The sequence below is a fragment of the Bacillus sp. SIMBA_005 genome (genome assembly GCF_046535585.1).
Lineage (GTDB): Bacteria > Bacillota > Bacilli > Bacillales > Bacillaceae > Bacillus > Bacillus pumilus.
Genome location: NZ_JAWRWI010000009.1, coordinates 115,344 through 165,528 on the forward strand (window position 1 = coordinate 115,344; position 50,185 = coordinate 165,528).

51 protein-coding genes, 1 riboswitch and 1 other annotated feature (1 of these 53 running past the window's edge) are annotated in these 50,185 nt (G+C 41.7%); of the genes, 18 read left to right on the forward strand and 33 right to left on the reverse strand.

Translation table 11 applies throughout. The features are described from left to right. A protein-coding gene (locus SB660_RS15800) for an NCS2 family permease (protein ID WP_058015028.1) crosses the window boundary here: on the forward strand, positions 1-426 show its 3' end. The gene continues 873 nt to the left of window position 1, outside the view; the window shows 426 of its 1,299 coding nt (coding positions 874-1,299); its start codon lies off the left edge, out of view; its stop codon occupies positions 424-426. A 370-nt stretch (positions 427-796) separates the two neighbouring features. Then, positions 797-1,018: a DeoR family transcriptional regulator gene (locus SB660_RS15805; RefSeq protein WP_008356419.1), complete on the forward strand. Its 222-nt coding sequence runs from the start codon at positions 797-799 to the stop codon at positions 1,016-1,018. 69 nt (positions 1,019-1,087) lie between these two features. Here the strand turns inward: SB660_RS15805 and SB660_RS15810 are convergent, their stop codons facing one another. Both SB660_RS15810 and SB660_RS15815 read right to left on the reverse strand, forming a co-directional pair. After that, the gene (locus SB660_RS15810; protein WP_410583247.1) at positions 1,088-1,804 is read right to left on the reverse strand and encodes a pseudouridine synthase; all 717 of its coding nucleotides are present in this window, start codon (positions 1,802-1,804) and stop codon (positions 1,088-1,090) included. A gap of 16 nt (positions 1,805-1,820) precedes the next feature. Continuing rightward, entirely contained in the window at positions 1,821-3,443 is a 1,623-nt protein-coding gene (locus SB660_RS15815; protein ID WP_041815845.1) for a putative polysaccharide biosynthesis protein, read from the reverse strand. Between the two features lie 175 nt (positions 3,444-3,618). On the opposite strand from SB660_RS15815, the gene SB660_RS15820 reads away from it, so the two are divergent. The 4 genes from SB660_RS15820 to SB660_RS15835 all read left to right on the forward strand — a co-directional run bounded on the left by SB660_RS15820 (position 3,619) and on the right by SB660_RS15835 (position 7,403). Beyond that, positions 3,619-4,890: a BaiN/RdsA family NAD(P)/FAD-dependent oxidoreductase gene (locus SB660_RS15820; RefSeq protein ID WP_180310338.1), complete on the forward strand. Its 1,272-nt coding sequence runs from the start codon at positions 3,619-3,621 to the stop codon at positions 4,888-4,890. Continuing rightward, positions 4,887-5,084 (forward strand): hypothetical protein, encoded by a 198-nt coding sequence (locus SB660_RS15825; RefSeq protein WP_058015025.1) that lies wholly within the window; start codon positions 4,887-4,889, stop codon positions 5,082-5,084. Before SB660_RS15820 ends, SB660_RS15825 begins: the two co-directional genes overlap by 4 nt. A 140-nt stretch (positions 5,085-5,224) precedes the next feature. Continuing rightward, entirely contained in the window at positions 5,225-6,757 is a 1,533-nt protein-coding gene (opuD, locus tag SB660_RS15830; RefSeq protein ID WP_144523042.1) for a glycine betaine transporter OpuD, read from the forward strand. Positions 6,758-6,878: 121 nt separating this feature from the next. Next, positions 6,879-7,403 (forward strand): CbrC family protein, encoded by a 525-nt coding sequence (locus SB660_RS15835; protein ID WP_058015023.1) that lies wholly within the window; start codon positions 6,879-6,881, stop codon positions 7,401-7,403. A 44-nt stretch (positions 7,404-7,447) separates the two neighbouring features. Here the strand turns inward: SB660_RS15835 and SB660_RS15840 are convergent, their stop codons facing one another. From SB660_RS15840 to SB660_RS15870, 7 genes are all read right to left on the reverse strand, one after another. Continuing rightward, positions 7,448-7,630 (reverse strand): sporulation protein Cse60, encoded by a 183-nt coding sequence (locus SB660_RS15840; RefSeq protein ID WP_180310336.1) that lies wholly within the window; start codon positions 7,628-7,630, stop codon positions 7,448-7,450. A 101-nt stretch (positions 7,631-7,731) separates the two neighbouring features. After that, positions 7,732-8,043 (reverse strand): rhodanese-like domain-containing protein, encoded by a 312-nt coding sequence (locus tag SB660_RS15845; protein WP_410583250.1) that lies wholly within the window; start codon positions 8,041-8,043, stop codon positions 7,732-7,734. 54 nt (positions 8,044-8,097) lie between these two features. Then, complete coding sequence (locus SB660_RS15850) at positions 8,098-8,781, reverse strand: YesL family protein (protein WP_169056717.1); 684 nt, start codon at positions 8,779-8,781, stop codon at positions 8,098-8,100. 21 nt (positions 8,782-8,802) lie between these two features. Beyond that, the gene (locus SB660_RS15855; protein WP_410583252.1) at positions 8,803-10,095 is read right to left on the reverse strand and encodes a Gfo/Idh/MocA family protein; all 1,293 of its coding nucleotides are present in this window, start codon (positions 10,093-10,095) and stop codon (positions 8,803-8,805) included. 17 nt (positions 10,096-10,112) lie between these two features. Beyond that, entirely contained in the window at positions 10,113-10,637 is a 525-nt protein-coding gene (locus SB660_RS15860; RefSeq protein WP_339163535.1) for a lipoprotein YteS, read from the reverse strand. Then, positions 10,634-11,746, reverse strand: a complete 1,113-nt coding sequence (locus SB660_RS15865; protein WP_180310333.1) for a glycoside hydrolase family 88/105 protein — start codon at positions 11,744-11,746, stop codon at positions 10,634-10,636. The genes SB660_RS15860 and SB660_RS15865 overlap by 4 nt, the downstream gene beginning before the upstream one ends. Positions 11,747-11,763: 17 nt before the next feature. Continuing rightward, positions 11,764-12,729, reverse strand: a complete 966-nt coding sequence (locus SB660_RS15870; protein WP_003217645.1) for an ABC transporter permease — start codon at positions 12,727-12,729, stop codon at positions 11,764-11,766. A gap of 231 nt (positions 12,730-12,960) precedes the next feature. Between SB660_RS15870 and SB660_RS15875 the strand changes: the two genes are divergently transcribed. Further along, complete coding sequence (locus SB660_RS15875) at positions 12,961-15,261, forward strand: helix-turn-helix domain-containing protein (RefSeq protein WP_180310332.1); 2,301 nt, start codon at positions 12,961-12,963, stop codon at positions 15,259-15,261. Positions 15,262-15,298: 37 nt separating this feature from the next. Here the strand turns inward: SB660_RS15875 and SB660_RS15880 are convergent, their stop codons facing one another. Then, a complete protein-coding gene (locus SB660_RS15880; RefSeq protein WP_003217763.1) occupies positions 15,299-15,670 on the reverse strand; it encodes a winged helix-turn-helix transcriptional regulator in 372 nt (123 codons plus the stop codon). A gap of 155 nt (positions 15,671-15,825) precedes the next feature. On the opposite strand from SB660_RS15880, the gene SB660_RS15885 reads away from it, so the two are divergent. Both SB660_RS15885 and SB660_RS15890 read left to right on the forward strand, forming a co-directional pair. After that, positions 15,826-17,013 carry an MFS transporter gene (locus SB660_RS15885; RefSeq protein WP_058015016.1) on the forward strand — a complete coding sequence of 396 codons (1,188 nt, stop codon included), beginning with the start codon at positions 15,826-15,828 and terminating at the stop codon, positions 17,011-17,013. 12 nt (positions 17,014-17,025) lie between these two features. After that, the gene (locus tag SB660_RS15890) at positions 17,026-17,865 is read left to right on the forward strand and encodes an aldo/keto reductase (protein ID WP_169056709.1); all 840 of its coding nucleotides are present in this window, start codon (positions 17,026-17,028) and stop codon (positions 17,863-17,865) included. Between the two features lie 45 nt (positions 17,866-17,910). Here SB660_RS15890 and SB660_RS15895 read toward each other — a convergent pair whose 3' ends face one another. The 6 genes from SB660_RS15895 to SB660_RS15920 form a co-directional block, all read right to left on the reverse strand. Next, positions 17,911-19,407 carry an extracellular solute-binding protein gene (locus SB660_RS15895; protein ID WP_410583256.1) on the reverse strand — a complete coding sequence of 499 codons (1,497 nt, stop codon included), beginning with the start codon at positions 19,405-19,407 and terminating at the stop codon, positions 17,911-17,913. A gap of 25 nt (positions 19,408-19,432) precedes the next feature. Beyond that, positions 19,433-20,293: a carbohydrate ABC transporter permease gene (locus SB660_RS15900; RefSeq protein ID WP_095117953.1), complete on the reverse strand. Its 861-nt coding sequence runs from the start codon at positions 20,291-20,293 to the stop codon at positions 19,433-19,435. A gap of 219 nt (positions 20,294-20,512) precedes the next feature. After that, positions 20,513-21,265, reverse strand: coding sequence for an NAD-dependent epimerase/dehydratase family protein (locus tag SB660_RS15905; protein WP_410583258.1), 753 nt, complete (start codon positions 21,263-21,265; stop codon positions 20,513-20,515). Between the two features lie 46 nt (positions 21,266-21,311). After that, positions 21,312-22,214, reverse strand: a complete 903-nt coding sequence (locus SB660_RS15910) for a dienelactone hydrolase family protein (RefSeq protein ID WP_410583260.1) — start codon at positions 22,212-22,214, stop codon at positions 21,312-21,314. A gap of 130 nt (positions 22,215-22,344) precedes the next feature. Further along, complete coding sequence (gene leuS / locus SB660_RS15915) at positions 22,345-24,759, reverse strand: leucine--tRNA ligase (protein ID WP_410583262.1); 2,415 nt, start codon at positions 24,757-24,759, stop codon at positions 22,345-22,347. Positions 24,760-24,856: 97 nt separating this feature from the next. After that, positions 24,857-25,078: a binding site (T-box leader), on the reverse strand. Positions 25,079-25,181: 103 nt separating this feature from the next. After that, positions 25,182-25,511, reverse strand: a complete 330-nt coding sequence (locus SB660_RS15920) for a DUF4257 domain-containing protein (protein ID WP_223250657.1) — start codon at positions 25,509-25,511, stop codon at positions 25,182-25,184. A gap of 425 nt (positions 25,512-25,936) precedes the next feature. Between SB660_RS15920 and ytvA the strand changes: the two genes are divergently transcribed. Further along, complete coding sequence (gene ytvA, locus SB660_RS15925; protein ID WP_058015010.1) at positions 25,937-26,740, forward strand: YtvA family blue-light photoreceptor; 804 nt, start codon at positions 25,937-25,939, stop codon at positions 26,738-26,740. An 86-nt stretch (positions 26,741-26,826) separates the two neighbouring features. Continuing rightward, positions 26,827-27,528 (forward strand): coiled-coil domain-containing protein, encoded by a 702-nt coding sequence (locus SB660_RS15930; RefSeq protein ID WP_169056705.1) that lies wholly within the window; start codon positions 26,827-26,829, stop codon positions 27,526-27,528. A 63-nt stretch (positions 27,529-27,591) separates the two neighbouring features. Here the strand turns inward: SB660_RS15930 and SB660_RS15935 are convergent, their stop codons facing one another. The 7 genes from SB660_RS15935 to SB660_RS15965 all read right to left on the reverse strand — a co-directional run bounded on the left by SB660_RS15935 (position 27,592) and on the right by SB660_RS15965 (position 32,479). After that, positions 27,592-28,902, reverse strand: coding sequence for an ABC transporter permease (locus SB660_RS15935; RefSeq protein ID WP_410583264.1), 1,311 nt, complete (start codon positions 28,900-28,902; stop codon positions 27,592-27,594). Next, complete coding sequence (locus tag SB660_RS15940) at positions 28,892-29,590, reverse strand: ABC transporter ATP-binding protein (protein WP_095409340.1); 699 nt, start codon at positions 29,588-29,590, stop codon at positions 28,892-28,894. The genes SB660_RS15935 and SB660_RS15940 overlap by 11 nt, the downstream gene beginning before the upstream one ends. Before the next feature lie 21 nt (positions 29,591-29,611). Further along, a complete protein-coding gene (locus SB660_RS15945) occupies positions 29,612-30,607 on the reverse strand; it encodes an ABC-2 transporter permease (RefSeq protein WP_410583266.1) in 996 nt (331 codons plus the stop codon). Continuing rightward, positions 30,601-31,479, reverse strand: a complete 879-nt coding sequence (locus SB660_RS15950) for an ATP-binding cassette domain-containing protein (protein WP_041815864.1) — start codon at positions 31,477-31,479, stop codon at positions 30,601-30,603. The genes SB660_RS15945 and SB660_RS15950 overlap by 7 nt, the downstream gene beginning before the upstream one ends. Then, the gene (locus SB660_RS15955) at positions 31,472-31,864 is read right to left on the reverse strand and encodes a GntR family transcriptional regulator (protein WP_044142160.1); all 393 of its coding nucleotides are present in this window, start codon (positions 31,862-31,864) and stop codon (positions 31,472-31,474) included. The genes SB660_RS15950 and SB660_RS15955 overlap by 8 nt, the downstream gene beginning before the upstream one ends. 17 nt (positions 31,865-31,881) lie before the next feature. After that, a complete protein-coding gene (locus SB660_RS15960; protein ID WP_012010969.1) occupies positions 31,882-32,061 on the reverse strand; it encodes a hypothetical protein in 180 nt (59 codons plus the stop codon). 142 nt (positions 32,062-32,203) lie between these two features. Beyond that, positions 32,204-32,479, reverse strand: a complete 276-nt coding sequence (locus SB660_RS15965) for a YtzC family protein (RefSeq protein ID WP_034665376.1) — start codon at positions 32,477-32,479, stop codon at positions 32,204-32,206. A gap of 152 nt (positions 32,480-32,631) precedes the next feature. Here SB660_RS15965 and mnmL point away from each other — a divergent pair, with 152 nt between their 5' ends. After that, entirely contained in the window at positions 32,632-33,597 is a 966-nt protein-coding gene (mnmL, locus tag SB660_RS15970) for a tRNA modification radical SAM protein MnmL/YtqA (protein ID WP_410583269.1), read from the forward strand. Next, positions 33,594-34,169, forward strand: coding sequence for a tRNA 5-(aminomethyl)-2-thiouridylate-methyltransferase MnmM (gene mnmM, locus SB660_RS15975; RefSeq protein ID WP_410583271.1), 576 nt, complete (start codon positions 33,594-33,596; stop codon positions 34,167-34,169). Before mnmL ends, mnmM begins: the two co-directional genes overlap by 4 nt. A gap of 15 nt (positions 34,170-34,184) precedes the next feature. Here the strand turns inward: mnmM and SB660_RS15980 are convergent, their stop codons facing one another. Together SB660_RS15980 and SB660_RS15985 are read right to left on the reverse strand one after the other, a co-directional pair. Beyond that, positions 34,185-35,264, reverse strand: a complete 1,080-nt coding sequence (locus tag SB660_RS15980) for a tetraprenyl-beta-curcumene synthase family protein (protein WP_180310321.1) — start codon at positions 35,262-35,264, stop codon at positions 34,185-34,187. A 30-nt stretch (positions 35,265-35,294) separates the two neighbouring features. Then, the gene (locus SB660_RS15985) at positions 35,295-36,074 is read right to left on the reverse strand and encodes an alpha/beta hydrolase (RefSeq protein WP_410583273.1); all 780 of its coding nucleotides are present in this window, start codon (positions 36,072-36,074) and stop codon (positions 35,295-35,297) included. Positions 36,075-36,119: 45 nt separating this feature from the next. Between SB660_RS15985 and SB660_RS15990 the strand changes: the two genes are divergently transcribed. Beyond that, positions 36,120-36,635: a gamma carbonic anhydrase gene (locus SB660_RS15990; RefSeq protein WP_058015000.1), complete on the forward strand. Its 516-nt coding sequence runs from the start codon at positions 36,120-36,122 to the stop codon at positions 36,633-36,635. 141 nt (positions 36,636-36,776) lie between these two features. On the opposite strand, the gene asnB is transcribed toward SB660_RS15990, so the two are convergent. Both asnB and metK read right to left on the reverse strand, forming a co-directional pair. Beyond that, complete coding sequence (asnB, locus tag SB660_RS15995; RefSeq protein ID WP_061409202.1) at positions 36,777-38,675, reverse strand: asparagine synthase (glutamine-hydrolyzing); 1,899 nt, start codon at positions 38,673-38,675, stop codon at positions 36,777-36,779. A 148-nt stretch (positions 38,676-38,823) separates the two neighbouring features. Beyond that, positions 38,824-40,026, reverse strand: coding sequence for a methionine adenosyltransferase (gene metK / locus SB660_RS16000; RefSeq protein ID WP_058014998.1), 1,203 nt, complete (start codon positions 40,024-40,026; stop codon positions 38,824-38,826). Between the two features lie 195 nt (positions 40,027-40,221). After that, positions 40,222-40,355, reverse strand: a riboswitch (SAM riboswitch). Positions 40,356-40,582: 227 nt separating this feature from the next. Here metK and pckA point away from each other — a divergent pair. Next, positions 40,583-42,169, forward strand: coding sequence for a phosphoenolpyruvate carboxykinase (ATP) (gene pckA / locus SB660_RS16005; protein WP_012010978.1), 1,587 nt, complete (start codon positions 40,583-40,585; stop codon positions 42,167-42,169). A gap of 45 nt (positions 42,170-42,214) precedes the next feature. On the opposite strand, the gene SB660_RS16010 is transcribed toward pckA, so the two are convergent. Genes SB660_RS16010 through SB660_RS16035 form a run of 6 tightly spaced genes read right to left on the reverse strand, consistent with a single transcriptional unit; the run spans position 42,215 to position 47,351 of the window. Further along, entirely contained in the window at positions 42,215-42,457 is a 243-nt protein-coding gene (locus SB660_RS16010; RefSeq protein ID WP_003217584.1) for a DUF2584 domain-containing protein, read from the reverse strand. A 39-nt stretch (positions 42,458-42,496) separates the two neighbouring features. Continuing rightward, positions 42,497-43,291, reverse strand: a complete 795-nt coding sequence (locus SB660_RS16015) for an alpha/beta hydrolase family protein (RefSeq protein ID WP_061409204.1) — start codon at positions 43,289-43,291, stop codon at positions 42,497-42,499. Positions 43,292-43,317: 26 nt separating this feature from the next. Then, positions 43,318-44,799, reverse strand: a complete 1,482-nt coding sequence (locus tag SB660_RS16020; RefSeq protein WP_410583276.1) for a phytoene desaturase family protein — start codon at positions 44,797-44,799, stop codon at positions 43,318-43,320. After that, complete coding sequence (locus tag SB660_RS16025) at positions 44,796-45,923, reverse strand: glycosyltransferase family 2 protein (RefSeq protein WP_410583278.1); 1,128 nt, start codon at positions 45,921-45,923, stop codon at positions 44,796-44,798. The genes SB660_RS16020 and SB660_RS16025 overlap by 4 nt, the downstream gene beginning before the upstream one ends. Next, positions 45,908-46,654, reverse strand: coding sequence for a lysophospholipid acyltransferase family protein (locus SB660_RS16030; protein WP_058014994.1), 747 nt, complete (start codon positions 46,652-46,654; stop codon positions 45,908-45,910). The genes SB660_RS16025 and SB660_RS16030 overlap by 16 nt, the downstream gene beginning before the upstream one ends. Further along, positions 46,623-47,351 (reverse strand): carotenoid biosynthesis protein, encoded by a 729-nt coding sequence (locus SB660_RS16035; protein WP_058014993.1) that lies wholly within the window; start codon positions 47,349-47,351, stop codon positions 46,623-46,625. Before SB660_RS16035 ends, SB660_RS16030 begins: the two co-directional genes overlap by 32 nt. A gap of 173 nt (positions 47,352-47,524) precedes the next feature. Between SB660_RS16035 and SB660_RS16040 the strand changes: the two genes are divergently transcribed. The 3 genes from SB660_RS16040 to SB660_RS16050 are packed head-to-tail and all read left to right on the forward strand — an operon-like array spanning position 47,525 to position 50,093. Next, positions 47,525-48,526 carry an ABC transporter substrate-binding protein gene (locus SB660_RS16040; protein WP_339163587.1) on the forward strand — a complete coding sequence of 334 codons (1,002 nt, stop codon included), beginning with the start codon at positions 47,525-47,527 and terminating at the stop codon, positions 48,524-48,526. Positions 48,527-48,541: 15 nt separating this feature from the next. Further along, entirely contained in the window at positions 48,542-49,312 is a 771-nt protein-coding gene (locus tag SB660_RS16045; protein ID WP_058014991.1) for an ABC transporter ATP-binding protein, read from the forward strand. A 34-nt stretch (positions 49,313-49,346) separates the two neighbouring features. Then, entirely contained in the window at positions 49,347-50,093 is a 747-nt protein-coding gene (locus SB660_RS16050; protein WP_410583286.1) for an ABC transporter permease, read from the forward strand. The last annotated feature ends 92 nt before the right edge of the window (positions 50,094-50,185 follow it).

The window sequence follows — 50,185 nt, forward strand, 5'->3', positions numbered from 1 at the left end:
TCTATGTTTGGAACAAGCCCAACGACAGCTTATATTGAATCATCATCTGGGGTTGCTGCTGGCGGAAGAACCGGGCTAACGTCTTTAACGGTCGCTGCACTGTTTATTGTGGCATTGTTTTTCGGTCCGCTCGTTCAGGCTATTTCTTCTTTACCATCCATCACATCACCTGTTCTCATCATTGTCGGGTGCTTGATGATGAACTCCGTGTCACGCATTCGCTGGAATGAGCTAGACGAAGCATTTCCTGCTTTTCTTGTGATTCTTTCCATGCCGCTGACATCTAGTATTTCAACCGGAATTTCACTTGGATTTATTTCATATCCACTTGTGAAACTGGCAAAAGGGAAATGGAGAGAAGTACATGTTCTTGTCCTTATCTTTGCCATTTTATTTTTCATTCAGCTCTTTTTCTTAGAAGGATAACAGAAACAAAAAAGGCACATTCTAACAAGGGATGTGTCTTTTTGAAATCAGTGAATTTTTATTTTGTAAATTTTCTGTGTTTCATTTTTGGACGTTTGAATGTAACAGCATTCTCTAAACCCCTTACTCCCATTGGGTTGTAACCGAATTCAAAACATGGTATATACCATATTTCGATTCATGAAGACAAGTTAAAAAACACGTAAAGTTGACTTTTTGGTGGAACTAGATGCATAATAACGTGTATAATAGAATAAAACATTAAGAAACACGAACATTTACCATTGTTGCATGTCCTTATTTCGCAGTTTTAGTGTAGTAAGTTGTGGTTAGTCAAGTCCATCCGATCTTATTGATAGGGAGTGGTTTTTTGAAACCTTCAACAAACCGTATGATGACTCGAATAAAATCAGTCTATATGTTCATTCAAGAGAAAGGTCTTGTGACGACACAAGAGCTGGTTGATGAATTCGGGATCACACCTAGAACCATTCAAAGAGACTTAAACGTGCTTGCCTATAACGATCTTGTTCATAGTCCAAGCAGGGGCAAATGGGAAACAACAAGAAAAAAAGTAAAAATATCATCTTAAGCGTATAATGAACTGTCCATATAACAAAAAGAACCGGCCTATCGCCGGTTCTTTTCTTTTGTTCCACATCTATGGTCGATTGATTAAGCTGTCTAATTCTTCATCCGTCAATTCACGGTACTCCCCAGGCGCTAGATCTTCATCTAATGAGACAGCCCCCATCGAGCGTCTTTTTAAAAAGATGACTTCATTTCCCACTGCTTGCGTCATCAGCTTCACTTGATGGTACTTTCCTTCAGTAATTGTTAAACGGATGCGTGTATCTTCACTTTCATTCGCATCTACTTCAACCTTCGCCGGCTTCGTGCAGTAATCATCTAAAATCACAACACCCTCTTCAAGACGCTTGATGTCTTGATCTCCTAATGGATATTTCAAATGAACCTCGTACGTTTTTGGCACATGCTTTTTTGGAGAAAGTAATTGATGTGCAAGCTGTCCATCATTTGTGAGGAGGAGAAGACCGACTGTATCCTTATCCAGTCTGCCCACAGGAAATGGCTCCCTTGCGATATCTTCCGGCTCAAGTAAATCGACAACCGTTTCATCCCGCAGATCTTCTGTTGCTGAGATGACCCCATCTGGTTTGTTCATCATTAAGTAAATGAATTCTTTATACTCTACACGCTCTCCGTGTACGAGCACTTCATCATTCGATGGATCAACATGATCTTTCACCTGCTTCGCCAGTTCTCCATTCACGGTGACTGCCCGTGCCTTGACCAGCTTCTTTACATCTTTTCTTGAACCAAAGCCGCTGCTAGCAAGCAATTTATCAAGCCTCATGAAACTCCACCTCTTCTTAACTCTTTTTTCTTAAAAACTTCGGCATACGGCTGCCGAGTACACGCTCAAGTAATCCTACCTTATAAGATAGGAACAGATACACACCGCCACCAGTGATCATTGAAATCAAAATGACGATACCCGCATTAACAATTCCACCTTCATACGAAATCACTTGGCTCACAAGCTGACATGTCACATACGCCACTACAGCCATAATCGCAGTTAAAATACCAATGAGAATAAATCGTTTGAAAATCCTGCGGAACGAATAGCCTGCATGGCGCTTAATCATGATAAACATATACAAGATGGACGCACTATAGCCTAACGCAGTCGCAAGCACAGAACCATTTCCTTGCAGCCAGCTGATTAGCGGAATGTTCAGAACCGTTTTAATAATGATCCCTAACAACAGACTGACAATGGCAAATTTTTGTTTGTTAATTCCCTGCAAAATTGCTGCATTAATGGTGAATAAAGAAAACAATAACGCAACAGGTGCATACCAGAACAAAATTGACATCCCAATCTCAGGATGAACAGACGGATAGAAAAACCAATAAACCGGTCCAGCCAATGCCGAAATACCAAATGAAGCAGGCAGCACGAAAAATAAGATGACCTGCATTGTCTGATCAATTTGTCTATTGAGCAGCTTGTAGTTACGAGCTGTAAATGATTCCGTAATCGTTGGAATCAAGGTTAAGCCAAACGCTGTTGCAAGCGACACAGGAATCATCACGAGCTTCGGTAAATATAACGTCACAATAGACAATACCGCTGTACTAATATCCTGATGTCCTGATGCAATCATGGCTCTGTTAATCGTGTTTGTATCTATATAAGAATAAATTGGAATCGCCAGTCCAACAAACACATACGGTGCCGCATAGCTAAACAGCTCTGTAAACATTTGCTTATAAGATAAGTCGGAGGAAGCACCTGTATTCGGCTGCATCGATAAGAGCCGATCCTTGCGCTTCAGCCAATATAAATAAAGCGTGAATAACCCGCCAAATGCGCCGATAAGTGCTGCAAATGTAGCATAACCGACAGCAATGACAAGACCGCCGTCAAGCACTTTTAAAATAATAAACGTTGCTGTTAATAGGAAGATGATTCTGACAAGCTGCTCAATGACTTGAGAAACAGCTGTCGGTCCCATCATAGAGTGCCCTTGGAAGTACCCTCGCACAAGACTCATAATAGGTACAACCAAAAGACCTAAACTGACCATCCGAATTACATATACTACTTGATCGACAGTCAAACCGCCTGTTTCATTCGATCCGCCAAGCTGAATCTTGGCAAAAATCGGTGCGGTCAAATATAAAATAGAAAAGGCGATAATCCCGGTGACAAGCATGACCGACATACCCGCCCTGAACATTTTTCTTGTTGTTTCATAATCGCCAATTGCATTATATTTAGAAACAAATTTTGATACCGCTGTTGGGAAACCAAGCGTAGCAATACTTAAAAAGATCGTATACTGATTGTATCCATATTGAAATAGCGCTCCACCAGTAGCTCCAACCATTGCGCTAAATGGAATTAAATAGATCATACCAAGAATACGAGAGAGATAAGTCCCTATTGTTAAAACCAACGTACCACGAAGCAGTTTATTAGACATGCGCTTAACCACCATTTTTCTAATGAATATTCAACTCAACTATTTTACCACATCATTTCGACGCACAGGTAACAAATCCAATACAGAAGGCACAAAACCAATCAATTCATATTTCAGCCTTCCCCAATTTTCGTTATAATAGATGAATGACTGAAAGCAGAAAGAGGAATGTAACATGAAACATTATGATGTCATTGTCATTGGCGGTGGACCTTCTGGACTGATGGCCGCGATTGCATCAGCAGAGCACGGTGCAACTGTTCTGTTAATTGACAAAGGAACCAAACTTGGCAGAAAGCTCGCCATTTCCGGCGGTGGACGCTGTAACGTCACCAATCGCCTTCCAGTAGAAGAAATCATCAAGCATATTCCCGGAAACGGCCGTTTTTTATATAGTGCATTTTCTGAGTTCAATAACGAGGATATTATTTCGTTTTTTGAAAACCTCGGCATTGAACTTAAAGAAGAAGACCATGGACGTATGTTCCCTGTCTCAAACAAAGCACAATCTGTTGTGGATGCACTTTTAGACAGGCTCCGCAACCTCAATGTGACCATTCGAACGAATGAGAAGATTAAAACAGTTCTGTATCAAGACGGACAAGCAGCCGGAATTGTTACAAATAATGATGAAAAAATTTCAAGTCATGCCGTTGTGATTGCTGTTGGCGGAAAAAGTGTGCCTCATACTGGTTCTACTGGTGACGGCTACGCATGGGCAGAAGCTGCTGGTCATACGATTACAGAGCTCTTCCCAACAGAAGTACCGGTCACATCAGATGAGCGTTTTATAAAAGAAAAAGTGCTCCAAGGGCTTTCTTTAAGAAGTGTGGCTGTCAGTGTTTTAAATAAAAAAGGGAAACCCGTCGTCACACATGTCATGGATATGATCTTTACACACTTTGGCTTATCCGGCCCAGCTGTTCTTAGATGCAGCGGATTTGTGGTGAAAGAATTAAAAAAACAGCCGACTGTCCGTCTGCAAATAGACTTATATCCAAAGCTTAATGATGAGGAGCTTTTCCAAAAGCTGCATCGAGACTTAAAAGAAGAACCGAAAAAGGCCATTAAAAATGTTCTGAAGTCTTGGATGCAAGAACGCTATTTATTGTTTTTGTTAGAAAGAAATGGTATTGATCCTCAAGACACATTTTCGGGTCTTGCTAAGGATAAACTGCGCGCATTCGTCCATGATTGCAAACATTTTATCGTTCATGCGAACGGTACGCTCTCTTTGGACAAAGCGTTTGTCACAGGAGGCGGCGTTTCTGTGAAAGAAATTGAACCAAAAAAAATGGCGTCTAAAAAAATGCCTGGTCTTTATTTCTGCGGAGAAATTCTAGACATTCATGGTTATACAGGCGGATACAATATCACCTCAGCACTTGTAACTGGCAGGCTTGCCGGTATGAATGCTGCACTTGAAGCAAAGGAGAGATTTTCATGATAAGACGTGCACTTCCGATTATCCTAGCAGTTGTGATTAGTTTGACAGCCGCTGTCTTCTTAAAACTGTCTATTACCCCGTTAAAAATCGCCATTGTGTTGGCGTTTACCATCTTCGCTGTTTGTTTAAAAGAATACGTCTACCGTCTTCGTAAACGAATTGAAGAAAAATCATCTTCACATATCGATAGTTGATTAATGGAAGCAAAACATGTTACGGTAAAGTAGAGGTCGAGTGAGAAGCTCGCCTCTTTTTGTTTGAAAATAGTTGAGATAGGGGATATTAAACAAAATCCTCTGCTTAAACGTGTAGAACAACAGGAGAGTGAGATGGTGTGAAAAACGTATCAAGTGTATTTTGGATTGTGATTGCGATCACATTTGTTGCCGTTATATGGGGAGCTTTTTCTCCAGAAACACTGCAAAATGTTACAGATCAAATTCAAACATACATTACAAATGACTTTGGCTGGTATTACTTGTTAGTGGTGTCACTGCTCGTCGGCTTTTGTCTATTCTTTATTTTTAGCCCGATCGGTAAGATTACGCTAGGAAAACCTGGGGAAGAGCCTGAATTCGGCTTATTTTCATGGTTTGCGATGCTATTTAGTGCCGGTATGGGAATTGGTCTTGTTTTTTACGGAGCAGCTGAACCGATCAGCCACTATGCCATACAGTCACCAACAGGTGAGACTGAAACGGCGCAGGCATTCCGTGATTCCCTTCGATATACATTTTTCCATTGGGGGCTTCATGCATGGGCTATTTATGCCATTGTTGCACTTTGTATTGCGTACTTTAAATTTAGAAAAGATGCACCTGGCTTAATCAGTGCAACGTTGCAGCCGGTTTTAGGAAATAAAACGAATGGATGGATCGGAAAAACGATCGATTGTATTGCGGTATTTGCAACTGTAGTTGGTGTTGCGACAAGCCTAGGATTAGGTGCGGCACAAATAAACGGTGGGTTGAATTACCTGTTTCAAATCCCGAATGCTTTTAGCACACAATTGATCATTATCATGATTGTGACCGTGCTTTTCCTTGCATCTGCTCTAAGCGGAATTGGAAAAGGCATTAAATATTTAAGTAATATCAACATGGTATTAGCAGCTGTTCTGATGTTTTTCTTACTTTTGGTAGGTCCAACTGTTTTTATCTTAAATTCATTTACTGACTCAATTGGGCAATACTTATCCAACATCGTTCAAATGAGCTTCCGTCTATCTCCAAATGATCCTGAGAAGAGAGAATGGATTAATGGATGGACAATCTTTTATTGGGCATGGTGGATTTCTTGGGCACCATTTGTCGGAATCTTTATCGCAAGGGTGTCACGCGGACGAACGATTCGAGAATTTTTAGTAGGTGTCTTAGTGGCTCCTTCTATCCTGGTATTCCTATGGTTCTCGATTTTCGGTGTATCTGCGATGGATTTACAGCAAAAGAATATTGTCGATGTTGCAGGTCTATCAACAGAAACAATGCTCTTCGGTGTACTAAATGAATATCCGCTGGCGATGATTACATCGATTCTAGCACTTATTTTAATCGCTATATTCTTTATTACATCGGCTGATTCAGCTACATTTGTGCTTGGAATGCAGACAACCTATGGATCATTGAACCCTTCTGGCAGTGTCAAAGTTAGCTGGGGTATCATCCAATCTTCTGTTGCTGCCGTACTTTTATTCTCAGGGGGACTTGAAGCCCTGCAAAATACAGCCAAGCTCGCAGCCTTGCCGTTCTCCGTTGTCATTATTTTGATGATTGTCTCACTGTACAAGTCACTGAATGATGAACGAAGAGCCATCAAGCAAGCCAATAAAGTCAGTAAACCACGAAGTCCAAGAGTAAAAAAAGCATAATCTCAAGCGAAAAAGCCGTTCCTCATAAGAGCGGCTTTTTTATATATACAATTTAAGATTGTTGCAAGCATGCAGATTCCTGTAAAATAATGATGAAATCATTTCTACAATGGAGGTTTATATGACGCTGCCTACATTCAAGTACAACCCAGATCCAGTTTCGTTAAACGTAATCAAAAAAGAGCCTACGACATGTCCTGTTTGCGAGAAAGAAAGAGAATATGTGTATCATGGTCCATTTTATTCTGTTGAAGATGTGAAAGGAATTTGCCCTTGGTGCATTAAAGATGGTTCAGCCGCTAAGAAATACGATGGCATGTTTCAAGACGATGCAAGCTGTGACGACGTTGAGCAAGAGGAATATATAGATGAACTGATCTATAGAACACCAGGTTATCGCGGCTGGCAGCAGGAATATTGGTTAAGCCATTGCGGAGATTTTTGCGCGATCGTCCAGTATGTCGGATGGAAAGAGATAGAACATTTAGAGGAAGAGCTCACAGAAGATATTGAAGACATTTGCAGCGGCGGAGGATTAACGAAAGAGAACCTAAAACAATGGCTCGTCAACGGCGGAGATCTGCAAGGCTACCTCTTTCAATGTGTTCACTGCAACAAGCATCGTTTATATATTGACGCTAGTTAAACAAAGTAAAAGGACCCTTCAAACAGGTCCTTTTTTGTGGCCATCTATTTTTTATATAAAATGAGGGCAGAAAAACAGTAGAGCTGTTCTCCTCCTTGCTCACAGATCACCGCTACATTGTACTTGATGTCAATGATTTGATCGTCATCCATTCCTTTTAAAAAAAAATTGATTTCACTCTGCAAATCTTTTTCGTGCTCTTCATCAAATACAGCTACCTTTAGCACATATGCCACTCTCCCTTCTCTCGCTACTCTATTTTTATGCACATTAGGGCGGGCATATGAACAAAAAAAGCCTTTCATCTGTGAGATGAAAGGACTTCTGTTTACAGCTTCGGTTTTGTTTCTCCTGTCCAAGCAAGCATTCCGCCAACGACATTGGTCGCTTGATAGCCTTGGTCTTCTAGGAAATAGCAGACATTTTCACTACGTTTACCAGAGCGGCAAATAATATAATACTCCTGCGTTTGATCGAATGCATCCAGTTTCTCCGGGATATCTCCCATTCGAATATGGACCGCTTCTGGAATCATTCCTTCTGCTACTTCCTCGTCCTCACGCACATCAACAAGCTGAATCGCTTCTTCTTGCCCTAGCTTTTGTTTTAATTCTTCTATTGAGATTTCTTTTACTGACACGGCGCTCATCTCTCCTTTTAATCACGGTGACACCATTATAGCAAATGAACCGCATCACTGTGTATTCACCCGCTTCGATTGAAGGAAAGACGGCAGGCGTTTCTTCACTTCGGCAGTCTGCTGCTCACTTTCAAACTCTACTTTTTTGAATACTTGATAGGCCAGCCACATATGGCCATAGGCGAGTATACTCACACTAAAGAACGGCACAATTCCCGGCAAATAAGCAAAGAGAACAAACAGCAGAGCCGAGAAAACGAGCATACAGAGTGTATATTGTAAATATGAGATACCGAGCAAAAGAGAGAATTTCAGATAGAGACGTTTTTTCCAATCATAATGAGCCAGCAGCGGAAAAATATAAAACAAGCTCACAACAAAGAGAAAACCAAAGATATAAATGGCAAAACGAAGCACATGCAAAAACCAGCTCGTTGGATAAATAAACGCAAGGTCTACATATATAATCGTCCCTATGATCAGTAGCGCCACTCCAATCAAGTTAGAGCGTACAAACTCCTCACGGTACACCTTCCAAAAAGTCCGGAAAACGCTCACTTGCTCATGCCCTTGTATCCACTTTCTCATCACCGAAAATAACGCAGTGGTCGCAGGCATCAATCCAAAGATCCCAAGCCCCAGCATGGTGAACAGCAGCCATAGCAAATTCGTATAGGCGAGTCTCATCACCCACTCACACATTCGCAGCATTCTGCTCATTGAACCATCATGATCCATCTCTTTCCCCTCCTCTCTTTCTTATGACACCGTCTCTTTATGAAGCAACTCTTCTATGTCAATTGGGCGCTTCTCTGCAACAGACCGCCACATGCCTTCCCCAAGTGCAATTGAATAAGCACCAGCCTCTGCTCCTGCCGAAATATCATAGTGAATTAAAGGATCTTTCCCGATAAATAAATCGGCCAAAAGCAGAGGATCTCCGCCGCCATGTCCTCCTGGCTGCTTCACGACTTCAATTGTCTCTTTTGCCCCAAACATCGGATAATAAGAAATCGTCTGTTCTGGGAATTGAAAAGGAATTCTGGATGGCACATGAAACTCATTTGTTTCAATACGCCCCTTCGTCCCATTAATAGCAAGCCGGTATCCTTCGTAGGGTGCTGAGAATTGAATCGAGTAACTGAAGAGGGCCCCTTGGTCATATGCCACTGATGCCACATATGTATCCTCAATGTTAATTTCCTCATCAAAAATACAGGCGTCTGGGCGGTAATTGGCGTATTGCTGCGTTTGACTCTGACCCGATTCGATATGATCGTCCTCGACTTTTGAGCATTCTACTCTCGGATTCCATCTTGCTTCATAATGACATGTATCCTTCACATGACATGTTCCGCAATACCTGTTTTCTTCTCCCTGCAAAGGATTCCAAGGACTTTTATCTCCGTAATAATTCAGCGCCCCATAGGCAAATACTTGCTTCGGCTTTTGATTGATCCACCAATTGACCAAATCAAAATGATGCGTCGATTTATGAATGGATAGTCCGCCAGAGAATTGCCGCGTGCGGTTCCATCTTTTGAAATAACTAGCGCCATGATACGTATCAATGAGCCAGCTCAATTCAACAGATGTGACCCTTCCAATCTTTCCTTCTAAAATGAGTTCTTTGATCTTTCGATGAAATGGATTGTAGCGATAATTGAAAGTGACTGTGACCTTTCCTTTACTTTCCTTTTCTTTTTCCATTACTTTTTTGGCGTCTTTTGCTGTTGTAACCATCGGCTTTTCAGTGATGACATCGAGGTCATGGTCAAGTGCTTGCAAAATATAGGTGACATGTGTGTCATCCCTGCCTGCCACAATGACGATATCTGGCTTTGCTTCCTTCACCATTTGATCAAATGCCTCTTCATGAAAAAACGAGACGCCCCGCAGTGATGGAAAACGCTCCTGACAAAGTGTATACCGATGATGATCTATATCTAAAAGCCCTGTAATCCTGTATTGCTCATTGAAATCCTCTGTGAGCGGTTTAATAAACATATTGAACGCACGCTGACTGAGTCCGCAAATTACGACCCGTTTCACAGTCCCCACCCCTATTTCTATCGATTTTCACGAAGCTGTTTCATGAGAGACAGCGCCTCTTTGGACTTGTCTGCATACACGGGAATAAAAGCGACCATATCGCGATGTAAACGAAAGGTATAGCCATTTAGCTTTTTCGTGCCTTTATGAACTTGAACCGCATAATCGACCGTGTTCCCTGTCCTTTGATCCTCGGTCGTATATGGCCCTGCCGCTTGACCATCTATACCCATCTCTTCAAGCAATTGAAAGCTTTCAGGATCATCATACGTTCGAAACATTTCTTCCGGGACAAGCATGATGTCCCCCTCTTTTGCGGTAATTTCAACAAGAAGTTTTTCAGGAATCGCCGGAAAGATGTGGACGCTATACGTTTCTTGTTCCGTTTGAAAAGCCTTCTCGACTAATTGATCCTTCATCCCCTTTGACATATCAGAAAAAATCAGAACATCGATACCGTTTGTTTTCCCATGACAGGCTGACAAACAAAAGGCAGCGATGAAGCTGATCAACCATGCCGCAGCCCTTTTTTGCCTCTTCATGCCTTTTGAAAAACAGGCAGCTTCTCTAGCTCAGTTAACGCCATAATAAAAGCGCCTGCCCCGTGCAAGTCATTTGTGCTTCTTTCTCTACCGACGTAGTAATCATAAAATCCAGCGGATGTTCCGATACATATATCATTGATGGTAAAATCACCGTTTTCTGTCACAGCCGTCTTATGCTGAATTAAGCCTTTGTAAGCTTTCACCACATGATCTGTGTAGCGGGGGCTGACATACCCTTCGTTCATGGCTTTTGCCATGGCGTACATGAATAAACACGATCCAGAGCTTTCAAGCCAATTGTCGCTATGAGTACCTTTATCAATGATTTGATGCCAGAGACCTGTGTCTTGATCCTGGTACCTAGCTACACTCTCCAGCATGTCTGTCAGCGTTTCCTTCCACACTTTTCGCCCCTCATGCTGCTTTGGCAGATCCTCGATCATGTCTGCTAATGCAAGGACATACCAGCCGAATGATCTTGCCCAAAACTCGGGAGAACAGCCTGTCTTTTGATCAGCCCATGGCATCACTTTTCGTTCGTCCCACGCGTGATAATACAAGCCTGTTTTTTCATCTTTTGTATGCTTTCTCATGAGATGCTCTTGCTGGATCACCATATCCACCAGTTCCTCTTCACCTTTCAGCTTTGCATACTTTAAGGCAAAAGGTCCTCCCATGTAAAGACCATCCAGCCACATTTGATAAGCATAATTGTCTTTATGCCAAAATCCGCCCTCAGATGTGCGATTCAATGTGCGATAAAGCCCGCGGAGCTTCTCTGCTGCCAGCACATACCGCTTCTCTCCTGTTCGTTCATAAAGAGGGAATAAAATGAGCCCTGCTTGGATCGCATCAAGTTCATCTCTTCGAAATAACAGGTTTCCATACTCATCAATGAGCGAATCTGCGTAGCTTTTCACATAATTGAAATACGTCTCGTTCCCCGTTGACTCATATAGCTTCATCACACCGCAAAGAAAAACGCCTTGATGATAATGCCATCTTCCAGCTGGAGGCAGCTCAATAGGTGTATGTGCTTTCATAATTGTTTGTGCTAATTTCTCTGCATGCTCAAGTGGTGATCCCTTTTTAGTCGATAATGTCATTTTTCTTCATCTCCTTTTTAGTAAATACCTTCTTCCCCAAATTTCTTCGCTAAACGGTTCGCCAGCATGACCAAAATGAGTCCAACGGCTGCTTTAAATAAACCAACAGCTGTACTATAGCTGAATTGCCCTTGCTTAAGACCAGCTGTATAAACATACGTATCAAAGATTTCTGCTACTTCCCGGTTCGTTGCATTGAGTAATAAATAGACATGCTCAAAGCCAAGCTCTAATGTGTCACCTATTTTCAAAATAAGCAGAACGACAATCACACTTTTAATGGCAGGAAGCGTGATGTGCCACATTTGTCTCAGTCTGCCGGCTCCATCCATTTTCGCTGCTTCATATAGCTGCGGATCTACCGCTGTAATCGCCGCTAGGTAAATGATCGTCGACCACCCTGCTTCCCGCCAGATCACTTGTAAAATGTACATCGGCCTGAACCATTCCTGACTAAGAAGGAAGTTAATCTTTTCCCCTCCAAAGAAAGCAATTAATTCATTGATTAACCCGCCATCTACTGTTAACAAAACAAAGGATAAGGACACGACAATCACCCATGACATGAAGTGAGGAATGTATATCATCGTCTGCACAAATTTCTTAAACAATGCCAATCTGACCTCGTTTAAAAGCAGGGCCAATAAGATCGGAATTGGAAAGAAAATCACAACATTCATGGCAAATAAAATCAGTGTATTTTTTAATAAGATGAAAAATGTTGGTTCTGTAAACAATCGAATAAAGTGTTTGAAGCCAACCCACTCACTGCCGAGAATACCGAGAAACGGCTGGTAATCTTGAAAGGCAATGATCAGCCCCCACATCGGCACATATTTAAAGACAAGAAAATAAATGAGCCCTGGCAAAATCATGACATACAAAAACTTTTGACTAAGCATTTGATTAAGTAAGCGCTTTCTTCTTTCTTTTTTCAAAGCTGCCGCAGGCACACCCTTGGCAGTGACATCCTCTGTTTTCATAGATAAAGCCTCCCCTCATGCTGATGCATGTGTTAACTGTATCTTAAGGATGAAAAATCCGTCTACAATCATATCATCAGATCATATTTACTTAGGGGAAGCTACTCAAAACGTTACATAAAACATGAGAAAATGATCCTAATCTCAGAAAATGATTATTGACAAACCTACCAAATTTTTGGATTAATAAATAAAGAGGAAAAGATTGTTCCGTTTGAAATGGGGGGTTTTATGAAAAGAAGGCAATATAAATTTTATTACAAGCTCGTCACGTTTTTTTTCATGCTTAGTACGATTCCTGTCATCATTGTCGGTATTTTTTCTTATCATCATTCACAAAAAACAGCACTCGAAAATATCTCAAATGAAAAGCTGGACAGCGTTAAACAAACGCAATCCAATATTGAGCATATTTTAAAGACTGTTGATCATTCTCTCACTCACTATGTCAGTTCGCCGCCTCTCCTTCAAACACTGGCAGAACCTTTAAATCCAGACCAATTCCAGCTTTATAATCAAGTACAGCAGGAACTCAACTACCTGCAAACCTTTGACACCGATCTGTCCAATATTACACTCGTCAGTAAAATGGAAGACTGGTACATGAACAATTCGGGGCTTTATCATGTCACAAGCGGAGACCAAGAGAAAGCGCTCACCTCTTACCTCAATATTCCGAGTCATTCCAGCTGGGCACTTGAAGAGAATAATCCACTTGTTGCGACAAAAGAAGGAAAGGCCTCCTTTTGCAAATACAATGTGAACTTAATCAAACAACTCCCTATGAACAGTGTCCAGAAAAAAGGGATCGCTGTCGCCAGCATTCCGAGCTGTACGATTGCTGACAATATGCCGGACTTCTCTCAATCTGACAGTATGTTTGTCATTGATACTAACGGAAAAGTGCTGTTACATAACCGCAAAGAACAAATTGGTGAATCCTTGAAAAATCAAGAGTTCGTCAAGCATGTCCTATCACGTGAAGAACGATCAGGTCAATTTAACATGAAGATCGAGGAACTAAACTATCAAATTACGTTTCAAAAATCAGACTATAACGAATGGACGTACCTATCCTTTGTTTCTATTCCAGAACTTAAGGCACAAACGAAATCAATTGGGTGGATCACCTTTATTATCTGCTTTGTTTTGTTAGCGCTTTCATTGTTATTTTCATGGTTTGGGTCCAGACACTTTTATAAACCAATCCGCTTGTTATACGAGTCCTTTGCACGCAATGAATCCTTTTTGCAAAAGCAGCCTTTTCAAAATGAATTTGAGTTGATTGAGTCGAGTATTAAACAAATGAAGGATCAAAACAATGATTTAGAGGAACGTATTGAGCAGCAAGTCACGCACCTCCAGCAATACTTTATGGTGCGGCTATTGCTCGGAAAGCTGACAGAAGAAGAGATTAACAACCGGTTCCAAAGTTTAGGATTCCCTCAGGACTGGTCTCACTTATCCATGCTTGTGACCCAAATTGATACGCTAAAAGGAACACCTTATGAAAAAAAGGATGCTGACTTACTTTTATTTGCGATCAATGGACTCATTGAGCAGATTATTCCGCAAGAGGAGCATCTGCAGCCAACAGTTGTCAATCAGCATCAAACGACAATTATCCTAAATCACTCAAAGTCAGATGAAGAGTTTACTGAATATTTAAACCAATTAGCAGAGACGATTCAGCTGCGTATCGAGGAAGAGCTCGGTTTATCGATCAGCATCGGGATCAGCCGTCAGTTTCAGGAGCTTACGATGGCAAAACAGGCTTACATTGAAGGAAAAGAGGCCTTAAAATACAGGCTCAAAGCAGAGAAAAAGTCCATTATCTTATATGAACATATCCAGCAAGGAAAAACGTTTAAAACCCATTTTCCAAAGCAGCTGCAGCATGATTTATTTGATGCGATGAAAGCAGGTGATCAAGGGAAGGCAGATCACTATTTACATGTGCTCCTGCAATCCATTTTCTCTAAAAATGCAGGACCGCACGAGTACCATATCGCCCTCGCCCGTTTTTTAAACAATTTGATTGAGCTGATGCATTTGCTTGGCATTGAATTATTTGAGGTCGAAGACAATAAAATGCTGTATGATACGATTTTTGAATTTAAAACATTTGAAGATACCGAAGCATGGCTAAAACATGAGATCATTCGGCCGATTATTGACCAGCTTGGTGCACGCGAGGAATCACAATACAAAAACATCTCAGAAAAGATCATTCATATCATTCATCAAGAATTCGACTCAGATCTCACATTGGATGAAATCGCTACACGCCTGCATTACAACCCAAATTATTTAAGCAGTATCTTTAGAAAGGAAATGGATATTTCCTTTAGTGAATATCTCTCATCCTACAGACACCATGTCGCCAAAAACTGGCTCGTGGAGACCGATATGTCCGTCAAAGAAATTTCGGAAAAGCTGAAATATAAAAACCCGCAAAACTTCATTCGTTCCTTCAAAAAACTAGAAGGCACGACCCCCGGCAAATACCGCGACCAGAAAAAAGGCATATAAGACAAAAAGTCCCGCTCTCATAGGAAGCGGGACTTTTTTATTTAAATTGTTCATTTAAAATGCTGTCTTCCAGCACTGAAAGCGGCTCTCCGTACACGCGTTCAATATGAGCTGCTCCCCAATCACATAGCGCATTCAGAATTCTTTCGAGCGACTGACCGTATTCACTTAATTCATATTCCACTTTAGGCGGTACTTGCTCATACACGATTCGGTTAATCACCCCATCACTTTCAAGCTCTCTCAGCTGTTGTGTAAGCATTTTTTGTGTGATGTTTGGCATGAGCCGCTTCAACTCACTTGTACGTTTTTTCCCATGTGTTAAATGACATAAAATCACGCACTTCCACTTCCCGCCAATGACCTCAAGGGTCGCTTCCACGGAGATATTATATTTTTTCTTTTCCATTAAATCCTCACTCCTCTTTATACGAATAGGCACTTTTTAGTACCTATATTACAAAAAAGTACGTACTTTTTTTTTCGTCATCTATGTTAGATAATAACTCTTGCCGATCGGCTTCGTCTATCAAAATGTCATCACAGAAGGATGTGAACTGATTCATGAAGAAAAAACAAAACCACTTTGCCCTTCTCGCACTAGCTATTAGTGCTTTTGCTATAGGAACCACTGAGTTTATTAGTGTCGGTCTTTTGCCGATGATTTCAGAGGACTTTGGAGTGAGCGTCAGTCAGGCTGGCTGGACCGTCTCTTTATATGCACTTGGGGTGACATTCGGCGCGCCTATTTTGACTTCTTTGACTTCAACGATGAAAAGGAAAACATTGCTTTTGCTCATTATGCTCGTCTTTTTGATTGGAAATACACTTGCCACGATGGCTCCGACCTTTTCAGTCCTCTTAATCGGACGGGTCATTTCAGCCCTATCCCATGGAATCTTTATGTCCATCGGTTCTACAATTGCAGCAAGCCTTGTAGTGAAAGAAAAACGGGCAAGCGCGATTGCCTTTATGTTCACTGGTTTAACAGTAGCGACTGTGACAGGTGTGCCATTTGGGACATTTCTTGGTCATGAGCTCGGCTGGCGGACATCATTTGGTGTGATTGTGATCATTGGTCTAATCGCACTAATATCTAACTATTTTCTTGTTCCATCTCAATTAAAGCAAGGCGTGAAAACATCATTTAAGGATCAAGCTGTTTTATTAAAAACAAAAAGAATCTTGCTTCTATTTGTCATTACAGCAACAGGATACGGAGGAACCTTTGTCGTCTTTACGTATTTATCTCCTCTTTTACAGCATGTGACAGGCCTTGCGCCAGGGGCGGTGGCATTGATCCTGCTTTTATACGGAATCACGATCGCAGCTGGAAATGTCATTGGCGGAAAGGCTGCTAATGAGCAGCCAATGAAAGCACTCATTTACATGTTTATCATCCAAAGCATCATTTTGTTTATCCTTAGCTTGACTGCTGGATTTACAGTGCTAGGCATTGCAACTGTCATGCTGATGGGACTTTTTGCTTTCATGAATGTCCCTGGATTGCAAGTAGCTGTCGTTGACTTTGCAGAAAGATACACACCAGGAGCAGTCGACGTCGCTTCCGCTATGAATATTGCTGCCTTTAATGCTGGTATCGCCATCGGCTCATTTTTAGGCGGCATCGTGACAGATACCCTTGGGCTTGTGCATACAGGCTGGGTCGGCGGTATCATGGTCCTTATCGCAGCCATTCTCACAATGATTAGTTTTCGAATCGAACAACAAGAACAAAATCAAACCATCTAAGGAGTGTTCAATATGAATCATTTACAAAGTACAAAAACATTAAACAATGGAGTCCACATGCCCGGATTTGGTCTTGGGGTATTCAAGGTTGAAGATGGCGCAGAATTAATAGACGCCGTCAAAACAGCCATTCAAATAGGCTATCGCAGTATTGATACAGCGGCTATTTATGGTAATGAGGAAGGGGTTGGGCGCGGCATACAACTTGGTCTTGCAGAAACAGGACTGCGCCGCGAAGACCTCTTTGTGACATCAAAAGTGTGGAATGCCGATTTAGGATATGAATCCACTCTAAAAGCATATGAGGAAAGTTTGAAAAAACTTCAGCTTGACTACCTTGATCTATATTTAATCCATTGGCCGGTTGAGGGCAAATATAAAGACGCTTGGCGTGCGCTGGAAACCTTGTATCGAGAAGGAAAGGTTAGAGCCATTGGTGTGAGCAACTTCCAGCCGCATCATCTAGACGAACTATTAAAAGATGCAGACATCATACCAGCTATCAATCAAGTGGAGTTTCACCCAAAGCTTACGCAGGAAACTCTCTATACGTATTTGAACTCTCGCGGCATTCAAATGGAAGCTTGGTCACCGCTCATGCAGGGTGAACTGCTGCATCATCCGGTGATCAAAGAACTCTCGGACACATACGGCAAAACACCTGCTCAAATTATTTTGCGCTGGGATGTGCAAAAAGGCGTTATCACCATCCCAAAATCAACGAAAGCGCATCGTTTAAAAGAAAATGCAGACATATTTGATTTTGCCTTATCAGATGAGGATATGAAACGCCTGTCTGATTTAAATGAAAACAAACGTATCGGACCAGACCCAGACAACTTTGACTTTTAATGAAAACACCCCCGCTTTTTAACTGTGCGGGGGTGTTTATGTTGATTATTTTGATTTTTTAAAGGAAGCTTCATATTCTTCAATGATTTTATTGCCACCATTTGATTTCCACTTCTCTACATCTTTCTTAAATTGATCTTCACTGATGTCTCCAAGAATGAACTTATAGGTCGCATCATCGATGATTTTTTTCAATTCATTTCCTCGTTCTGAGGCTGTTTCTGAATACAGGGCTTCAGCAGGGTTGGCGACGATGATCTTTTGATTGTCTTCTTCCAGCTCTTCATATTTTGTACGAACCGCATCCCCTTTATTTTTCAAGTACCTTTTATCAATGCCTACTAGACTGACAAGCGGCTGTACATCTGTCTGCCAGCTTTTCACTTGGCTTTCTTCCCTCACAAATGTATTTCCTTCCTCTTTCTTATAATGCTCGCCATCTATACCGTACGTCATGAGACCATAGACATCTTCTTCCGCAATGCGATCAAAGAAGGCCAAAATTCGCTTTAATTCTGCCTCTGATTTCACGCTTGTTTTAGGGAATGCGAAGATGCCATTATGACCACCTGATGCCCACACCCGTTCTTTGCCATCTGGGCCTTTGATTCGGTTTAAGATATCGACTTTCATGTTTTTATCTGTCGCATCATCTCTCAAGTTCACAGCATCAACCATATTTCCAACATAGATTCCTGCTTTTCCTTGTGAGAATAATTCCTGCTGCTGTGTTTTGCTTGTTACAGGGAAGTCTTTGTTGATATAGCCATTATCACGCAGTTTCTTCATATATTTCATCGTATTCATATACTCATCTGTCATAAATTCTGGCGTGAATTTGCCGTTTTCTTCTTTCCAGTCTGTTGGCATTCCCTCATATGAACCAAGTGTTTTAAATGCTCCATAAATCAAATCGTTCCGATCCGTAAAGCCAATTGTATCCGCTTTTCCGTTTTGATTCGGATCTTTTTCAGTAAAGGCTTTCGCTACCTCATAAAGATCATCCAACGTTTTTGGTGTATCCAAATTTAAATTTTCAAGCCAATCCTTTCGAATGACAATTCCTTGTCTTGAAAGTGGTCTCTCTCTATAGATGCCATAAAGCTTACCGTCTATAGAGGCGTTTTTATTAATCAGTTTGTTCATCTTACTTAAATTTGGATAATCCTTTAAGTACGGACCGACTTCCCAGAACATACCTGATCTGAATGCATTAATAGCAGACGAATTCTTAATGTCTTGAATCGTCACAATCTGCGGCAGATTCCCTGCAGCAAGGGCAGAATTTAACCGGTCTTCCTTCACAGCATCAGGCACCCACGTAATATCAAGTTCTGTATTTGTGAGCTTCTCAATCTCCTTTAAAACCGAATCTTTCGGCGGCTGCTGGTGATACAAAATGGCCATCCATGTCAGTTTCACTTTTTTGTCTAAATCAACTTTTTCATCCGATGAACTTCCTTTGCTTGAACATGCGGATAAAATACCGCTTGCTGCAAATAACAGAACAAACGCAATCAGCCATAATTTCTTTCTCCCCATAAGATCCCTCCGTTGTTCCTTCTTTTTAACCTTTTACAGAACCTAGTAATGCCCCTTTGTTGAAATGCTTTTGAATAAATGGATAGACAAGCAAAACGGGAATGGTGGCTACCACAATGACAGCCATTTTAATCGTTTGGTCTGGCGGTGGTGTGGATGATCCCATATCCGACATATCCCCCTGCATTCCGCTCGAAACAATGACAATCTGCCTTAGAAGCACCTGAATCGGCCATTTCACTGAATCATTTAAATACAGGATGGCGGTCATATACGTATTCCAATACGTCACGGCATAAAAAAGTGAAATGGTCGCAATGGCTGGCAAAGAAAGTGGCAGCACAATTTTAAAGAAAATCCCTAAATCGTTACAGCCATCCATCTTCGCTGATTCCTCAAGGCTTGCCGGAATGTTTTGAAAGAAGTTTTTCAAAATGATCAAATTGAACGCATTGATCGCAACCGGTAGAATTAGTGACCAATAGGTATCAAGCAGACCAAGAGTTTTCACCACAATAAACGTCGGAATCATCCCACCGCTAAACAGCATCGTGAAGACAACGAGAAACATCAATGTTCTCCGGCCTTTTAGCTCCTGACGAGACAGCCCATATGCCATGAGTGAGGACAAAAACATGCTGACAGCTGTTCCAACGAGTGTCACAAGAATGGACACAATAAGGCTGCGGTACACAATATCCGTTGAGAAAATATACCGATAGGCCTCTAAAGAAAACGTGGTCGGGAACAAGATAAATTTCTTCGTGATGACCTCTTCTACTGTAGCAAAAGAGGCAGCAATGACATGGATGAACGGAAGCACACATATTAATGCGAACATGAGTAGAAAAGAGTAATTAAATAAGTTGAACAATCGGTCTTTAATAGAACGATCTATGTTCATCACACCCTTCCTTTGAAAGCGTTATCATTTTATCCGAAAATGAGCTGCAGCCTGTGACGATATCGTGATTAAAATGTAACAAACGAGGGAAGAAAGCGTCTATAATCATCTTGACAGACCAACTGGATCGATCCTGTCAGTCGTGCTTTTATGCTCATGAAACAAAAGAATAAGATCATCAGCTAATGACATGATTATGCCCTATGCCTGATCATTTTCTTCAAGGATTTCCGTCGTATTCACATCGGGTATGTAGCCTAACTCCTGCTTCGTGTTTTTCATAGACCAAGGCTTTTCTTCGTTTTCTGATACGGCATAATATGTGCCAAAGGGAACGGCCGTTTCAATCGCTGCCTTTATCATCCCTGCTAGATCTTCATGTGAAAGAAGTGTTCGTTTTGTTCGATCTTTCTCGTGTAATGCCTCCATCTCATCCGTCACAACCGTTCCAATCCGTAAATTGATAACAGACATTCCCGTTTGATCATGGAACAAACGACCTAGCTGTTCAGAAGCAAATTTTAAAATGCCATAGACATTTTGAGTCGCAGGTACATCGTCTGTTGTAATATGTCTTCCTAGTAAGGAGCGTCCATCTTTTTCATAACGATCGGTCACGTGATTGCTGCTTGCAAAAATGACTTTTCGAATGCCGAGCCTTGCTGCTGATCGAAACATAGAATAAGAGCTCCTCCAAAAAATATCACTCATTTTTTCAAACTCCTCACGATTCATCACATCATACGTCATCTCCATGTTTAAAAGGTGTATGATAACATCTGTATCTCGCGCAATCGCTTTATATAATCCCTGTTCATTCGTTGCATCTGCCAAAATGACTCCTTTTTCACAGCCCGTTTGATCAATGATGATGATCTCGTACTCAGAAGAGAGCTCTTTTGTTAAAATACGGCCGATCACACCGCACCCGCCAATGATCGTGATCTTTTTCATCTGTCTCCTCCTTTCTAATGACGTAGTATGTCCAAGCCTTTATAGATTACAGCCATTTTTTTAAGAATCGAGTGACCTCGTGACGCATAGCGGCTGTTTCAAAATGACCTGCATGAAGACCAACAAGCTGATAACGTTCTTTTAATGAAGCCGCTTGATATGTTTGACTCAATCCCTTTTGAATACGTGCTACGCCTTCAGCGGGGGTGAGTGGATCAAGTTTTCCAACTAAGCTTAAATGCGGCCTTGGAAAAATCATTTCCTGAATATCAGCTGCCGTAAAGTGCTTTGCTAAGCTTGGTACATAGTAATAAAAGCCATGCCTGTCTAAATTGTTCGTTTCAATTAATGTGTGGTGATCGACCTGTGCGCAAAGATCAATACACACACTGACTCTCTCATCAAGCGCAGCCGTCCACCAGGAAAGAAGCCCGCCCATTGACATTCCAAAAACAGCTAACCGGTCCGGCAGCACATCAGGTCGAGACAGTACATAATCAATGGCACACATGCTTTCATACAGCATCATGCCCCACATCACTTTCCCTGTTAAAAGCATTTCCTTAAAAATTTCACTTTCGGTTCTTCCTCTTCTCTCACCAAATCCTGCATGATCAATAGCCAGGACACTATAGCCTTTTGAGGTGAACTCTTTCGCATATGAAGGCTCTTGCAAATAATGAGCACCCTTGATGAGCTCTTCCTTCCCATCGACGTAGTTCCCGCCATGAGAGTGCTGAAACAGCACAATGGGTCTTTTTTTCACTGTATCCTTCGGCTTCACAAAATAAGCGGGCACTTCCTCCACACCATGGATTGAAAGAATGAGTGTTTCGACTACATACGATTCACGATCCTCAATCTTTAACGTATATGCCTCCACGCGATGGCGTTCTGGCATTTCTCCTAATAGACTGAGCAGTTGTTCTCGTTTGCTTCCCTTTTCCATTGACATCACTCCTCCTTTTGTTGATCACCTGTTAACATACGAGATCGATAGTCCAATCACCTTGTTTTCGACAAAATTATGTCCCGGGAAATAAAGAACACCCACCGGTTCATACCGATGGGTGTCATCATTAATTTGCAACAATATTGACAAGCTTCCTAGGAACCGCAATCACTTTGCGTATGGTTTTCCCTTCAAGCTGTTCTTTTACACGTGCATCATTTTTCGCAAGCTCTTCTAACTGTTCTTTTGTCGCATCAGCAGGGACAGTTAATTTTGCTTTCACTTTTCCATTCAACTGTACGACAATTTCTACTTCATCGTCGACAAGCTTTGACTCGTCATATTGCGGCCATGCTTCATAAGAAATAGACCCTTCATGACCAAGCTTACTCCAAAGCTCTTCCGCTACATGCGGAGCAATTGGAGAAAGAAGTTTCACAAAGCCTTCTGCATATTCTTTCGGCAGTGTATCAGCCTTGTAGGCATCATTGATAAACACCATTAATTGTGAAATACCTGTATTGAAGCGCAGACCTTCATAATGGTCTGTTACCTTCATCACGGTTTCATGATAGCTGCGTTCTAATGCGCCTCCAGTTTGCTCTGTTATTTTATCACTGATTGTGCCATCTTCGTTTGTGAATAGACGCCATACACGATCAAGGAAGCGGCGAGCACCATCAAGTCCTGTCTCAGACCAAGCGATTGATGCATCTAAAGGTCCCATGAACATTTCATAAAGGCGCAATGTATCCGCACCATGAGATTCTACGATATCATCTGGATTGACAACATTTCCTTTTGATTTACTCATTTTTTCATTATTTTCCCCAAGAATCATTCCTTGGTTGAACAATTTCATGAAAGGTTCTTTTGTCGGAACAACGCCGATATCATACAAGAACTTATGCCAGAAGCGCGCATATAGAAGATGAAGTACAGCATGTTCTGCTCCGCCAATATATACATCAACAGGGAGCCATTTCTTCAGCTTTTCAGGAGATGCAAGCTCTTCTGAGTTATGCGGGTCAATATAACGTAAGAAATACCAGCAGCTGCCTGCCCATTGCGGCATTGTATTGGTTTCACGGCGTCCTTTTTTACCTGTAACAGGATCGACAACCTCAACCCAATCTTTGATATTGGCTAAAGGTGATTCACCTGTACCACTTGGCTTAATCTCAGTCGTCTTAGGCAAAATCAGTGGAAGCTCATCCTCAGAAACAGCTGAAGACGTTCCGTCCTCCCAATGAATAATTGGAATTGGCTCACCCCAATAACGCTGGCGGCTAAATAGCCAGTCTCTTAAACGATAAGTGACTTTCTTTTCGCCTTTTTGATGTTCTTCCAGCCATGCAATGGCTTTTTCAATCGCTTCTTCTTTTCCTAATCCATCGAGGAAATCAGAGTTAATGTGTTTTCCATCACCTGTGTAAGCTTCTTTTTCAATGTCTCCGCCTTCGACAACTTCCTTGATTGGAAGATCAAATGTTTTGGCGAATTCATAGTCACGCTCATCATGGGCAGGTACCGCCATAATCGCGCCTGTTCCATAAGTAGCCAGCACGTAATCTGCAATCCAGATCGGCATCTTTTCACCATTTAATGGATTGATGGCATAAGCGCCTGTGAAAATACCCGTCTTCGTTTTTGCAAGATCTGTCCGCTCTAAGTCGCTCTTAGATTGAATGTCTTTCATATATGCTTCGACTGCTTCTTTTTGAGCAGCTGTTGTAATTTTTTCAACAAGTGCATGTTCTGGTGCAAGTACCGCATAGGTCGCACCAAACAATGTATCAGGACGCGTTGTGAATACAGTAAACTGTTCATCATGTCCTTCTACTTCGAAATGAACATGTGCACCTTCTGAACGTCCGATCCAGTTACGCTGCATGTCCTTAATGCTTTCAGGCCAATCAATATCTTCTAAATCTTCTAACAGCCTGTCCGCATATGCCGTAATCTTTAGCATCCATTGCTTCATTGGACGTCTTTCAACTGGATGCCCTCCGCGTTCACTTTTTCCATCAATGACTTCTTCATTTGCAAGGACTGTGCCAAGCGCCGGACACCAGTTCACTGGTACTTCATCGATATACGCCAATCCCTTTTCGTACAACTTCAAGAAAATCCATTGTGTCCATTTATAATAATTCGGATCAGTCGTGTTGATTTCTCGATCCCAATCATACGAGAACCCTAGTGATTGAATTTGGCGGCGGAAGTTATTGATGTTCTCTTCTGTAAAAACCGCGGGATCATTCCCTGTATCTAGTGCATACTGTTCTGCTGGAAGACCAAATGCGTCCCATCCCATTGGATGAAGAACATCATATCCCTGCATACGTTTCATGCGTGATAAAATATCCGTTGCTGTGTAGCCCTCAGGGTGCCCGACATGAAGTCCTGCTCCTGATGGGTATGGAAACATATCAAGTGCATAGAACTTTGGTTTATCTTCCGAGTCAGATGTGGCGAATGTTTTATGTGTCAGCCAATAATCCTGCCACTTCTTTTCAATTTCCCGATGCTGAAAACTCAATGTGAAAACCTCCTTTAATATGTACGGCTGTATCTGCTCAGATGACCGCTGCAAGAATTCAGATTTTTCTAAAATCAACAAAAAACCCTCATCCCTGGAAAGGGACGAGAGATTTTTTGGTTCCCGCGGTACCACCCTTGTTAGCGTAACTTTCTGTTTGTACGCTCACTTAATATCTTTAACGCAGACATGCGACAGAAGCTTTAACGCAACTGCAACTCTGAGGCGAGTTCAGAAGCAGATTTGATTGACTTTCACCAGCCGTCAATTCTCTAAAGACAAATACTGCTTTCCTACTACTCCTCTTCACTGTTCTTATCGTAACCGTCATCTAAGTAGTATTTTATAGAATTATGATCATAAGTGCAAGCAGGTTTGTATACAATGGGAATGTACCCTAGATCAGGGTAAAGTAGAGGAAATTATTCGTGTGGAGATCGGTTATGACGGTTGGAGTCTGCATTCTGTGAATGCTGTTCTCTTACAAAATCAAAGCTTCGCAGAACTGCTTCTCCTCCGTAACCTGAAATAATTGATAAGATGACCAAGTGCAGACTAGAATCGGGATTTGAGGATAAGACAAGCAGTGTAGCGGCAATCATCCCAACGAGCCAATCTTCAATAAACCCTAAATAAATAAACTTTTTTGTCATTCTGGGCTTCTCTAGCCTGCCTTTTTTCTTTACGTGACCGAGAATGCCCATGACCCCTCCAATGGCGCAAGCAATAATGACTTGTTGCAGCATTTTCATCACCTTCCTAAAGCCCTTAGAATAGTAAAGCGACTTCAGGCTGTCCAGCCCCCTGTAATGCCATTCTGCTGTTCCGTCATAATCCATGTAAAAGGTCTATTCTCTCTAACGAAGAAAAAAAGCTTGTTTCTTCCATTATATGTGAATGACCCAAAACAATCTTGATGCATTGGAATCATTTTTGCCTAATCCATATTAACTATTTTTGTCATTTTATGAATTATGAGCAATTGATTCCTTCTTTTTCTAAAGAAAAGTCTCCTTACTTACTATATTCTAATGGAGGACAAACTATGATGACAAATTTAACAAAGCCATTGCAATCGTTGAAACAGAACATATGTTATGTTACGTTAGTAAGGAGTATCTTTGGTTGAAAAGACAACCATTTGATATGTCTCATAGCAGCAACAAAGGAGGGTAATATGGTCAGCTCGAACATCTTCGGCTTACAAAAACAGCTTGAACTTATAAAAAAAGCGCTAGATCATGCGCGGATCGGTGTTATCATTACAGACCCTTCTTTAGAAGATAACCCTATCGTTTATGTGAATCACGGTTTTACACACATGACTGGATACAAACCAGATGAGATTCTCGGGCGTAATTGTCGATTCCTTCAAGGGAAAGACACAGATCAAGAACAGATCGATTTAATACGTCATGGAATACAGAATAAAACACCTATTACCACACAGCTAAAAAATTATAAAAAAGACGGTACTTTTTTTTGGAATGAACTCAATATAGATCCACTATACATTGAACAAGATGATAAAACTTTTTTTATTGGCTTTCAAAAAGATATTACGAAACAGAAAGAATATGAACAGCTCCTAGAAGATTCCTTACAGGAAGTCACCTCTCTTTCGACGCCAATCGTCCCAATCAAAAATGGTGTATCTGCTCTGCCTCTCATTGGAAAACTATCTGAAGAACGCTTTGATGCCATTGTTGCGAAGTTAACTTGTATATTAGATGATTCAAAGGATGATTATTTAATTGTTGATCTTTCTGGTTTAATCGATGTTGATGATTCCGTTGCAGCACGTATTTTCAAGCTGCACCATCTTCTCAATTTAACTGGAACCGAACTGATCATCACAGGGATCAAACCGCAGCTTGCCATGAAAATGAAAGACTTGGATACAGATTTCCAGGATACAATCACTTATTTGACGGTTAAGGAAGCAATCAAAGGATTACCATTAGCTGAAAACCCTGTGTAAAACAGGGCTTTTTTCGTTAAAACACCCCCTAAAAATGGAAATATGAGGTATAATTAGTGTAATGAAAGCTATAGGGGGGCTTCTAGATGATGATGTTACTCATCATAGGTCTTTTATGTGTTTGTTTTGCCATCGGATATGCCGTCAATTTCTTATTACTCAAACACCAAAACGCGCAGATCTTTTCAAAGAAACTATTTTATCCTTTCTTAATCTTAGGTCTCATCTTTTCCATTATGTCATTACCGTTTGCTGCCACAGATGCACCGAAAGCACAAGCAGATCCATCTTCAGAACAGCTGTTAAAGGATCAAAAGCAGCTCACATCTGACATAACGCGCTTAAAAGCTGATAAAGAGGAACTTACCGCTTCTTTAGAGGACGCAACAAAGGATAAAGAAAAGCTAGCGAAAAAGCTAGAAACCATCACCTCAGAAAAAGAAACAGTCAAAAAGCAAGAAAAGACTATTCAAGCGCTTGAAAAGAAAATAGACAAGCTTGCCTCAAGCAACGAAACGCTCAAAAAAGAGAACAAGAAAAGCAGCAGCGATACAGAGTCTTCTACCGTTCAGCGCTCCGCACCTAAAGATGAAGGAAAAAGTACAGGCGGTCATGAATCACAGAAGGAAACAAAAAAAGAATCCGCCGCCTGTAACATCAAAGGTAGTGTCAACGGTATTTATCACACACCGAGCAGCAGATACTACTCTAGAACCAAAAATGTAACCAAAATGTTTTGCTCCGTAGAAGAAGCAGAGCGTGCAGGGTACCGGGCACCTAAGCAATAGCCATGTGTCACGAAAAAAAGAACCTCCTGTCAGCCCCATAGGGTGTCTTAGGAGGTTCTTTTATTAGATTTCTCTTCTTAATGCTGATAATACATTCGTTTTTGTTGCTTTACGTGCTGGGTTGAGCCCTGAAAGGATCGCTACCCCTGCGCTAATCACTGTTGCCGTAATCACAAGGCTGAGTGGAATGTAGGAGAAGGTGATCGAGAATTGATCACTTGACCCTCCCTCTGACATGGACGTCAAAATAGCTGGGATGATTAAATTGACCGCGAAACTAATGATATATGAGATGATAATTCCGATGATCGACCCAATCACCCCAATATAAGCACTTTCCATGAGGAACATTCGCTTAATAATGGATGGATTCGCGCCAATGGCTTTCATAATCCCAATTTCTTGTGTCCGCTCTGTTACAGCCATTGTCATCGTATTGAAAATCCCGATCGCAGAAATAATGACCGCAATACATCCAACAAAAATAAGTCCAATTTTGAAAACTGTAAAGAACATATCCATTCCCTTGAGCTGATTCGTCACAGAGATGACTTGGTAGCCCTCATCTGTCAGCTTATTCGTAAGCGCACCAACATTGTCGAATTTATCTGCATAGACAGAGGTCATTTTCTCGACATTTCCTGCTTCAGGAGATAGATCGAGTATTTGACCAAATTCTTTTTCATACGCATTCGGAATGAGAATTTTATGATCCTCCTGCCACTCCAGATTTGGCTTTTTCATAACACCTACTACACGGAAATCAAATGTTTTTTCTTTGACGACTTCATTTTCTTCATTTAATTTTGGCACTTTGATTTGAATCACTTTATTTAAAATATCCTTCGTGTAGCCTTTAGGCTCTTTCGGCATTTCTTCACCATTTGATGTCTGATTTAATTCTTTTTCATAGGCTTCGCGTTCTTTTTTTGTCCACAGTTGTTCAGCCATATGATACCCGACCACAATTTCGTTCGCTGATGTTGGGACTTTACCTCGGTCTAGCTCAAGCCCTGCTTCTTTTTCTTCTTTCATATCGGTCAAAGCAACCTGCGTTTCACCTGAGCGGTCATCGAGCTCGATCTTTACCGATGGAGTGAGCGCCGTTCTTGAAACGACAGATTTCACATGATCATATTTCTTCAAATCATCTGTCTTGACGTCACCTTTTTCCTTGCCTAACACTTTCACTTCTGTGATGATTTGCTGTTTCATGATTTCATCTTGCGCTGATTTTTGCAGACCAAAACCGACAGATGCTAAAACGATTAAGAAAGAGCATGCCATTGTCGTCGCAAGAATGGTCATAAACACACGCAATCTATTTTTCTTCATGTTTCTTCTAATGAATTTGACCTGATCTCTAAATTTCAATGGATTGTTCCCCTTTCTTTAATACACCATCATGGAGCTGGAACGTTGTATCTGCGATGGAGGCAACTTCATCGTCATGTGTAATGATGACAAATGTGATTCCTTTTTCACGATTGAGCTGCTGGATAAAGGCTAAGATTTCTCCTTCGGTTTCTGAATCTAGACTGCCTGTTGGTTCATCCGCTAAAATAATAGATGGATTTAAAATCAAGGCTCTTGCAATACTCACACGCTGCTGCTGCCCGCCCGACAACTCATTCGGATAATGCCCTGCATGATGTTCTAGACCTACTCGTTTCAGCATTTCTTTTACTTTCGCCTTTCGTTCAGACGGCTTTACACCTTTTAAAGTGAGCGGAAGTTCAACATTCTCATACGTCGTTAAGCTCCCGATCAATTGAAAGCTTTGAAAGATAAAACCAAAGTGATCTAAGCGGAAGTCCGCCCATTCTTTTTCATTAAATCCAGTCACATCGGTACCATCAATGACAATTTGTCCGCTCGTTGGCGTAATATATCCTGAAATTAAGTTCAATAGGGTAGATTTCCCCGAGCCACTTCGCCCCACTATACAAGCAATGTCGCCTCTTTTGATGGACAGGTCAATCCCTTTCAGCACAGGAATCTCATTCTCTCTGCCCTTTTTACCAATTTTAAACACATGATCTAACGCTTGAATCTGGATCATCTCTACTCCCCTGCTCTCTGTTTATCTTTTTCGATATATTAAGAAATAACTTGTTAATGCACCTACTACGCCGCCGATGATCATGCCGACAATATAACCCAATATGGAAGTGTCAGAAGAAAATCCAACCCATCCAAATCCTAGAACACCGAAGACAATGACCAAAATCTGAATCGGTCTATCCATTTTTGAGTAAAGGAAGAAACGACCATTTCGTTCAATAGGATGCTTGATAAAGCTAAACAAACCAATGAGATAAAATACAATCATCATCACAATAGGTATAATGAATTCTTCACCAGTGAACCAAAGTGGATATTTATCTATATCTCGAAATTGAAAACGGTCTGTTATATAAGTAATTGGGGCGATAGGCATAATAAAGTATTCATAACTGACATCGACCCAATGCCTATTCGTTCTTAAAATAAAATCTAAATGAAACATCGGAAGCCAAATTAATAAATATGGCAATATCGCTGTACTGAATGTAACAATGGCTTGACTAATTGCGCTTCCTGTTAACGCACCTGCTGCAAGACACAAACTATAAATCATTAAGGTTGATACGAGTGCAATGAAGTAACCACTATTAAAGTCAAACGTCTCTTTTGGTTGAGTGCCTAATATGAGTAAGTAAGTGAGAAAATATGACAACACATGAACAAGCGTTATGATTCCGGCACCTAAGAAAAACTTTGTATGATAAATGGTACTTCTGCTAAACGGCAAGGATAAAGTAAAATCAATTTGTCCTTTATTTCTTTCATATCCCAGCTGGATAATCGCAAAAAGCAAGCCCATAAGCCATGAGAGGGCGATAAAAATATCAGAACTGAAATTATAATAAAAGTATTGATCTCCGATTGTACATGTGGGGTCGTTTACACAAGTTTGAAAGGACGAGTATCCCAGTAAAAAGGATAATGGCGTCGTAAAGACTGCAACCAGCATCACTAAAATAAATGTCAGCTCTGATTGCTTCCACTCTTTATATAATAATTGCCGCTTTACCATCTCCGTTTCCCTCCAAACTTTGCAATGAATACTTCTTCTAAATTCACAGGCAGTTCATGCCATACTTTTGGCTGCAGCGACTTCAAGTACTCTTTTGCCTCTACATCGGTTTTAAGAACAAGCGCTGTATAAAAAATGCCCGCTTGATCTAATATAGCAACACCATTTTTTCGTATACTCAAGTTCATATCTTCTTCAAAGGCCATCTGGATTTTGACATAATCATTCTTTAATTCATCTAGATCCATGACACTTGTGAGTTGATTTCCTTCTAAAAACCCGATTCGGTTACACATCCGCTCAATATCCTCTAATCGGTGCGATGTGATGAGAATCGACGTTTCACGTTCCGCTACCTCGTCGATCATGAGCTGAAGAACATCATTTCTTGTGACGGCATCAATACCATCTGTCGGTTCATCTAACAGAATCACAGCTGGCTTGATCGCAAAGCTTAAAATTAATGACAGCTGTTTTTTTAACCCTGTCGATAGTTCGCGGTATTTCACTTTTTCCGGAATTTCATAGCGATTCACAAGCTCATTGGCATATGTCACGTCAAACTTCGGGTAAATATGCTTTAACAGCTGGACAAGCTGTCCGTAATTGTATCTGTCAAAGTAGGGATTGACGACAGGCATATACACAATATTTTGCTTCACTAATGGATGGTCTTTCACAAGCACGTCTTTAAAATAAATCTCTCCTTCATCCGGAAGAAGAATTTGCTGAATTAAGCGGAGAAGTGTTGTTTTACCAGAGCCATTCCTGCCAAGCAAACCAAAGATTTCACCTTCGCCTAATTTGAAGGAAACGTTACTGAGTACTTCACGTCCGTTTAATGTCTTCGATACATTTCTAACCTCAATCAACTTTTTTTCCTCCCTCAAGACTTGAGCCGATCTCTTCTATCCATTCCTTCAGTTGTTGAATATCAATACCGGCATAATGAGCTTCTATAATGAGTTGTCTTAATTGCTCCTTCATCTCCAATACCTTCCCTTCATTCAGCTTTAACTGAGCCTCTTCTGTTACATACGTACCGCGGCCTCTTAGTGTTTCAATAATCCCTTCCCGCTCAAGCTCCTTATATGCTTTACTGACGGTGTTTGGATTGGCGATGATAATAGTGGCGAGCTCTCTGACAGAGGGCAGTTTGTCACCAGGTTTCATTACACCTTTTAGACATAAAATTTTGAGTTGCTCAATGATTTGTTCATATATTGGCGCAGCGCTTCGTGGATCTATTTGAATCATGATGGCTCCCTCTTTCCTCATTCATGCTTTTGCAGTCCTATTGCTTGTTCATGCCCTTGCATTAAAGGGATTGAATTAAGTATCAAATCTTTTTGAACTTCAAAACCAATGAAAACGAGAACGAAAAAAAATGTACATGCTAACAAAACAGCCAGCACCATCCACTTTAAATTGATTGGTTTTTTTTCTTTTTTCATGGTTGAACACCTTTCTTCACTTTTTAAGTGTCTTTAGTGTATTAGTTGATGTAGTACACTTAATACAATATAGACACTCAAATAAAAAGTCAATAGCCTTTCAAAAAAATAAAAAACAGACCCTTAAAAAAGGATCTGTTCATCATTCGTTGTCGTAAGAAATACCTAAAATCATTTGATTTTGTAAGCTTTGAATTTGAACACGTGCTCTGTCTAACCGCTCTCTTTGCTGGTCATTGGCGACATCCTTTAATTTTTCTAATTCGTTCACCGCATCTTCCAGCATAAGCTGCGCCTTAGAAAATTCATCCTCATTATAATGCTCTTGACGTAAGTTCAAATCAAATTGCTCATTTGCAAACTCAAGGGTTTCAGTACTTTTTTGGATAAATTCATCGATTGACTGCCTTGTTGCCATCCTGCATTCCCTCCATTTCATCATTGCTCCCGCCTATTTTGCCCACGTAAAGTTTTTTCACTAAAGAAAATGTTGGACAGATTCAATTGTCCTCTTTCATGATTTTTGTTAAACTTTAAGGATGCCTATTATTACGCAAGGAGGTTACTGACTTGGATCAGCATAACCCTTTTTTATATTCAAACAGCGAAAAACGCTATCACACATGGAACTATCATTTGCGAGAACACTTTGGTCATAAAGTATTTAAAGTGGCCTTAGATGGCGGCTTTGACTGCCCAAATCGTGATGGTACTGTAGCCCATGGAGGCTGTACATTTTGCAGTGCCGCAGGATCTGGTGACTTTGCAGGAAACCGGGCGGATGATCTCGTCACTCAATTTAACGAAATCAAAGACCGGATGCATACAAAATGGAAAGACGGAAAATATATGGCGTATTTTCAGGCGTATACAAACACACACGCCCCGCTTCCTGTTTTAAAGGAAAAATTTGAAACCGTGATGAATTTGGATGGTGTGGTTGGTTTATCTATTGCGACAAGACCTGACTGCCTGCCAGATGACGTGGTGGAGTATTTAGCTGAATTAAATGAGCGCACTTATCTTTGGGTAGAGCTTGGTCTTCAGACGGTTCATGAACGGACAGCGATGCTTATAAACCGTGCCCATGATTATGAATGCTACGTAGAAGGTGTAAAAAAACTGCGAAAACACGGCATTCGTGTCTGCTCGCATATCATCAACGGCTTGCCTCTTGAAAACCGGGACATGATGATGGAGACAGCAAAAGCTGTTGCTGATTTAGATGTGCAAGGAATTAAAATTCATTTGCTTCACCTTTTAAAAGGAACCCCAATGGTCAAGCAATACGAAAAAGGCAAATTGGAGTTTCTCAGCCAGGAGGAATATGTCCAGCTTGTTTGTGATCAGCTGGAGATCCTGCCGCCAGAAATGATTATTCATCGTATTACAGGGGATGGCCCGATTGAATTAATGGTTGGTCCAATGTGGAGTGTAAACAAGTGGGAAGTATTAAATGCCATTAATGCTGAGCTTGAAAGACGTAACAGCTACCAAGGCAAGCGTTTCGTCAGATTGGAAGAAGCAGCAAAATGATCTTGAAACGAATGCTCCCTTTTAGTAAAGAGCTATTAGAACGGGCTTGTCAAAAAGGCGATGTCGTCATTGATGCAACGATGGGAAATGGCCACGACACACTCTATTTAGCTGATCTTGTCGGTCATGATGGACAAGTTTTCGCATTCGACGTACAAGAAGAAGCCATAGAGCAAACACGCAAAAGGCTTGGCGAGGGATATCCTTATGTTCATCTGATTCACGATGGTCATGAAAAACTGGCTCAACACCTACCAAGAGATGTTTATGAACATATCTCAGGTGCGGTGTTTAACCTTGGGTACTTGCCCGGAGGCGATAAAGCTGTCACTACTCAGGCTCATACAACCATTGAAGCCATTGAGCAGCTCCTCGACTGGCTTAAACCCGGAGGTCTGATCGTCCTTGTGATCTATCATGGACACCCTGAAGGGAAAAGAGAAAAAGAAGTGCTTCTCGACTATTGCAGATCACTTTCTCATGAAGAGGTACAAGTTTTATCATATCAATACATGAATATTCAAAACGACCCGCCTTTTGTGGTCGCCATTGAAAAAAAGCTCAAATCCTAATGGATTTGAGCTTTTTTATGAGGATTTCATCCAAGGCATTTTCTGATAGGTCCGGTAAGCTCTTCCGTTGATATAGAAAAAGAACGATGTTTTCCCGCTTGATCTGATCAGCCGTTTTGCCAGCTTATTCATCTCTTTTTGGGCTGTTACTTTTTCATCGGACAAATAGACTGCCAATAATCCTCTGTTAATCAATTTGTGAAAGTTTTCGTGCGGAATGCCTTTCAGCTGCTCATCCGCTTTTTCAATAAAATGCTGAAGTCTATCCATCATCTCATGATGAGAAGCATAGTAGGAGCAAAAGTTCAGATCTCCCCCAAGCCTATCTTCTTCTTGGTCAATTAAATAATCAAGTAAAATGTGCAGACCTTGAATATAAGGGAAATAGCTTTCGTAAATTTGCTTCGCCTGCTTTTCTGTAAAGTTCGGCTGCAGCGCGTACGCCACAAGACAGAAAATCCCTAACGTTGATCCTGCACAAGCTGAAAATTCATACCATTCCATCTTAGGTAAATCCTTTTCATATTGGCGGAACCACGATTCTAGCCGCGGCACACGCTCATGAGGAACGACGTGTTTATGTACTTGCAAATCACTGTAGTAATCGCACAGCGTGTGTAAATATGGCTGAATGATCGGATAATGCTTAAGGCGCGACAGCACGTCTTGGCATGTGCGGACAAGCGCGTGTAAATACCCATGATCCTCTTGATCATCACGGAATTGGTAGTAGGGTTTGAGCTCAGCATGAATATCAAGCGCATCTCTCATTGCTTGATGCAGCATATGAAAATCTTTTGGATCAAGCGACGTACTGCGGTCACATAGGTTATCTAAGTAATCACTGATGGTTTGATACGCCACAATGAATTCAATACACGTTTCTTTCGCCTCACCTGCTAGAAGAGATAAAATGCCTCCGCCTTCGCAGTGAAAGGTTTTACTTGATATGCTCGCTAATGCCTGCGTACGCAGTTCTTCATTTTCAATCATTTCTGCATGAGCCCGCCACTTTTTCAGCTCCTGATGCACAAGCGGAAAAATATCTTTATACACCTTGGTCATCAGTGCAAAAGGACGCTCTGGTACTGACAAATTAATCCACCCCTAACTTAAAGCTCACCATCAAATATATTGATCTGTAAAGGCTCTTGCTGCCTTAAACACATCTTCTCTTTCCGGTTCATTAAAAATTTCGTGATACAGGTCTTCCCATTCACGATATGACTTATTGGTTGATTCAATGCCATTGAACCATTTGATCACCCTCGTTTTATCGACAATCTTATCATCACCCGCCTGCATTAAAAGGAGCGGAATCGATTTAAAGACATTCGTTGGCTGCATGGCCGCATCAATATTTTTGATCAGCTCTCGGTACCAGCGAACCGACACTTTTGTTACGTAAAGGGAATCATTTGAGTCTGCCTCAATCACAGCCTGATTTCGTGTGGCTAGTTCAATCGACAGTCCTGACTCGACTTTAAAGGACGGCGTGAGCACATTTAGACCTTTTGATGCAAAATCCATTAGCTTCTTCGGTTTAAATTGCAGACCTAAACAAGGTGATGATAAAATAAGGCCATCAATCTTCGTATGGGTATACTGCTTGACCCACTCAATTGAAACGAGTCCGCCCATACTGTGACCAAGTAAAAAAGTAGGAAGCCTGAATGATTTCGCATGTTCGATCCATTCATCTACTGTATCAATGTATTCTTGAAACGAACGAATGTGGCCGCGCGCACGTGTCGATGTCCCTTGCCCAGGCAGGTCACCCATGACGACGTGATAGCCGGCATTTCGCCACATTTCGATCAGCCATTTATAGCGGCCGTGATATTCGCTCGCACCATGTACAATCACAATTGTACCAACTGGTCTTTCAGCATGCCAAGTCCACAAAGTAAACACCTCACAAATGTTGTATTAAGAAGGGAAGTCGAAAAAGTGATTTATCCATATCATCAGTTTACACCTGAGATTCACGAATCGGTCTTTGTCGCAGAAAACGCCACCATTACTGGAGATGTCACGATTGGAGAATATTCAAGCGTTTGGTTCCAAACAGTCATTAGAGGCGATGTCGCTCCTGTGAGAATTGGAAAAAACGTCAATATTCAAGATTTATCCTGTCTGCATCAAAGTCCTGGAAAAACACTTCTTATAGAAGATGGTGCTACCATTGGACACCAAGTCACATTACATAGCTCAATCATTCGAAAAAATGCCCTCATAGGTATGGGGTCTATCATTCTCGATGGTGCAGAAATTGGCGAAGGTGCCTTTATCGGTGCAGGTAGTCTTGTCCCTCAAGGAAAGGTTATTCCAAAAGGATCACTCGCTTTCGGCCGTCCAGCCAAGGTCGTCCGTCAATTAACAGATGAAGATATCCAAGACATGGACAGAATCCGTAGAGAATATGTAGAAAAAGGACAATACTATCGTTCCCTTATATCCCGTTAACATCATACGCGTATCTTCACTTTATCATGTTTTTTTCAGGATATTAAGCAATAACTATGAACCGCTTGTTATTTTACCCTTTTCCACCGCTTTCTATCATGACAAAAAAGGTTTTCAGCACAAAGCTGAAAACCTTTTTTATTAACTAAAGATGACTTCTTTCGGTTGGTGATTCAACTGCTCTGGATCAATGCTGCGCTCTACATAAATGCTGTGCCAAATCATAAAGATAAGGACGGTCCAAATCTTACGGCTATGATCTGCTTTACCAGCACAATGCTCATTTAATAAATCAAGCACATACTCTTTGTTAATGTATTCATCTGTTTGACTGTTTTTGATGATGTCTTTCGCCCAAGCATTCATCTCATTTTTCAGCCAATGACGAATTGGCACAGGGAAACCAAGCTTTTTACGGTTTAACACGTGGTCAGGCACAATGCCTTCTGCTGCTTTACGCAATAAATATTTCGTTGTGCCATCTTTTGTTTTCAGCTCTTCTGGAATTTTAGAAGCCGCTTCAAAAACGACCTTATCAAGGAATGGAACACGAAGCTCAAGAGAATTCGCCATCGTCATCTTGTCTGCTTTCAATAAGATGTCTCCGCGCATCCACGTATGGATATCAACATATTGCATTTTGTTAATATCACTGTAGCCTGCGCTTTCCTCAAAGTATGTCTTCGTTACGTCACGATACGTGATGCTTGGATCATAATGCTTTAAGAGGTTTTTCTTCACTGGCTCTTCAAAGATTTTCGCATTACCGATATAACGTTCCTCTAATGGCGTACAGCCGCGAACGATAAAGCTCTTCCCTTTCATTCCTTCTGGCATTAAACGAGCCAGACGAAGAAGAAGCTTTTTCAGCATAGATGGAACAGATTCAAATGGTTTAAGAGAAAGAGGCTCACGGTAAATATTATATCCACCGAACAGCTCGTCCGCTCCTTCACCTGAAAGAACTACCGTCACTTGTTTCTTCGCTTCTTTTGCCACGAAATACAATGGAATCGCCGCCGGATCTGCTAATGGATCGTCTAAATGCCAGACAATCTTCGGAAGCTCATTCATATATTCCTCTGGAGTAATAACGGCGCTGAAGTTTTGTAAGCCTAGCTTATCAGCTGTTTCCTTCGCAACATCAACTTCACTAAAACCATCCTGCTGGAAACCAACAGAGAATGTCTTTAGCTCAGGGTGCAATTCCTTTGCGACAGACACGATGAAGGAAGAATCAATACCACCTGAGAGGAATGAACCAACAGGTACATCACTTCTCATGTGAACTTTCACAGAATCATAGATGGCATCGCGTACTTCTTCAATTAACTTCTGTTCTTGTGTTTGCTCAGGCTTGAATTGAACTTTCCAGTATGTCTTAAATTCGATCTCCTGTCCTGGGCGTAAAATAAACTGATGACCAGGCTCAACTTTATGCACCTTTTGATCGAGCGTATTTGGCTCAGGAACGAATTGGAACGACATGTACTGCTGCAATGAAGTCTCATCAAATAAAATGTTCTCGTTCACAGCCATCAAGCTTTTGCGCTCAGACGCAAAGTACACTTGCTCATCCATTTGTGTAAAATAAAGCGGTTTGATGCCAAAAGGATCTCTTGCGCCATATAATTGCTGCGCTTCTTTGTCCCAAATTAAAAAGGCAAACATGCCGCGAAGCTTAGAAGCCGCCTCTTCTTTATAATGACGGTATGTGGCAAGCAGTACTTCCGTATCAGAATCTGTGCTGAACGTATAGCCCTTTTTCACAAGCTCTTCCTTCAGCTCCACATAGTTATAAATTTCTCCGTTAAAAATAATCCAATACTTTTCATCTTCATAAGAAAGCGGCTGCTTTCCGTGCTCAACATCTATAATACTTAAACGTCTAAATCCAAATCCTACATGCTCATCATGAAAGTAACCCTCATCATCCGGACCACGGTGAACGATGAGACGATTCATTTGTTTAATTAACTCTTCCTGCTCAGTAGTTTCGGACAATGGACGGTGATTAAACACACCAACAAACCCACACATATTATTGCCTCCACGTTATGTTATTTCTTAAAAGTAGACCTATAATTAGACAGTTATTTGTCCGATTTTGTTTCACATTTTTTCGCTTTTTGTAGAATTTTTTTTAATCAAAAGGAAAACCGCTTAAAATAAGCGGTTTTATATGTTGTTATTGTCCTAATGCTTCTTTACGAAGTGTATCGGCCTTATCCGTTTTTTCCCACGGAAGATCTAAATCATGACGGCCGAAATGTCCGTATGCAGCTGTTTGTTTGTAGATCGGACGACGCAGGTCAAGCATTTTAATAATGCCAGCTGGACGAAGATCAAAGTTCGCACGAACCACTTCAATTAATTTTTCTTCAGAAGCTTTTCCTGTTCCGAAAGTATCAATTGAAATCGAGACAGGCTGTGCAACACCAATTGCATAAGCAAGTTGTACTTCACAAGAATCAGCAAGGCCTGCCGCTACAATGTTTTTCGCTACGTAACGAGCAGCGTATGCCGCTGAACGGTCAACCTTTGTTGCGTCCTTCCCAGAGAAAGCACCGCCGCCATGACGAGCGTATCCGCCATACGTATCAACGATGATTTTACGTCCAGTTAAACCAGCATCCCCTTGAGGTCCACCGATCACGAAACGACCAGTTGGGTTAATAAAGTATTTTGTCTGTTCATCAATTAGTTCACTTGGAACGACAGGGTTGATGACATGCTCTTTTAAGTCGCTTTGAATTTGTTCAAGCGTCACTTCTGGTGCATGCTGCGTAGAAATAACCACTGTATCAATACGAACAGGTTTATTTTGATCATCATATTCTACTGTTACTTGTGTTTTTCCATCTGGACGTAGATAAGCAAGTGTTTGATCCTTGCGAACTTCAGTTAAACGAAGAGATAATTTATGCGCTAGTGAAATCGGCAGCGGCATAAGTTCTTCGGTTTCGTTGTTGGCAAAACCAAACATCAATCCTTGGTCACCTGCACCGATCGCATCAAGTTCTTCTTCAGTCATTGTGCCTTCACGTGCTTCAAGCGCTTTGTCTACACCTTGCGCAATATCAGCAGACTGTTCATCAATGGATGTGAGCACTGCACATGTTTCCGCATCAAAACCATATTTCGCACGTGTGTAGCCAATTTCCTTAATCGTGTCACGCACCGTCTTTGGAATATCGACATAAGTAGACGTTGTAATTTCTCCGCTTACTAATACGAGACCCGTTGTAACAGAAGTTTCACAGGCAACACGTGCATTTGGATCTTTCTTTAAAATTTCATCCAAAATGCTGTCTGAAATTTGATCACAGATTTTATCCGGATGTCCTTCCGTCACTGATTCTGAAGTAAATAAACGACGATTTTGACTCATAATGGCTATTTCCTCCTGTACAAGACCACATCATCCCAAGATGAGGTCTCCAATATGATACGGAACTCGTTCCCTCTTATATTTGAAAACGTTTCTATTAGAGATGTTATTGGCAATTTGTTCATATGATATCCCAAAAATAAAAAAACCATTTCCTTCATTGCGAGGAAAGGGTCTGAGATCGCATGCCTTTCACTCTTATCGCTCAAGGTGTTCTTGTACCTTGCATCAGGTTAGCACCTTGGTTTCTCAGCATATTCATGCCTTTTTATAAGAAACCGGTTGCTGGGCTTCATCGGGCCTGTCCCTCCACCAACTCGGGATAAGAGTATCCGTTCAATAAGATATCTTATCTTAAACACTTGCGTCATGTCAATGCTTCATCAGAATTATCTTCCCTTTTTTTCACCTCAATATTAGCATCACCAAAAAGCATATTTTCATAGCAGAAATGAAAAAACACACACAAAAATATTTAAATAGTATAGACTATTCTTATGAATGTGTTATACTAATCGAAACAAAACAAATTCAACGGTAAAGGAAGGGTTTTTTTATGAACTCAGTGGATTTAAAAGAAGATTTGCAGTCATTGCTCTCATTAGAAAATACGCACCAAAATTTATCTGTTCCGAAACTTGTTGAAAAGATTTTGGCACGTGATGAAGGCGTTTTAACATCAACAGGAGCTGTCCGTGCTACAACGGGTGCCTACACAGGACGTTCGCCTAAAGATAAATTTATCGTGAAAGAAGAAAGCTCTGAACATAAAATTGATTGGGGTCAAGTCAACCAGCCGATTTCTAAAGAAGCATTTGACCGTTTATATACAAAGGTTGTGTCATACTTAAAAGAACGTGATGAACTATTCGTCTTTGAAGGATTTGCCGGCGCAGATGAAAGATACCGTATGCCAATTACAGTGGTAAACGAATTTGCATGGCACAATCTCTTTGCAAAACAGCTATTCATCAGACCTGACGGATCAACACCTTCTTCAAACGAAAAACCTTTCACCATCTTATCTGCACCGCATTTTAAAGCAGATCCTGAAACAGATGGCACAAACTCTGAAACGTTTATTATCGTTTCTTTTGAAAAACGCACCATTCTGATCGGTGGAACAGAATATGCTGGAGAGATGAAAAAGTCCATTTTCTCTGTCATGAACTACCTGCTTCCTGAGCAAGATATTTTATCTATGCACTGCTCAGCAAACGTTGGTCAAGAAGGCGATGTCGCACTATTCTTCGGCCTTTCAGGTACTGGGAAAACGACGCTTTCCGCAAGCGCAAGCCGCAAGCTGATCGGTGACGATGAACATGGCTGGTCTGGCTCAGGAGTCTTCAATATTGAGGGCGGATGCTATGCGAAATGTGTGAACTTAAGCGAAGAAAAAGAACCGCAAATCTACAAAGCCATCAGCTTCGGATCAGTTCTTGAAAATGTTGTACTTGATGAAGAAACACGTGAAGCGGATTATGATGACACATTCTTTACTGAAAACACACGAGCTGCTTACCCAATCGAAATGATTGATAACATCGTGAAGCCAAGTATCGCAGGACACCCATCTGCCATTGTCTTCTTAACAGCTGATGCATTTGGGGTTTTACCTCCAATCAGCCGTTTAACAAAAGAACAGGCGATGTACCATTTCTTGAGCGGTTACACAAGTAAATTAGCAGGAACTGAACGCGGTGTCACATCACCAGAAACGACATTCTCTACTTGCTTCGGTTCACCATTCTTGCCGCTTCCAGCTCACGTCTATGCTGAAATGCTTGGCAAGAAAATTGATGAGCACGGCGCAAAAGTATTCCTTGTGAATACAGGCTGGACTGGCGGAGGCTATGGTACAGGCAAACGTATGAACCTAGCGCATACAAGAGCAATGGTGCAAGCAGCGATCGAAGGCGACCTCGACAACGCCGAAATGATCACTGATGACATCTTTGGATTACACATCCCGCTTCATATTCCTGGCGTACCAGATGAAGTGCTTCAACCATCTAAAACATGGGATGACCAAGAGGCTTATCAAGAAAAAGCACACTTCCTTGCCAATGAATTTAAAAAGAACTTCCAAAAATTCAGCCACGCAGCAAGTGACATTGAAGCCAAAGGCGGGCCACTCGTATAATCAAATGACAAAAGCTGAGGGGAATCATTCCCTCAGCTTTTTTGGTTAGTTTGTTGAATGTAATGAGACGAGACGATAAGTGACCTTTGTCACATTGTCTGTAAGCTCCAGCTTTTCAACGTGTGCTGTCCCTGTTTTTTCTCCGTCTTTCGTTTTACGCACCTCAAGCGGAATATTTAATGGATAAATGCGGTATCCTTCCTTCATGAGTTCAAATACATTCTCTTCAATTCTTGTCTCTTTTCCCTTCGTGACAATCATTGTATTAAATTCAACAGGCATTCCCATATTGAAAATCCCCCTACTTTCTAAATTTCGTTATACTGCTTATTTTACCACATTTCCGCTTTTCCGGCTGTGCATCCACGTCGTCAGCCTCCTGACAATTTCCCGATTATGCTGCGGGGGAAAATAATGGTTGTATCCATGAAAATACCAAGTCTCCACTGACTTTCCGTGCTGGCGCAGCGCATCTTCTAATAAATACGCATGCTCAATGGATACATTCTGATCCTCTTCTCCGTGGATGATGAGAACAGGCGCTTCAATTTTGTCCACATCATTTAAAGGCGTTCTGTCCTCATAAGCCTCTGGCACCTTGTGCGGGGGACCGCCAATCACACGTTTCATCATCCTTCTCATATCCACACGCTCTTCATAGGTGAGCTTCATATCACTGACACCTCCCCATGTCACAAATGAAGCCGCCTCTTGCTTCATTTCGACAGCAGTCCAAATGCCCATAATGCCTCCGCGCGAAAAACCAAAGATATGAATACGATCCTGCTTCACCTTTTTGTGATGCTTTAACAATTGAAAGGCAGCAAAAGCATCTTTCCGGTCCTCTCCAGCAAAGTCTTCGTTCCCTTCGCCTCCTTGATTTCCTCTGTAAAAGGGCGCAAATACGACAAATCCCTGTGCGGCAAATTGCACAATCCGGCCTGGTCTCACCATTCCCACATTTTTTATGCCGCCTCTTAAATACAAAAAGCCGTCATAACGACCTTCTTCGGCCGGTTCAGCGAGCAATCCTTTGATCCGAAGTCCATCTGCCTCATAGGTCACTGTAAATAAGTGAATATGCGGATGGGGGGACGGAAACCTTCTTTTTTCCACAATCACTTGATTTCTCTCCTTTTCATCTGTTCTTACGTCAATTGCTTGATGATTGCTTCTGCGACAAGCTGACCCGATTTAGTCACCATTGGCGTGCCTCCGCCTGGATGACTTGTTCCTCCAACAAACCAAAGTCCTTCAATGTCCTTTGACTGATTATTGATACGGAAGAACGCCTGCTTGAACGAGTTGGAAGACATACCATAAATGGCTCCATGATATGCGCCCGTTTTCTGCTGCAGATCAAGCGGAGTTTGAACCGCTTCATATTCGGCCACCTTATCCAAATCAAAGAGGCCCTTTTCCTTTAATTTTGTTTTCACATGCTGCGAGTATGTCTCTCTTAGCATGTCCCAATCTTGCTCTTTTGTCACATAAGGTGCATTCGCCAGTACAAACAAGTTGCTTCTTCCCGGTCCTCCGCTTAAAGCTGGTTCTGAATGACCTGAATAACATATGTAAAGTGTCGGGTCCTGAGGCAGTTGTTTTTTCTGAAAAATATCCTTGAATTCTTGCTCATAATTCTCTGGGAAAAACACATTATGATGGGACAGCTGTTCATAGACCTTAGGTACACCTAATAAGAGAACAAAGCCAGATAATGACGGTTCAATGGCAGAAAGCTTTTGATTTAAAAAGCTTGGGCGGTCTTTTTCATCAATCAGATGGCGGTAGACAGTCAGCGCATCCGCTCCTGCAATGACTTGATCAGCTTCATATTTCTGGAGAGCCGTTTCTACTCCTTTGATTCGCCGGTCCTTCACATGAATCTTGTTGACTTGTTCATTCAGGTGAATCTGTACACCTAATTCCTTTGCCAAAGTCTCAAATGCTTCAACTAAACGATATGTACCGCCCTTTATGCCATAAATCCCCTTCTCCCCTTCTAAATACGCCATCATATTAAAAATAGCCGGTGCCTCATAGGGAGAAGAGCCGATGTATGTCGCATACCGTCCAAACATCGCCAATGTATGCGGATGACGGAAATATTGTCGCAGCAAGCGTTGAACGGTTGTAAACGGTTTGACAGAGAGAAGTGCTTTCACGAGCTTTACATCCGCTTTATCCTTCCACGTCAATAACAAACGATTTAAAAACTGATCCTCAGCCTGTTCAAAAAGCATCTTTGATTCCTGTAAAAATGCACGGTATTGCTTCGCATCTTCAGGACTGAATGCTGCAATTTGTGATTCCATCTGCTCAATATTCGGTGTAAATTCAACCGTATGTCCATCTGAAAAAACATTTTTGGTCAGGGGAGAGATCGGATAAAATGTGACGTAATCCTCCATCCGTCTATGACAGGAAGCAAATACTTCCTCAAAGTATGACTTCATTGTAATGGTACTCGGTCCTAGATCAAAAGAATAGCCAGCCTCCTGATGGCGCTGCAATTTCCCGCCTAAAGCCGCTTCTTTTTCTAATATGGTGACCTGAACCCCGCGTGACTGTAAGCGGATCGCTGCTGATAATCCGCCAAGCCCGCCGCCGATGATGATCACTTTTTTCATTCGTACCTTCTCCCTTTCCATTCATACCCTTCTTTTTTCAGCCCGATTTTCATAGAAGCAAAGCCAATGGCGATCAGACTCAAAATGCTGACCGGTAATAAAAAGGCCATTGCAGATGTTCTTCCGTTCTCAATATCAATTGCCGCTTTGATCGACACACCCAGTCCGTAGCAAAGAATCGCTAAGCATATACTCAGCACATCCAGCTGCATCAAAGCCATCATCAAACAAATGACAGGAGCCAAATAAAGCAGGGTGTATAAACAAAAGACACTGCTTAACAAAGCAATGCTTCGATTGACACCTGGGAATAAATTTTTCCGGTAGCCTTCCCAAACCTCTTGTCCGCTCTCGTACATTCTCATATACACAAATGGATGAATGCTTGCTAGTGTGAACGGAAAGCCTTGTTCCTTCACCCGTTTAGCCAATGCCATATCATCCACTAGCGAATCCTTAATCGCTTCATGCCCGCCGATGTCGTGATAGCAATTCTTTTCAATGGCAATAAAGCCTCCATGTGCGGCGGCAAAAGCAGGATTCTTTGATTTTCTGACCCACTTCACAGGCAGATGACAGCCAATGGTAAACATCATCATGGGAACGACAAGATGCTCAAAAAATGTACCTGTTTTTTGTTCGGGGAAGCCTGACAGCATGCCCGTTTTTTGCGTGCATAACTGCTCATGCACAGCTTCAATTGCTCCCAGTTTCAACCGGACATCCGCATCTAAAAATAACAGCCAATCAGAAGCCGCTGCCTCAGCAAGCTGAGAACAAGCGTATGATTTCCCTAGCCAGCCTTGCTTTAATACCCGGCCTGACTGCACACGAATCCATGGATATGTTTGTGAGAAGCGCTCCACAATCGCTCTTGTCTGATCTGTCGAATGATCATCAAGTACAACAACCTCTTTCGGATAAAGACGTTGATCAACGATCGACTGAAGACAGGCTTCTATCCGTTTCTCCTCATTTCTAGCCGGAATCAGTATCGATAACGAAATACGTTCATCTGGCGAAAAGGAAGCGGGCTTTAACACGGGAAACTGCTTCATATTCCATATGGTAAATAGAAACTGACAAAGCAGCAGCACACTGATCACAGTTAAGAAGAACGCCATGTTCTCACCCACTTTTTAAAAGAATCAAACGCATCACTTGTTGACTGACTTGTCCTTGTGATCTGTTTAAATTCTTCGTTTATTGAAAAATCAGGATCTGCAATGATCTGTGATTGATGTCTGTTTAACTGCGTTTCAAGCAGATCGCCAAGCATACGCGTCATATCCTTGCTTCGCAGGGAGCTTCCAGATACGATGGCATCATCACCGAACACAACAGAAACTATCGGCTTTTGATATTGATTAAATGTATACTGCAAGGTTACAGGCTTCACCACGACTTGTTCAAATTGTCTCACTAAAAAAGAAGCCCCGCCTTCCAGTTCAAGCGGTCTCACGTCCTGATGCATAATTTTCCCCTGTGGAAAAAGCCATACCGCTCCGCCGTTCTGCATGTTCTCTTTTGCTGTCATTAAAGCTTGCTTCACGCTTCTGAGATTCTCTTTATGAACCGGAAACGCCCCAAGCTTACGGAAAAAAGCATATTGCTTCAGCTGCTTCTCTTCCATCATCATGTAGTGATTAAGCTCAGACGCTTTTTCTGTTAAAAGAAAAATGATTAATCCATCCCACCATGAGCTATGATTGGCGAGATAAAGAACAGGCAGGTTTCCCTTCGGGTCCACCGAGCCTTTCATCATGACACAGCGGAAATGCTTATGGAGTAAATATCGCTCAAGATAAAGTGAAAATAGACGTCTAAACGATCGGCTTTTGTCGCTTTCTTTCAAATCGAACCCTTCCTTCACACAAAATGACAATGATCAGTGCTAAATAAAAAATGACATCGAGTCCGCCCTTTAATGCCAAAAGACCAAAAAAGAACACCATCGCCTGATAAATGCGGCTCGTCCAGCTGAGTGCCTTTTGATCAATTGAGACAAGCGGGAAAAGAAATGAAAGACCTGCTCCAATCATACCCCAGCTTACAAAATTCTCAAAAGGAATACCATAAAACCCACCGCCGTCATACCATACCCAAAACCTCCGCTCAGCTGCTACTGGATCTAATATGAGGTCAAGCAACACAATCCATATCCCCGTTTCGACGGCTCGTCTCCACTTTGACTGCTGACTGGATAAAAAAAGGCTGTTTAAAAACACGCCAACCCAAGCAAACGCAATAGTTAACGGCACCCCCGCCACTAGAAAGCCTAGCGTCGGATAATAGTCATAGGCCCCAAACGGAAATCCCGTTGTGATCCCTATCCACTCCACCGTAAATGTAAGCACTCCGACAATGGCTGCCCTTTTGATGACAAACCCCCATGAGCCATAAATCTGTCGCCCAATCTCGATGACGCAGCAAGCATACAGTACAAGAAAGATTCCGTTTGCAAACTGAAGCCATGCTGGCACTTCAAAAAAGACCATTAAGATCAGACCTACTACATACCATCCAACAAATACCCAACTCAATCTATACACGAAACCGCTCCTTTATTTCTGCCAAATTCAAGAAAGCCTTCATGCCTCTAGTATAGAAAAAAAGACGCGTTCTATAAATAAACAATGCGCTTCTTATTTTCGTCTAGGCACTCACCAAAATTCCCTTTTCACATACTTTAATAGTGATCTAGAACAAAGGAGGCGAATTACTCTTGAATCGTTCCATCAAAGTCAGACTGGCATTCATCGTCGTCGTCCTGCTCTTTATTCCATTTGTCGCCTGTAAAAAAGAACAAGAGCAGACCGTACAAGTAGCCGAGGTGACCCATTCGGTCTTTTATGCTCCGTTATATGTCGCCTTATCAAAGGATTTCTTCAAAGAAGAAGGCCTGGAGGTTGAACTGAAAACTACTTGGGGCGGCGATAAAACGATGACAGCTCTCTTATCAGGCGGTGCTGATATCGCCTTGACCGGGTCTGAATCCTCTATCTATGTAGAGGCTCAAGACACAAAGGATTCTGTCATGAACTTTGCACAGCTGACACAAACAGACGGCACATTTCTTGTTTCAAGGGAGAAAGTAAACCAGTTCTCTTGGGATCAATTGAAAGGAAAAGACTTCTTAGGACAGCGGAAAGGCGGCATGCCGCAAATGGTCGGTGAATATGTCTTGAAAAAAGAAGGCATTGATGTAAAAAAGGATCTTCGTATGATTCAAAATATTGATTTTGCCAACATTTCAGGTGCGTTCTCCTCTGGAACTGGCGATTTTGTGCAGTTATTCGAACCGACCGCTTCCTTACTTGAAAAAGAAGGCAAAGGGTACATTACCGCCTCCTTTGGAGAAGCTTCTGGCAAGGTGCCATATACCACCTTCATGGCAAAGAAGAGTTACTTAGAGGAAAACAAAGAGACCGCCGAAGCCTTCACCCGAGCCATTTACAAAGCGCAGAAATGGGTAGAAACCAAGCAGCCTGAGGAGATCGCAAAGGCCATTCAATCTCATTTTCCTGATACAGATCTTGATGTCTTATCAACTGCCATCAAACGCTACAAACAACAAGATTCCTATGCAACAGATCCTTTTCTAAATGAAGAGGAATGGAACAAATTGCAGGAAATCATGAAGGAGAGCGGAGAATTGCCGGAATTTATCCCGTACAAACAACTTGTCGATTCATCCATTGCAAAGAAGGTCACAGATCACAAATAGAATAGGAGGTAGCACATGTCTTTCCTTCAAATTGACCATGTGACCCATACGTACTTCTCTTTAAAAGAAAAAACAACGGCTATACAGCACATCAATATGGAGATAGACCAAGGTGAATTCATCTCATTTATTGGTCCCAGCGGCTGCGGGAAAACCACCTTGCTGTCTATCATCGCAGGAATTACACCGCCCTCTGAAGGTCGAATTTTAATCGAAGGAAAAGAACCAAATCAACAGGAGCATCAAATCGGCTACATGCTCCAGCAAGATTATTTATTTCCTTGGAAGACCATCAAGGAAAATGTGATTCTCGGGTTAAAAATTGCGAAACAAGATTCACATGAGTCCGTCTCAGCTGCCCTTGATTTACTGCCAAAGCTTGGACTGCATGAAGTCGAGGAAAAATATCCGAAGGAGCTGTCTGGCGGAATGAGGCAGCGTGCGGCTCTCGCCCGAACACTTGCAGTTGATCCCGGTCTGCTTTTACTAGATGAGCCATTTTCAGCCCTAGACTACCAAACCAAACTCACATTAGAAGATCTCGTCTTTCACACATTAAAAGACTATCAAAAAACAGCAGTCCTTGTGACACATGACATCGGTGAAGCCATTGCAATGAGTGACCGCATTTTCTTATTCTCAAAGCATCCAGGCTCTATCCAGCGAATCTTTACCGTTCCAGACGACATAAGGGCTCTCTCTCCTTTTGAAGCGAGACAGACCCCGCATTTCCAAGAGCTCTTTCAAACGATTTGGAAGGAGCTGAAAACAGTTGAAACACAGTGACCTTTTACATGAAGCCTATCGCAAAAAATACCGAATGGAAAAACGGATCACACGTATCTATCAGCTCATCATATTCGCCAGCTTCTTTTCGCTTTGGGAGCTTGCCAGTCATTTCAGATTCATTGATCCGCTCATTTTCAGTTCACCATCTGCGGTCTGCCAATTGTTTGTGCAAAAAATTCAAGATGGTTCTTTAATGAATCATATGAGTATTACATTATTTGAAACGGTGCTCGGTTTTCTACTTGGTACCTTTTGCGGCATTTTGCTCGCTGCCGCCTTATGGTGGTCTACTCGATTAGCAAACGTTCTTGACCCTTATTTAGTCATTTTAAATGCCATGCCGAAAGTTGCCCTCGCCCCCATTTTAATTGTTGCCCTTGGACCTGGTATGATCAGCATCGTCGCCATGGGTGCGATCATTAGTGTGATCATTACGACGATCGTCATTTACACTGCCTTTCAAGAGGTCGATGAGAATTATTTAAAGGTGATGAAAACCTTTGGCGCGAACAAAAGCGTCGTCTTTCGTGAGGTCATTTTGCCAGCTAGTATTCCAACGATGATTTCTGCCATCAAAGTGAATGTCGGTCTTTCTTGGGTTGGAGTCATTGTAGGGGAATTTCTTGTATCCTCAGAAGGGCTCGGCTACATGATTATTTACGGCTTTCAAGTCTTCAACTTTACACTCGTGTTCTTAAGTCTTTTCATTATTGCGGTGTTTGCGACCATCATGTACCAGCTTGTGGAATGGCTCGAACGTCGTTTTCTCCAAAAATAAAAAAAGCACAGGGAGATGGGACTGACCCCATAAGATGAGACAAATAAAAAACACCTTCAAGTTTGAAAACGGATCGTTGTGATCCGAAATAA

What these genes read in the sequence shown, in the direction of transcription:
- SB660_RS15810 (WP_410583247.1), bottom strand. Translation starts at nt 1,804, where the DNA reads ATGAGGCTTGATAAATTGCTTGCTAGCAGCGGCTTTGGTTCAAGAAAA.
- SB660_RS15815 (WP_041815845.1), bottom strand. Translation starts at nt 3,443, where the DNA reads ATGTCTAATAAACTGCTTCGTGGTACGTTGGTTTTAACAATAGGGACT.
- SB660_RS15820 (WP_180310338.1), top strand. Translation starts at nt 3,619, where the DNA reads ATGAAACATTATGATGTCATTGTCATTGGCGGTGGACCTTCTGGACTG.
- SB660_RS15825 (WP_058015025.1), top strand. Translation starts at nt 4,887, where the DNA reads ATGATAAGACGTGCACTTCCGATTATCCTAGCAGTTGTGATTAGTTTG.
- SB660_RS15835 (WP_058015023.1), top strand. Translation starts at nt 6,879, where the DNA reads ATGACGCTGCCTACATTCAAGTACAACCCAGATCCAGTTTCGTTAAAC.
- SB660_RS15850 (WP_169056717.1), bottom strand. Translation starts at nt 8,781, where the DNA reads ATGGATCATGATGGTTCAATGAGCAGAATGCTGCGAATGTGTGAGTGG.
- SB660_RS15860 (WP_339163535.1), bottom strand. Translation starts at nt 10,637, where the DNA reads ATGAAGAGGCAAAAAAGGGCTGCGGCATGGTTGATCAGCTTCATCGCT.
- SB660_RS15865 (WP_180310333.1), bottom strand. Translation starts at nt 11,746, where the DNA reads ATGACATTATCGACTAAAAAGGGATCACCACTTGAGCATGCAGAGAAA.
- SB660_RS15870 (WP_003217645.1), bottom strand. Translation starts at nt 12,729, where the DNA reads ATGAAAACAGAGGATGTCACTGCCAAGGGTGTGCCTGCGGCAGCTTTG.
- SB660_RS15875 (WP_180310332.1), top strand. Translation starts at nt 12,961, where the DNA reads ATGAAAAGAAGGCAATATAAATTTTATTACAAGCTCGTCACGTTTTTT.
- SB660_RS15880 (WP_003217763.1), bottom strand. Translation starts at nt 15,670, where the DNA reads ATGGAAAAGAAAAAATATAATATCTCCGTGGAAGCGACCCTTGAGGTC.
- SB660_RS15885 (WP_058015016.1), top strand. Translation starts at nt 15,826, where the DNA reads ATGAAGAAAAAACAAAACCACTTTGCCCTTCTCGCACTAGCTATTAGT.
- SB660_RS15890 (WP_169056709.1), top strand. Translation starts at nt 17,026, where the DNA reads ATGAATCATTTACAAAGTACAAAAACATTAAACAATGGAGTCCACATG.
- SB660_RS15895 (WP_410583256.1), bottom strand. Translation starts at nt 19,407, where the DNA reads ATGGGGAGAAAGAAATTATGGCTGATTGCGTTTGTTCTGTTATTTGCA.
- SB660_RS15905 (WP_410583258.1), bottom strand. Translation starts at nt 21,265, where the DNA reads ATGAAAAAGATCACGATCATTGGCGGGTGCGGTGTGATCGGCCGTATT.
- SB660_RS15910 (WP_410583260.1), bottom strand. Translation starts at nt 22,214, where the DNA reads ATGGAAAAGGGAAGCAAACGAGAACAACTGCTCAGTCTATTAGGAGAA.
- SB660_RS15920 (WP_223250657.1), bottom strand. Translation starts at nt 25,511, where the DNA reads ATGAAAATGCTGCAACAAGTCATTATTGCTTGCGCCATTGGAGGGGTC.
- ytvA (WP_058015010.1), top strand. Translation starts at nt 25,937, where the DNA reads ATGGTCAGCTCGAACATCTTCGGCTTACAAAAACAGCTTGAACTTATA.
- SB660_RS15930 (WP_169056705.1), top strand. Translation starts at nt 26,827, where the DNA reads ATGATGATGTTACTCATCATAGGTCTTTTATGTGTTTGTTTTGCCATC.
- SB660_RS15940 (WP_095409340.1), bottom strand. Translation starts at nt 29,590, where the DNA reads ATGATCCAGATTCAAGCGTTAGATCATGTGTTTAAAATTGGTAAAAAG.
- SB660_RS15945 (WP_410583266.1), bottom strand. Translation starts at nt 30,607, where the DNA reads ATGGTAAAGCGGCAATTATTATATAAAGAGTGGAAGCAATCAGAGCTG.
- SB660_RS15955 (WP_044142160.1), bottom strand. Translation starts at nt 31,864, where the DNA reads ATGATTCAAATAGATCCACGAAGCGCTGCGCCAATATATGAACAAATC.
- SB660_RS15960 (WP_012010969.1), bottom strand. Translation starts at nt 32,061, where the DNA reads ATGAAAAAAGAAAAAAAACCAATCAATTTAAAGTGGATGGTGCTGGCT.
- SB660_RS15965 (WP_034665376.1), bottom strand. Translation starts at nt 32,479, where the DNA reads ATGGCAACAAGGCAGTCAATCGATGAATTTATCCAAAAAAGTACTGAA.
- mnmM (WP_410583271.1), top strand. Translation starts at nt 33,594, where the DNA reads ATGATCTTGAAACGAATGCTCCCTTTTAGTAAAGAGCTATTAGAACGG.
- asnB (WP_061409202.1), bottom strand. Translation starts at nt 38,675, where the DNA reads ATGTGTGGGTTTGTTGGTGTGTTTAATCACCGTCCATTGTCCGAAACT.
- metK (WP_058014998.1), bottom strand. Translation starts at nt 40,026, where the DNA reads ATGAGTCAAAATCGTCGTTTATTTACTTCAGAATCAGTGACGGAAGGA.
- pckA (WP_012010978.1), top strand. Translation starts at nt 40,583, where the DNA reads ATGAACTCAGTGGATTTAAAAGAAGATTTGCAGTCATTGCTCTCATTA.
- SB660_RS16010 (WP_003217584.1), bottom strand. Translation starts at nt 42,457, where the DNA reads ATGGGAATGCCTGTTGAATTTAATACAATGATTGTCACGAAGGGAAAA.
- SB660_RS16020 (WP_410583276.1), bottom strand. Translation starts at nt 44,799, where the DNA reads ATGAAAAAAGTGATCATCATCGGCGGCGGGCTTGGCGGATTATCAGCA.
- SB660_RS16025 (WP_410583278.1), bottom strand. Translation starts at nt 45,923, where the DNA reads ATGGCGTTCTTCTTAACTGTGATCAGTGTGCTGCTGCTTTGTCAGTTT.
- SB660_RS16045 (WP_058014991.1), top strand. Translation starts at nt 48,542, where the DNA reads ATGTCTTTCCTTCAAATTGACCATGTGACCCATACGTACTTCTCTTTA.
- SB660_RS16050 (WP_410583286.1), top strand. Translation starts at nt 49,347, where the DNA reads ATGGAAAAACGGATCACACGTATCTATCAGCTCATCATATTCGCCAGC.